A 40681-nucleotide genomic window follows, 5' to 3' on the forward strand; every position below is an offset into this window, starting at 1 on the left:
TGACGCCGTAAGAGAGCAGAAGGTCCTTGAGGCTACCGGTGAAGCAAGAGCTATCGAAATGGTTCAGGAAGCACTTGCAGACAGTATCGTAAAGCTTAATAATGCTAATCCTAATGAAAGAGTTATTCAGCTCAAGTCTCTGGAGTCATTTGCAAAGGCTGCTGACGGCAAAGCTACAAAGATCATTATCCCCAGTGAGATACAGGGACTTGCAGGTCTTGCAACAGGCCTGAAGGCTCTTGTTGAGAACGATAGTACAAAAATGCAGTAAAATATCTGTAAAAGTATCAAAGCTCCCGTGAATTACGGGAGCTTTTCTTGTATAACAGTCGATTTTCAGGCTTAAAATCCCTGCCGCACAAAAAAGCGGCAAAAATCAGTCGCATTTTTGTATTTTGATACGATTTTTGAAAAAACGTGTTATTTTTTCAAAATCACTGTCTTTTTCTCTTGCATTTCGGCAGCATTTGTTGTATAATAATCAATGCGGACTTATGCTCCGCCAAGAATAAAAATAAACATATAATTATTTGATTTTAGTTGCTCCGCCCACCTTTTCCGCGGTAAAAAGAAAGATACAGAACAAATGCAGCAAGGCGGTAGAACAATGGTATTTTCGAGACTATTCTTTATATATATATTTCTCCCTTTATGCCTTTTATGTTATGCAGCGGCAAGAGGGATTAAACAAAAAAACATGGTGTTGATCATTTTCTCGCTGATTTTCTATGCGTGGGGTGAGCCTGTATATATTTTCCTTATGCTTCTGACAGCTGCGGTGAATTATACCGCAGGTCTCATAATAGGAAAGTATCAAGGCAAAAAGGGTGATACTGCCGCGACAGCAGCCGCTGTCGTGTACGACCTTCTCATGCTCGGTATATTTAAATACAGCGGCTTTATCGTGGAAAATATCAACGCCCTTTTTTCATGCTCCATACCCGTACCGGATATACGTCTGCCTATAGGCATCAGCTTTTACACCTTCCAGACTATATCCTACATCATCGACTGTCACTGGGAAAAGGTCAAGCCTCAGAAGAGCTTCAGGAACTTCCTGCTCTTCCTCAGCCTATTTCCTCAGCTCGTGGCAGGTCCTATCGTACGTTACAGTACGATCGAAAAGGAAATTGAAAGCCGAAAGATCGAGCTACGCGATATATCCTACGGCCTCAACAGAGTGGCACTCGGCCTCGGGAAAAAGGTTCTTATTGCAAATCAGCTAAGTATTATTGCCGATAATTTTCTCGGAAATATAAGCAATTCCACCATGTTCGGAGCATGGTACGGAGCTATTGCATACGGTTTGCAGATATTCTTTGACTTCTCAGGATATTCGGACATAGCCATAGGTCTTGGACGTATATTCGGCTTCCATTTTGACGAAAACTTCAATCATCCTTTCATATGCAAGGATATAACCGAGTTCTGGCAGCGCTGGCATATCTCGCTCAGCACATTCTTCCGTGACTATGTGCTCTATATCCCCATATTCGGCAAGCGCAGAAAATACGGCGGGCTCTTTCTCGTATGGCTCTGTACCGGAATATGGCACGGTGCAAGCTGGAACTTTATCATATGGGGACTTTATTACGGTCTGTTTGTTTTCATAGAAATGAAGATCGGTAAAAAGAATATTAAAAAGATCCCCGTTGTCATCAGGCATATTTACAGTAAGCTTGTCATATTCATAGGCTTCGGCATATTCTATTTTGAGAATCTCGGCAAACTCGCAACCTTCTTTAAGACCATATCAGGCTTCGGCAAAAACGGTTTCATTGCCGTGCAGGACAGGATCTCTCTCATAAACAATATGTACCTGCTGATAATAGCAGTGATATGCTGTTTCCCTATCATAAACAGTATCAAGACCATTTCGGACAAGCACTTTGTTTCAAAAGCCGTCATCTCATCGGCAGCAGCCGTTGCATCTGCACTTATCCTTGTTGTTACGAGTATAATGCTTGTTGATGCAACAACCAATCCCTTCCTTTACTTCAGATTTTAACGAGGCAGACAAATGAGTGAAAATAATATAAGTGCGCTGAAGAAAAAAGTAAAAAACGAATCTTCAGGCGCTGCAAATAACACTGCGGCTCAGGCACCTGCTATTTTCATAGAGGCATCCGACCGCGCAAATACAGCCATAGATATACCTATAAAGGCTAAAAAACTGAAAAAACAGCGCCGTAAGACCGCGCTTAACTCCATTGCACTGGCAAATATCCTTCTTATCGGAACTGTTCTTGCAGGGGGCTTCGTTTACGTAGCTCTTCTCCCGCATGAGACCAAGGCAGATGATGAAAACCGTATGCTTACAACATTTCCGAAATTTACGCCAAAGAACTATGCAAGCGGAGAATTTACAGAGGGCATCGCCGACTATTTCGACGATACAGTACATGATCGTGCGCATATAAAGCAGTTCATCGCCGATAACATCATGCCCCTGAAGGGCAGGAAGTACGGCGGCGAGGATGGTGCAGAGCTTTACGGCAGCGGATTTGAAAAGAAAAAACCCGAGGAAAAACCTCTTACCACAACTGTAACAGCTACAACCGTATCTCACGACGAACAGAACGTCACCACCGTAACCACAACCGTTCCCGAAGAAACCACAGCAGCTGAGGAAACACAGGAACAGGGTGAGCTTACAAACAATATCCTTATCGTAAATAAAAGAGGAATAACTCTTTACGGCGGAGCTTGGGGCACAGAACAGGAATATGCCGCATATCTCAACGAGTACAAAGAAGCTCTTGAAAATGTGAACATCTATTCCATGGTACTCCCCACATCAAGCTCTTTCTATCTTCCCGAGAATTACAGCAATCTTGCTTACAGCGAAAAAGATGATATAGACAGGATAAATGCGTCGCTGAACGGTGTTATGCCGGTTGACGCATATGATATACTCAACGCTCACAAGGACGAGGCTATCTATTCCAAGACCGACCACCACTGGCAGCCGCTTGGCGCTTATTACGCTGCCGAGCTCTTTGCAATGACTGCAAAGGTACCGTTTGCCGATCTTTCGGAATACGAGACTGTGACTCTCCCCGGATATGTGGGTACACTGTATATGTACACCCAGAGTTCTACCCTGCTCAATAATCCCGAGGACTTTGTATATTACAAGCCCAAGGCTCCTGTAACAGTCACTCAGTATGACACCCATTTCAATAATCCCGTAGCAGTAAACCTGTTGCTTGATCCCGCATCAATGCCCAATTCGGGCTATTATATGGTATTCGGCTCCGATGAACGTATCGTCCACGTAAACACCGAATGCAAAAACGGCAGGAACCTCGTCATCTTCAAGGACAGCTACGGAAATGCACTTCTTCCCGTGCTGACAAGCTCATTTGAGAACATTTACCTCTGTGATATACGCTATTTTGATCTGAACGCAGTTGATTTCATAAACAGGACAGAGGCTACAGACGTGCTTTTTGCAATGTGCTCGTTTTCGGCTGTCGGCGGAAACAGAAACTGTATACACAATAATCTGAAAAAATAAGGAGATAAAATGAAAGAACTGGAATATCCCTTCGACGGCAGCAGCATAATGCGCAGAAAGGTGGCCGTCAAAAGAGAACTTCTTTCTGACGGAACTCCGAGGATAAAGAAAAAAATAGCAGTTCTCGGAGGTTCCACGACCAATCATATAGTATCTCTTCTTGAGCTTTTTCTTCTGAATTTCGGAATAGAACCCGAGTTTTATCAGTCAGAGTACAATAAATTCTATGAAGAAGCTGTTTTCGGCTCTCCCGAGCTTGACAGCTTTGCTCCCGATCTGATCTATATCCACACCACTTCAAGGAACCTTACCATGCTCCCGGAAAGTCCTGCGGAAGATGAACAGCAGGTGTCACAGCGCCTTGAGGAACAGTTCGGCATATTCAGACAGGTGTGGGAAAGCCTTTCACAGCACTTTTCATGTCCTGTGATACAGAACAACTTTGAACTGCCTCTCCTCCGCAGAACAGGCAGCTATGACGGCTGGGGCGTTACCGGACATTCTGCATTTATCCAGCGTCTGAACGTAATGCTATCGGATCACGCAAGAAAAAACGCTTCTTTCTATATACATGATATAAACTACCTCTCCGCAGTCTGCGGACTGGAAAAATGGCATGACGCAGAGGCATGGTATCTTTATAAATATGCCATGAGCACTTCTGTGATCCCCGACCTCGCGTACAGCCTTGCCTGTGTGATAAAGTCCATATACGGCAGGAACCGTAAGGTCATTGCTCTTGATCTGGACAATACCCTCTGGGGCGGAGTCATAGGTGATGACGGTCAGGAGGGTATAGAAATCGGTCCCGAAACAGCTTCGGGACAGTCCTTCAGCGAATTCCAGCGCTATATCAAAGGCTATAAGGACTACGGAGTACTTCTGACCGTATGCTCGAAAAATGAAGAAGAAAACGCAGTTCTCGGACTTGAACACCCCAGCAGTGTTCTCCGTCCGTCGGATTTCGTATCCATTAAAGCCAATTGGGAACAAAAGGACAAGAATATAAGTGAAACTGCCGAGGAACTCAGTCTCGGCACAGACAGCTTCGTGTTCATAGACGATAATCCCGCAGAATGCGCCATAGTGGAAGGACAGCTGCCCATGGTACGCACTGTCAGCTTCAAAGACGTACACGAAGCTATGTACAAGCTTTCACGCAGCGGCTGCTTTGAAGTAACCTCTGTTTCTGCGGATGATCTGCACCGTTCAGAGATGTATGCAGCCAATGCAAAACGCACAGCTCAGCAGAAGAATTTCTCAAGCTACGGGGATTATCTGCTAAGCCTCGAAATGAAGGCCGAGATATGCGGATTTCTGCCTGTATACATAAGCAGGATAACTCAGCTCACAAACAAGAGCAACCAGTTCAACCTGACTACAAGACGCTATACCGAAAATGAAATACGTCAGGCAGGTCAGAGTGACGATCATATCTGTCTTTGCGGCAGACTTGAAGATAAATTCGGTGATAATGGCATTGTTTCCGTTGTTATCGGAAAGTGCCGAAACACCGAGCTTGATATAGAACTGTGGCTCATGAGCTGCCGTGTGCTGAAACGCGATATGGAGCTTGCCATGCTCGACGAACTGGTCCGTCTCGCCCGCAGCAAAGGTATCACACGTATCAACGGCTTTTATTACAAAACTCCAAAAAACCGCATGGTGTCGGAGCTTTACGGTTCCTTCGGCTTTAAAAGGGACGAACTGAAGGAAAACGGCGATTCCATTTGGCATCTGAATATAAACGATTATAGTAATAAGAACAAGGTTATAAAAATAAAAGAACAAGGAGAACAGCTATGAACACAAATGAGATAATCAAACGCCTTAACGAGGTCTTCCGCGATGTTTTCGGAGATCCTTCCATTTCTGTATCCCCTGCCACGACCTCGGAAGATATTGATGACTGGGACAGCATCGAGCATATAAATCTTATAGCCGCAGTAGAAGACGAGTTCGGTATGCGATTCAAGATGCGCGAGGTCTCGGGGATGAAAAATGTCGGTGAAATGATAGATATAATCTCGGAAAGAGGTAAATAATGTCAAAAAAAGCCCGTAAAAGACTTATAATATGTATCATCCTCCTTATAGTGATACTGCTGGATATATGGGGATTTTCCATGAAGACCGTACGCTATGACGTAAAGACGAACAAGCCTGTAAAATCGGTTCGAATTGTCTTTATATCCGATCTGCATAACTGCTTTTACGGAGGCACGGATCAGTCAGGAATAATAGCCGAGGTAAATAAAGCGAAACCTGATATTGTCTGCTTCGGCGGTGATGTCATAGACGCATGGGGCGGTACAAAGTACGCTCTGAAACTTATGACCGAGCTCAGCAAAGACTATCCCTGCTTCTATTCTCCGGGTAATCATGAGGATATGCGCGATGATAAAAATGACTTTTATGAGGAAGTAAAGAAAATATGCCCTGTACTTCTCGGTAATTATGAGGAGATCACTGTAAAAGGACAGGCTATCTGCATATACGGTGCTCCCGACGCGATTGAATGGGGCAGTCACAAGACACATCTTGAGGAATGCTTTGACACTCTTGACGGAAAATACTATAATATACTTCTGGCACATCGCCCCGATCAGATAGACAGCTATCTCGGCCAGGGGCTCAAGACCAGTGAAAGCTTTGACCTTATACTCTCCGGACACGCTCACGGCGGTCAGTGGAGAATACCGAAGCTCCTCGATCAGGGACTGTATGCTCCGGATCAGGGCATTTTTCCGAAATATACCTCTGGTATCTACCATTACGGCAGTACAACGCATATAATAAGCTGCGGACTTGCAAAGCCTCTCCGCATGATATTCATACCGAGGATATTCAATCGCCCCGAGCTTTCTGTTATAGATATTAACAGATAAAAGGACGGTATTTACGTCTAAATCCCCTTTAAATAAAAAAAGCTTGTAATTTCAGCTCAATAATGGTATAATTAGAATGATATTTTCTTCTTTCGGAGAAAAACTCTATTCAGAACAAAAGGAGCATGGGCATTTCGCGCCCGCTGTAAGATATGGAAAAAGAGAAATATACCAATGAAAAGTCCGATAGTATAATATGCGGACGCAATCCCGTCATGGAAGCGCTGAAATCAGGTGCTAACCTCGATACTATCTATATCGACGGGAACGGCGGAAGCCTCGGAGTAATCCGCCGCCTTGCCAAGGAAAAAGGCATCGTGGTAAAGGATGCCGACGATAAAAAACTCTCCCGTCTTTCGGGCGGCGCGTCCCATCAGGGCGTAGTTGCGGAAGGAGCCTGCGGTGAGTATTCTACTGTTGAGGAGATCCTTTCAATCTCACGCGAAAAAGGCACAAAGCCTTTCATCATCATCTGCGACGAGATAGAAGATCCGCATAATCTTGGAGCTATTATCCGTACCGCAGAGACCTCAGGCGCTGACGGAGTTATCATCCCCAAGCGCAGGAGCGCTTCCCTTAATGCCACTGTTTTCAAAACATCGGCAGGAGCAGCAAGCTATGTACCTGTAGCAAGAGTTTCAAATCTAGCCGCCTGTATCGATACCCTCAAGGAAAACGGGGTATGGATATACGGTACTGATGCTTCCGGCACAGACTATTCCCAGACCGATTTTACCGGCGGAGTAGGTCTTGTAATCGGCTCAGAGGGCTTTGGGATAAGCAAACTTATTGCAAAAAAATGCGATTTTATGATAAAACTTCCCATGGAGGGAAAGATCAATTCACTTAATGCTTCGGTAGCTGCCGGCATATTCATGTATGAGGTGCTCAGACAGCGGAGAAGCGGTAAATAAGGAGAAAATCATGTCGGAACAGAAACCATCGCTGGAGGCTATTCTTGACGAATACTCTCCCGATAATGAAGAACCCAAGACTAAAGTGGGCCGAGTCGATGCCCAGAAGATCATAAATTCTACTGTTGATTCTCCCGACATCGTTGAAAAAGCTAAATCGAGGCCTCCTGTCTCACATGAAAAATCTGCTCTTTTCGATAATGCACTTCGCAGCGACAACCCCGCAGACGATGTAAAGCCTGCGGACCTCTCAAGGCACAAGATCGCTGTCGTAAGCTCTGACGCTATGAGTGAGATAAGAACCAATCCGCAAAGAATGGTCATACCGTCGGGAACTATCACTCCCGTTCAGATGAATCCCGATGAAGCTCCGAAGATCAGGAGAATGAGCGAGTCCACAAGAGCAAAGGAGATCGAAAGCGCCAAAAAACGTAAGAAGAACAGACGCGGCAAAAACAACGATTACACCTACGCCAGGGAGACTCCCGAAGGCGAGTATATGTATACTCCCCCTGAATTCAAGAAGAAAAAGCGTACAAGGATACAGATTATATCAGCTGCCGAAAGTCCAGAGGGAAAGAAGCAGATAACCGATATCGTCCCCTCTCCTGCCGCAGTAGAAGCCGCAAAGCCCGTTGAGCCTGCTCCGAGAGCTGAGCTGACATGCATAAACCTCAGTGAAAAGGCTGATATAGACGCAGGTCAGCTTGATGTACACATCACACAGGAAGCCGATGAATATATGTCGGTCCACTCCAAGGCAAAGCGTACAAAGCGTATAGTAGACTTTAATTACTACGGAGACGTTGAAGACGTCGGCAGAGACATCTATGAGCTGAAAAGTACCATATCGGTAAGAGTTCTGATCCTTGCCATGACTGCTTTCCTCAGTCTCTTCATGACCATCTCAAATCAGTTTGAGCTGCCTATCATGGACGTTCTGAGCATGTCGCACATAAAGACATATCTGACTATCCACCTTATCCTCGGAATAGTTTCGGTGCTTGCATCAATGGCAGTTATAACCAAGGGACTGCGTAAGATACTGAGCTTCAAGGCTGACAGCGATTCCATGACAGCAGTCACCGCACTGTCCTGTCTTATAGCAATTATCCCCGCATTTATGCGGCCTGACCTTGTAAGCTCGGAGAATATCCACATATATATGCCCGTGGGCATTCTGGCACTGCTTATAAATGCCATGGGAAAACACCTTATCATAAGGCGTGCCGCAAGAAACTTCAAATTCGTTTCCAAGAACTTTGAACGTCACGGCATCACCTATGTACACGACGAGGAACGTGCAGAGCGTATTACACGAGGCACTCTGGGTGATTTCCCCATACTTGCTTCAATGAGAAAGACCGATTTCCTTACGGACTTTCTGCGCTACACATATTCTTCGGATATGACGGACGACTTCTGCCGCAAGGCTTCACCAATATGCCTTATAGCTTCTATAGTCGTATCGCTTTTCCTCACATTCTTCTGCAAGGGAACCTTTACAACCCTTGAATCCGCTGCATTCGGCTTCTCAATATTCAGTATGCTGATATGCGCGACATCGTGTATAGCGATCCCCTTTGTTGTAAATATCCCACTTGAGAATGTCTCAAAAAGCGCTATAAGCAATAAGGGTATAATGCTGGGCTATCAGAGCGTTGATGATTTCTATGATACCAACTCTATACTTGTTGATGCAGGTACCCTCTTCCCCGAGGGCACTGTCAGACTCGACGGTATAAAGGTATTCTCCAATACCAAGCTCGACGAAGCTCTTCTTGAGGCTGCAAGCCTTACCGCAACTGCAGGAAGTATAATGTCCCAGCTTTTCACAGACGTTATAGCAGGACGCAACGGCGCCCTTTACCCCATAGAAAATTATTCCTATGAGGAGGGGATGGGAATGTGCGGCTGGATAAACAACAAGCGTGTTCTCTTCGGAAACCGCGAGCTCATGACCAGCCATAATATCGAAGGCGTTCCGACCAAAACTCAGGAGGCTGAGCTTACAGGAGACGGCAAGGATGCACTTTACCTTTCCATCTCGGGAAATCTTGCAGCTATGTTCGTAGTTGACCTGGTTGCCGACAGATATGTAAAGAGATGGGCAAAGAAGCTCTGCAAGCACAAGATATGTATGTTCATAAAGAGCATAGATCCCTGTATAACGCTAAAAAAGCTCAATACCCTTTTCGGTATCCCCGAGGAAATGGCAAGGATACTTCCCAAGAAGCTCCACGAGGACTTCTATGAGGAGACAAAGAAGGCAGTCCGACTCAGTGCTTCAATGGCCACAACAGGAAAATTCTCATCTCTGGCTGAACTCCTTATCGGCACTAAAGTTGTACACTCCTCGGCAATTATCGGACTGATATTGCAGGCAGCTTCCATACTTCTCGGATTTGTACTGTGTATGCTGCTGATACTTTCAAAGGCATTCCAGTCCAACTTTATATATATGTCGGCTACGGCAATGACGGTTTACAACCTTGTCTGGACAGCTTTAACATATATAGCCGTGAGCATCAAAAAAACATAAAAAAGCCCAAGAACCTGTATCAACATATACGTATGATACAGGTTCTTAAAGCATAAAACAGAAAGGAGCTCTTATATGCCACACAGATATAACGGCAGAGAGTCAGACAACATAGAAAACACTGACAATGAAGATACCATGCTGATCCCGGGAGATCTTGACGATTATCCCTCTGCCCGGCCGCAGAACCCGCCGCTGAAAAAACTCAGCCGCAGGCCGCAGTCACCTCAGCAGAGCAGCAGACCGCAGTCTCCCCAGCACAACAGCAGCTGGTCTATAGATAACGATCTGCACAGGTCGTCTGCTCCTGCTTCTCATTTTAAGACAAATCAGCAGTCACAGCCCCCTCAGTTCCCGCATACTGAACAGCCTCCCCAGTTTCCTCACTCATCGGCTCCTCCCCCGCCGCAGCAATTCAATTACAACAACGAACGCTATTATGACTACAACAGGAATCCTCCGCCATCAGCAGGAGGATATGCAGATGAAAGCTTTCCTTCCACGCCACCGCCACCTGCTATGCCACCAAGACCGAAGCAGCAGCCCTCAGGCAGGAAAAAACCTTCCGCTACCGTATCTCAGGAGGAAGCCCCCAAAAAGAAGAAGAAACGCAGACACAAGTCTCTCTTAGGTAAGATAGTCCGAAGGATAATACACATTATACTGATACTCTTCCTTCTTTTGTTCGGTATATATTCATGCACATCAATATCGCTCATAAGAAAGGTCAATAAGCAGCCCGCGAAACCGCGTACCAGATATGCGGATTCCGTTGGAAGAGGCCATGTGCGCAGCGTTCTTATTATAGGTACTGACGGAAGAACATCCGATGAGATCGGACGTTCTGACTCAATGATACTCGTTTCACTCAACAGAAAGACCAACGAGATCATTATGACCTCATTCATGCGCGACTGCTATGTTGATATCCCGAATCATGGCATGGACAAGCTTAATGCCGCATATGCCTTCGGAGGCGCTGACCTTCTCATGGAGACGCTGGAATACAATTTCGATGTCCGTATCGACGATTATGTTTCCGTTGATTTTGCCTCCTTTGTATCTGTTGTTGACGCGGTAGGCGGAATAGATATACAGGTCTCGGACGAAGAAGCCGAAGCTATAAACGTTATCCTCATATCAGAGGTCAACGAGCTCATGGGTGATGACAGGAACGCCGATCTCCTTAACGGAGGCGGAATGCTGCACCTCAACGGCAAGCAGGCTCTCTCCTATTCGAGAATAAGATATGTAGGAAACAGCGACTTTGAGCGCACCCAGCGTCAGCGCCGTGTAATGTCACTGATAATAGCAAAGCTCAAGCAATTCAAGCCTTCCATGTTCAAAAATCTTGCGTCTGACGTTATCCCTGATGTAACTACCAATATGTCAGGCCCTGCAATGTATCTTCTCTCGCTGAGGTTTCCTCTCCTTCTCGGATATGAGACCAAGCAGATACAGATACCTGCTGAAGGCACATACTACGGAGCAGATGTCGATGTAGGAAATGTGCTCCAGATAGACCTTGATGAAAACCGCAGGGTAATTGACAGAGAAGTTTTTGCGGAAAAGAAGTAATACTGCTGCAATAAAATTATAAAAGCCCGAAAGCTATCATTGATCGATGCTTTCGGGCTTTTTGAATACGTTGAGTTCATTCTGTTATATCAGGAAACAAAATCCCGTCTATACATTCTCTTCCGTCTGCAAGCCTGTATATGAGAGCGATTATTCCCAAGCCTGTAATTATTGACGTTATACTTGTAAGATACATATTGCCGCTGAAAGAAACAAGTCCCGGCAATGCATTCATAACATAGTGAAGAAGCACCGCCAGAGGAAGCCAGCGCTTCAGGAAATTCTGTTCCTTCATTTTTCTGAAAATAAGCATTGACAATGCAATATGGAAACCAAAGGCAACTATCAGATCCAGAGTATTCAGTACACCCATAAAAAGTCCGGTGTCTGCGTATTTTTGAAGCTTGTTTATGACCGTTTCGGCGTTTTCTGCTGTTTTTCCATCAGTAAAATGCTCAATCCCGTAGCGTTCAAGGTCCTGTCCGTAGCCTATAATCCTGAAGGTACTTATTCCGCGCATCCAGCATTCAATTCCTGCATGACCTATACCGTAGCATACAGCCGCAGCAGGGGTAATGATATTCGAGACCGGATACTTCATAGCAAGCCATCGCGCAGGTTCCTCAAAAAAACATACTATCTCAGTGGCAATTGCAACCTTTACGGCATACGGCGCAGAAAATAACAACAGCCATACCGTAAGATCACACAGCTTGGTTGATATGAAGTATGCCAGTATACCTGCAATAAGCGGCAGATACTTCGCTTTTGAATATCTTCCGATAGTAAAAAAAGCCACTATCGGAAGCACCATATACAATATCCCTGTCAGCCAGTACCCCGCAAAAGTACCTGCCGAGAAAGTAATTTCAGCTGTTTCCGCTGTTAAAACGCCTTCATTCATGACCCCATTTCCCCTTACATGAGCTTTATGAGATAATTATACAGCACGGTATTTATATTGTCAATAAGAAACCGCAGTACATAGAATACTGCGGTCTATTATGCTTATAAGTTTATACTGCTTCAGTTAAACGTATATTATTCACCGAGAAGCTTCTCTGCAGCTGCGATCTTAACGCAGATAACAAAGAGCTCCATAGCCTTTGCAAGATCCTCAATAGGAGGATATGTAGGAGCGATCCTGATATTCTTGTCCTCGGGATCAACACCGTGAGGGAATGTAGCACCTGCACCTGTAAGGGTTACGCCTGCATCCTTGCAAAGCTGAACTATTCTCTTTGCACATCCCGCAGGAGCGTTAAAGGAAATGAAGTAACCACCCTCGGGATCTGTCCACTCGCCTATTCCGAGAGGAGCGATCTCCTTATTGAGAACATCGCATACCAGTCTGAACTTAGGTGCGATAATTTCCTTATGCTTCTTCATATGCTCCTTCATATTCTCAATTGTTCCGAAGAACTTCACATGACGGAACTGATTCATCTTATCATAGCCGATTATGCTGATACCCAGATACTTCCTGAGCTCCTCTACATTTGCAACGCTGGCACCCATAACAGCCACGCCTGCACCGGGGAATGTAACCTTTGAAGTTGAACCGAATACGTAAACGATATCCTCATTTCCGAGCTTTTTAGCCTCATCAAGGATATTGAGTATGCAGTGCGGATCATCTGTAAGATGATGTATACAATATGCGTTATCCCAGAAGATACGGAAATCCTTTGCAGCAGGCTTTAAAGCTGCGAAACGCTTTACTGTCTCGTCGCTGTAAGAGATGCCGTCGGGATTTGAATACTGAGGCACGCACCATATACCCTTTACATCCTCGTCCTTTACAAGCTCCTCGATCATATCCATATCAGGGCCTGAAGGAGTCATGGGGATATTTATCATCTCAAAGCCGAAAAACTCTGTTACCTTGAAATGTCTGTCATATCCGGGAACGGGACATAGGAACTTGCGCTTTTCACACTGTGACCAGGGCTTGCTTCCGAGGATACCCTTGTTGAATGCGCACTGTACAGCAAAAAACATAGCATTAAGGCTTGAATTACCAAAAATAATGATCTCTTCAGTACCGACACCGATCATATCCGAAAAGAACTTCTTAGCCTCAGGGATACCATCAACGATACCGTAATTACGAACATCGGTACCGCAGCTGCTCATGAAGTTGCCGTCATCAAAGACACCAAGCATATCAACGCTCAGCTCAAGCTGCTCCTTGCACGGATTGCCTCTGGCCATATTGAGGCAGAGTCCCTGACCTTTGAAATCGTTATAGAGCTTTTCATTTTCACTCTTGAAGGAAACGATCTGATCTTTTGTCATCTGTGATAAATTCATTATCGGTATCTCACCTTTCAAATATTTTAAGTGCAGAAAATGCACAAAATCTCCACATAAAAGTATATCACAGCAAAGGGACATTTTCAAGAGACAATATCACAAATTATACAACTGTAAAACTTGTTTTTTTGTGGCTTTCGGCACTATTCGCCTATATATAGCGGTATTCCCATTAGGAATGGCATTTTGTACTAAACTATCGATGTTAATTTTTCATGAAACAGCGGTTTTTTTATTGACTTTTCTGGATATTTTGTATATAATATAAGTATACAGAAATATTTCAGGGGATGGGAATTAATTGCTTCAATTAGGAGGTATCTGTATGAAAAAATTAATCTCATCGACAATTTCATTCATTACATCAGCCGCACTTTTTCTGTGCGGAGGGCTTGGCTCAGTAACTGCTGCAAGCAACACAGAATATACTAATGACGATATGTTTGAAACTGAGTTCTGTCTCGGGGATATTGACGAACTTTCAATGGAGCTGCCGTCATCGCCTGCTGTACTCTCAAATTACAGCAGCGGCACATTCAATTACGTGGACCAGCTCGACCGCAACAATACTGCGGTGTATAATGCATTCAAGGCACTGAATGAACCTACTGTTACTCCCATAACAGTAAAAATGCCTGAGACCATCACCGTAAAACTTTCTTCTATGCCGACTGCCGAAGGCTTCACGGACGAGGATATGGAAGCTTATCAGCTTGCTATCTTCGGAAACTGCAAGCCGGGTATAGACGCTGCGCTCTTCGACCGTCCCGAGCTTTACTGGGTAGAACCCTCGGGAATAAATATCTCGCTTGACAAGGATTCTACGAGCACTTATAACTACTGGACCAGCACCTATACTGTCAAGATACGTTCACTTGTCATCACTCCTGCTTATCTCAATGGCTTTTCTTCTCTGGAAGAAGCAAAGGAATACGGCGTAAAGCTTGATAATGCCGTTGAAAGTCTTGATGTATCAGGTGATACACGCTATGCAAAACTGAAAAAATTACATGATCATATATCATATTTTACATACTACGACACCGGAGCACGTTTCAGCAATTCCGCACTGGGTGCATTGGTCGAGCCCGGAGTTGTCTGCGAAGGCTATTCCGAAGCCTTCAAGCTCATATGTGATAAGCTAGGCATTCCCTGTATATGCGTTTTCGGCAACCTGATAAAGGAAGAAAACGCAGGCCATATGTGGAACTACGTAAAGATGGAAGATGATAAGTGGTATGCAATTGACGTAACATGGGACGATATAGACGGCGAAAACGGACGTCAGGTCAAGTATGATTACTTCCTGAAGGGTTCAAAGTCCTTCTTTACCAATCATACCCCTGAAAACGACTATAATATCACCCATTTTGAGTATCCCGAGTTATCGGAAAGCAATTATGTACTCACCTCCTCTACCACATCTACAACTTCGACCACTACATCAACGACAACGACAACAACTACAACTACTACCACTTCAACAACATCAAAGACCACAACTACAACCACAACGACCACCACTACTTCGACAACAACAACTACTACTACCACATCAACTACTACTTCCACGACCTCGACCACTTCAAAGACAACCACTTCTACTACTACCTCAACTACAACAACAAAGCCAACAACAACTTCTACCACTTCAACCTCGACTACTACCACTACATCGACCACGAGCGAACCTCAATATGCCGTAGGCGACCTTAACCATGACGGAAAAGTAAATGTTGCTGATCTGGTATACTGTCAGCAATTCCTCCTCGGCAAGCGCGGAATGAAGTATTCCTGCGACTGCAATGGTGATGGTGTTGCAGATATATTTGATCTTATCTTTATGAGAAAATTACTTATATAATAACCTCTTTTCAAATTCGTCAGAGGCTCCGAAAGGAATTCGGAGCCTCTGTACGTTATAGAATTTATAAATCCAATGAAAGGGCTTCTTTAATCTGAAGCGTGATCAGCTATGAAAAATACATCAAACAACAAGCTTAAAGGCATAGCTATTTCATTTTTTTTGCGCTGGGCAACTCTTTTTATTATAATATTCCTGCTGCTGACGCTGATCGACGCTTTTACTGCTCTTTCAGACAGGAACAGCGGAGGCTCGCTGACATTCAGACTCATATTTGCAGCAGCTGCTTCAGTGGTGGTGAATGTCATCCTTTATTTCCTCGTTGCTCCCCGTATGAACAAGAACTTCAGAGCATACCGCACCATTATAATGAGCATCGCCAGCGAAGGCTATTCCCAGCGCAACATAAGCGATATGGAAAAGCAGCTTGAGATCTGTATGCAGGACAGAGAAAAGAACGAAATGCTAGTGGATCAGTATTCAATGTTCCTCGGAGAGGCTTATATCTCCCTTCACAGATATGCTGAAGCCGAAAAGCACCTTGATACAGCCGACTATGATAAAATGGCAAAAGCAGTTCAGGCAACTTCAAATATCAAGCCCCTGCAGAATATAATAATGCTCCATGTACTCTGGATACAGCTCTTCTCGGCAAGAAGAGACAAAGAAGCAACCGAGCACTGGGTCCGCAAGGGAGAAAAATACTTCGGCAGAATGCGCGGAAAAGACGAGGTAACGGATTATTTCATTGATACTGCATATTTTGAGTCACTTCTAGTACACGATCAGTACAGCAGTGCTCTTGAACTCCTGAAAAAGTACGAATCAAACGAAGCTCTTGAATTCGGCGTAAGTCTTGACAAAGCCCGCTGCCTGAAGCTCATGGGCTCCGCAGAAAAGGCAAATAAATACTTCAACAAGGCCTATGAGCTTGCAGCCAATGACTGGCGCAGACTTACCGTAGAGCTTGAACGCGGTGTCTCTGACAGTCCTTCCGAAAACACAAACAGCTGAACAACTGTACGTCATATAAAAAGCAACACCCGAAAGATTCGGTTATCGATCTCTTTCGGGTGTTTTTTACAGCTTTATTTATTTGTTATGTCCATTTTCTTGGATTTGAGCTCGAGTATGCGATAAACGCTCTCGTCTATGCGTTCCTCGGAAAGTCTTCCTTCGGCTACAGCCGCTTCGACTCCTGTTGCAGCTGCACCAAGATCAGCAGGCATAAGAAGCATATCTCCGCCTGCTTCAAGCACACGAACCGCAAGCTCACCGCTTGAATAATTATCCGCAACAGCCTTCATTGAAAGCGAGTCGGTTATAATAACTCCGTCAAAACCCAGTCTGCTTCTCAGCTCACTGGTAATCATGATACGTGATATAGAAGCAGGAAGCCTGTCCACACCGTTCATGGTGATATGACCAACCATGACCATATCCGCACCTGCATCAATACCGCTGCGGAAAGCAAGGAATTCAGCTGAAAGAAGCTGTGCAATGTTTTTATCGGAATAAACAACTCCGTAATGGGAGTCTCCGGAAGTATTGCCGTGTCCCGGGAAATGCTTCAGAGTACAGAATACTCCGCCGTCCTGGAAGCCCTTTACTGCTGAAGACGAAAGAGTTGCCGCTTCGTGGAAATCATCGCTGTACGCACGCTTGCCGATAACAGTATTTGCAGGATTCGACCAGGTATCAGCAACCGGTGCAAAATCGAGGTTGAAGCCGAGTCCGGAAATATCAGTCGCTATCTGCTTAGCATTATCGTATGCAGTCTTTTCGCCTTCCGACTTATAGTCATACATGGGCGAGAAGGACGTTGTGCCAGCCTTTTCAGCACATCTTGCAACTGTACCGCCTTCCTCGTCAACAGAATAGAACAGCGGGATCATGCCCTCTTCAGCCGCATATTCCGACGTATTCGAAATCATTTCAGATATTGCATCTGCCGACTCGATATTCTTTGAGAAATAAACTATTCCGCCAACAGGGTATTCCTTAAGACTTGCTTTAGTCGTCTCATTTGCCGCAGTATAGTTGCCTCCCTTTGTAAGTCCCTCCGGAGTTACGATGAAAAGCTGACATACCTTCTCGTGGAGAGACATATCATTTATGCGCTGCTCAATGCTGTCCAGAGCTTCCGTAACAGCCTCTGTTGCAACCGTCTCGGTAGTGGCTGTATTTGCAGCATTTTCTTTTGTTGTACCATTCTGTGACGCTTCACCTGTTGTCCCCGCTTTTGTCGTTGATGGACCACCTGTAGTAACTCTGCTTACACCGGCTGCAGGACCTCCCTGCCCGTTGTTGTTGGCATTAAGACCGTTTGAAAGCATCATTACGCCTCCAATGACGACAATCATAGCTATCAGAGCTATGAATGTAGCCGTAAGTTTGTTCTTGTCTGACATAAGCTCCTCCTTTCATATAAGCGGATGCCGTCTGAACCCCCTGCTCGTTTCAAAAGAATCATATTCAGCCTTTGATATGGCAATACATTCCTCCACCAGTCTGTCAGCCTCCTGCGAAGGCTCAAAGACAACAGGAAATTTAGCCACCTCTCCCGACTGGAAATTCAGCGTAGGATTTAACTGACCGAATATATAAGCAAAGACCTTGGAATTCAATAGTCCGCATATAAACCATTTCTTCTCACCCAGTTCAAAGATACAGCAGCCGCCGTTATCGAAGATATAGCCTTCTCCGAACTGCCTTATGCTGAATCTTCCGCTGGTGAGCGTTGACCATGTAAGTCCCTCCTTTGTGAAGTAGCGGTAATTTGCTATAACAGCCGTAGGCACTGCCCTGATCTCTGCAGCGTCATCATACCAGTCAATGATATAATCATCAAAGCCATACCATTTACGATATCCGCCGCCCTTATTGTACGGGAACCAGCGCTTTTCCAGCGTTTTTTCCCTTACGATGCATCGGCTGCCTATGTTAATATGAGCCATATCGACTTCATACCACAATCTTAGAAATCTGCCGTTATCAGATGTTGAATTGCCTTTTCTCGGAGCTGATATGCTCCCGAGAGCTGGATATTTATCATAAATCTCCCTTACTCTGTCACTTATCCAGTATGCGGCGGGAGAATGAGGTATCTTGCCGAAATCATCAGCACTCGCCTCATATACGTAACCGCAGTTTCTGTCGGCGATGGCCTCAAGCAGCTTTTGTCTCTGTACCTCAAGACCGCCGCGGAAATCCGTCAGGCGGATATATATGCCTTTTGCGTCATATTTCCCGTTTCTCAGCGTGAATGCGCACACCGGAACAGTAGCTTCGTCAAAAGCGGAGTATTCAAGCTGTATCAGTGTTTCAGGAGTTTTTTCGTTAAAAAGCATACGTCTCAGCTTTTCATAGCTCTGTATGAACATCCACACATAAGGCGTGAAGAAACCCATATATCCGCCATCCTCCGTCAGCTCGCAGCAGCGCTGTATAAATGCCGAGAACAGATCTGCACGCTGTTCGGGATAATTCTCCTTGATAAACGAAAGCAGACGGCTGTTCATATTTGCTGAAGACATATAGGGAGGATTGGTCACAACCGCGCTGTATCGCCTTGTAAGGAGCCGATATACGGCAGCAGCCTTTGTGCTACCTTCTTCGGGAGGGATATATGGACGTATCAAACTTCCGAAGATCTCACTGTCCGAAAACTGCCGTGAGAAACTGTTCTCCCCGCAGGAAATACCCTCCGTATCGTATATCTGAGGCGATATTCCGCTGTAAATTATGTCCTTATGGTACTGTGCAGCCTTCATAATAAGAACAAAACGAGCTATCCTGCAAACACAGCTGTCAATATCAAGGCCGAAAATATGCCTTGCAAGCACCTGCTCCGCAGCCTTTTCAACAGAGACTCCCTTGGCAAGATACACCTTCATGAAAATATCAAAGGCATAGGCCAGGATATTGCCGCTGCCGACGCAGGGATCGAGCAGAGTGATCTCTTCTGTTTCTCTCTTCAAAGCAGGGTGAACGAAAGAAATATGATAATCCATTCCCGGTATATCGTATCCGCAGCCTTCCGAAAAGATCCTGCCAAGCGTATTTTCTGTCATATACCTCACTATCCATTCGGGAGTGAAGATCTGCGTGGCAGCAGGAAGACTGTCAGCGTCAACTTTTTTGTTCTTCTTCAGTCCGCTGAGAGCTTCGTTCTTGCGTTCACTATTATAGTACTGATACAGCTGACCGATGAGCTGAATGTTGCCTTCCCAAAGCTCGGAAGGAATATCACGGAGACAGCTGCGGACTTTTATTACGGCACATTCCGTCACGGGATCACCGTCGTCTGTTATAAATATCTGTGGAAAAAGTTCATGCAGACAAAGCGTGTCATTCGGAAGCAAAAGGCTGTTTTCAGCCATATATTCCAGAGCAGCACCGCGCAGGAACGCCTCAAAGGCACACGGTGAATAGGGACTGCCGAAAAATTCTGCCAGTGCAGTCCTGATATCTGCTGAAATATTCCTGAGCGCCGATCTTTTCATGAACTCCCCCCTTGTTATATCTATTATAACATATAACATAGAAAGTTTCAAGTTTAATTTTTTGTTTTCAGTATGAATTTTATGTTAAATTGTGCTATATTTAATTGTGTACTATTGACAATTTACGGTTATTGTGTTATAATAAGCTGAAATAAAATTTTCTTTTTTGTTTCAGGGGGGACCGATATGAGAACTATTCTGAAAGGATTAGGCTTCGAAAAACAGAGTAAGTATCTCCGGGATTATTTCTTTAACTCAAATATACGAGCGAGCATTTATATGTCGATAGTGATAATCGTCCTCGAGATATGGATGATACTGCGCCTGACATACAAGATATTCGATGAACATCTTCAGACGCAGTTCTGGCAGCTTTTTGAGAAGTATTACTCAAATTACATCATACTCACCTTTACAGGTGTCATAATGCTGCTGTTTGCAGTGAGGTATGTAAAGGGCAAAACTACGAACAAATCCATCGGTACCGTGATAAAATGGATATTCACCTTCGTATGTATCTACTTCGGAGTAAAGATCTCACTGAATGACTATTCCAAGGGCGAGCAGATACTCACCTTCCTTTCCATGCAGCTTTTTGCTACCTGTCTGCTTATATGGAAGCCTTATATCGCCTTTCTTATATCCTCTGTTTCGTATCTCTATTTCTACTTAAGGATAAACGAGATGGTAGCTGTAAATACGGGAGAGGTCGGCACCACCGTTGCCACACAGATCAACTTCTTCATAATGTGGATTTCGACCATGATGGTCTGTATCGCCAATTACAACGGTATAAGGTCTCAGGCTCTGAAGGACGAGCATCTTGAAGAGATAAACACCTATCTTTCCAAGATCTCCATAGAGGACGAGCTCACAGGTATACATAATATGGTTTTCTTCCGCACAGAGGCTGAAAAGCTTCTGAACTATGTCACCACAGACAGAGAAAATATCATATTTCTCTTTTTCGACATAGAAAACTTCAAATCCTACAACGAAAAGTACGGATTTCATGAAGGCAATGAGCTGCTGATAAAAGCAGCCCATATGATAGACGATTCCTTCAAAGGCTCCCTTGTCTCACGTTTTTCCGACGACCATTTTGTAGTTCTTACACGCATAGACGGCGTAAAGAACACTATCGGCTATCTGTCCGGCGAGATAAAAAAGCTCCAGAGGGAGGTGCATCTTGAACTGAAATGCGGCGCATACAAACCCATAGGCGACGAAGCCGACATAAGCCTCGCCTGTGACCGTGCGCGATTCGCCTGCAACAGCATAAAGAAGCATTATGACCGTACTCTTCGGCTTTACGATAAGTCCCTTGAGGACAAGTTCCAGCTGAAGCACTACATAGTAAATAATATTGATACAGCCATTGAAAACGGCTATATAAAGGTGTACTACCAGCCTGTGGTATCCTCGAAAACAGGGTGCATATGCGGCCTTGAAGCTCTGGCAAGATGGCAGGATCCCAATTACGGACTCCTATCCCCCGGCTCCTTTATCGAGATCCTCGAAGAATACCGCCAGATCTATAAGCTGGATAAATATATTATCGAAGAGGTATGCCGCGATTACAGGAGATCCATAGACAATAAGCTGCCATTCCCGCCTGTATCTCTCAATTTTTCAAGACTTGATTTTGAGCTCTGTGACATTGTAGGATACCTGTGCGAGACAGTGGAAAAATATGATGTTCCAAAACAATTCATCGACATAGAGATCACCGAAAGCGCCCTCACAGATCAGCAGGACTTCCTGCCAAATGCAATAAAGAACCTCCGCAGCTTCGGCTATAAGGTATGGCTGGATGATTTCGGAAGCGGTTACTCGTCACTTAATGTATTAAAGGACTATCATTTTGACGTACTGAAAATCGACATGAAATTCCTCACAGACTTCAGCAGCAACGAAAAGGCTCGTCCCATACTCGAAAATATAGTAAACCTTTCAAAACAGCTAAGTATGCTTTCGCTCACAGAAGGCGTAGAAACGAAGGAACAATTTGAATTTCTCGAAAATATCGGCTGCGACAGGGTGCAGGGATACCTTTTCAGCAAGCCTGTCCCCCTGGAAACGCTCAGGGAGAAGATCTCCGCAGGAGAGCTGAAGATCTCGGAAGAATATATGATCGCATGATAAACGGGCGCTTTCTTTCTGAAAGCGCCTTTTTTCAGAGAAAGGAGTATTTATGAAAAAGCTTTTTTCGCTTATTGCCTCCGCAGCATTGATGCTCACATCAGCTCCCCCGCATATACGTGCCCATTCATCTGAGAATATGACCGACAGCGGAATAAATTATACAGAAACAGTGGAGACAATACAGAATCCAGGCGCCGGCTATACAACTACCGTATGGGCATTATGCAGGCCCGGAGATACCAGGGTATACTCCCCCACAGGAAGCCTCGTTCTTTTTTTCATTGACATAGGTGCCTTCTCCTCGGGAGTTAACGGCACGACCGATGAAGACGGAACATATACCGAAGGAACAGACTATGATCTTGACGATACATTTTTTGACGCATGGAGGGCGACCTTCCGCAACTGCCGCAAAAACGGCTGCATGGTAGCAGTACGCTTCCGCTATGACGCAGAAGGCAAGGCAGATCCCGAACCTGCCACCTTTGATAAGGTACTTGACCACATCAGACAGATACAGGACAGCCGACTGCTGTACGACAACCGCGATATACTTGCCTTTGTGGAAAGCGGCTTCGTAGGCAAATGGGGCGAGCAGCACGGCGGAAAGTATACCACAGTTGAATACAAGGCAAAGCTCCTCGAAGCAATGCTCAAAGCTGTTCCCGCCCCCACCCCTGTAACGGTAAGGACACCTGATACATTTGCAAAATTTCTTGGAATCGACCGTTCCGAGCTTGATGATCCAAGATACTATACCCCAAATAACGGCTCACTTTCATCGGATACAGAAGAGAAAAACGTATATATCCCCGAGTTTGACCGCGTAGGCCTGTACAACGACGGTTATATGGGCAGCAGCAGTGATCTCGGGACATACGCAGACAGAACGGCCGAGACAAACTGGCTGAACATGGTTACGCAGCACACCTATTTCGGCGGAGAATTCTCCGGGAATATAGAATATGCCACGCAATTCGATACCTATCTTCCCGAGAACGCGATCCCCGAGATGTACAAGACACGTCTCAGCTATATAAACGGGAATATCTTCCCCCTCTACAATGACTACATCTTCGGCAAGGAATACGATACAGGCAATAAAGACAACACAGCCTACTACGGGCAGACTGTTTTCCGCTTCATACGCGATCATATCGGTTATCGATACGTTATACGAAAGGCTGAAAACACCGCCGGGAGCGAACAGGGCGGTACGCTTACTCTTAAATTTGATCTTGAAAATACGGGCTTTGCAGATCCTGTATTTGATACCGCAGCTCATATTATCCTCGAAAAGGACGGAGTTATCTATGCTGCTCCCGTCAGATTCAAAGATAATGACAAGCAGTCACAGGATAGGATCAGCTGCGTTCTTCAGCTTCATATCCCCGACTGCATTGACACGGGTGAATGGAACATATATCTCCGCCTCTCGCCGCTGGCTTCTCTGTTTGACACAAAAAAAGAAGGTACCGAACAGATACTTCCGAGATACGGCATAAGATTTGCCAATGAGGGAGTATGGAACTCACAGCTCGGAGCAAATTATCTTGGCAGGATAAAAATTACGGATGCGCATACAGTAGGCACAGAAAACGGTTTTTACTCCATATCACCGTGTATGAACTATGAGCCCTATACCCGTCCCTACACCCTTGACAGTTCAACAGTAACGGACGGAAAGCTTTCAACTCCACGTGAATGGCAGGAAAAAGACCTTATCCTTACCAAAGGCGAACAAACCCTCTCCGTAAAAGCCGATGAAGAAGCTCTTTATGTGATGGCAAAGCTGCCGAACGATGCAGCTGCTCCCGTATATAATCTTGAATGGTACAGCGGCGGCGAGCGAAGCTGGCTGTATTACGCCTCAAACGGCTATGTTTACTTCAATCGTGATTCCTATGCAGGCTGCCGCTGCGAATGGAGCAATGGAATCGTCGAGTTCAGAGTCCCATTTGAAGTACTCGGCCTCAGGCCGAGTGAAAATATAGAATCCCTGCGCGTCTTCCTTCAGGACAGCAGCGACAGCTGGAAGCTTCTTGGCGATATGACATCGAAAAACGTTCACATTCCCTCGGAGCTTACGGTTTATTCCGCTCCTCACAGCATACGTATCCCCGAAAATGCTCCTTTTACTCTGTCGGTATCAGTCCCGAAAAACGATATGCAGTACCTCTGGTATCTTAACGGCAGTCCAATAGATGGAGCAGACCGCCGCGAATACACGATTATTTCTCCCGACAGCTCCTGTACAGGCACCTATTCCGTACAGCTGACAAACGCAGAAGGAGTACGCTCCATGGTAAAGATCGCTGATATAGTCGGCGTCGGAGATGAGAACCTCACAAAATATTCCGAGCTCCGCGGCGATACAAACTGCGACAATAACGTTGACCTCAGCGATGCAATACTGATTATGCAGGCACTCTCCAATCCAAACAAGTACGGCGAGAACGGTACCGACAGCAATCATCTTACTCATCAGGGCCGCATAAACGGTGATGTACAGGGTGGCAGGGACGGACTTACAGGAGATGACGCAGTAGAGATACAGCGCTTCTTAATAGGACTGACTGATAAATTCGAATAATAAAACTATGGTGCAGTTCACGCTGCACCATTTTTATGGTTAAAGCAGGTATTCTGTGTATCGCATTACAATTATAATATTTTTCTGCAGTTTTTACACCAAATATGTCAAAATTATGTTGTACTTTTGTGCTGGGAGTGCTATAATGTATTTGGGTAACAGTTCATTTCAGGATAATTGAAATGGAGGAAAAAATATGCACAAACAGATAATCAGCACAGCTCTCTCTGTAGTTATTTCAGCCTCTTTTCTGGGGAGCTTTCCTCGGACAGACAGCCGTTCTGCCGCCGCAGATACGGCAATGCGCGAAATAACGACAATGGAGCTTGTCAAGGACATGGGGATAGGTATCAATCTCGGAAACACTTTGGAAGCCTGCGGCGACTGGATAGCTGATGTTGACCGGCAGTGGGGAGACGGCGTGCTCTCCCCTCAGGATTACGAGACAGCCTGGGGAAGCCCCGTTATCACACAGCAGATGATACAAGGCATGGCTGACGAAGGCTTTGGTGTAGTCCGCGTACCTGTTGCATGGTCCAATCTTATAGGCGAGGGCTATAAGATCAGTCCCGAATACGACGCAAGAGTACACGAGATAGTGGACTGGATAATCTGCGCAAAGATGTACTGCATAATCAATATCCACTGGGACGGCGGCTGGGTAAACTCATTTCCCGACAACAAGGACGAGTGTATGCGCCGTTACGAGACTATGTGGACGCAGATAGCAGACAGCTTCAAGGATTACAGCGATTATCTAATGTTCGAGTCTCAGAATGAAGAGCTCGGCTGGGAAAAGGTATGGAATCCCTGGGGTGGAACCGAAGGTAAAGCCGAGTCCTACGCACTTGTAAACGAGATAAACCAGAAATTTGTTGACGTAGTCCGCAGCTCGGGCGGCAACAATCCAAAGCGTCATCTGCTCATTTCAGGCTATAATACAGGCTTTGACCGTACCTGCGATCCCCTGTTCAAAATGCCTGATGATCCTGCGGGACGCATGGCGGTGTCCGTACATTATTATTCTCCTCCGGGATTTGCCATTCTTGAAGACGAGGACGCAGAATGGGCAAAGACACGTTCCACATGGGGAACCGATGAGGACTTCAGAGAGCTCAACAGCAATATGGACATGATGAAGAACGGATATATCGACAAGGGCATACCCGTGATCATCGGCGAATACGGATGTCCTACCAAGGGAAAGGAGCCCGACTCGGTAAGACTTTTCCTCACATCGGTATGCAGGGCGGCCTATGAGCGTCAGCTCTGCCCTGTACTCTGGTCAACTCCCGGCGGACACTACGACCGTGACAACTGCCGCATGGCTGATCAGGAGCTGAAGAAGAACCTTAACGAAATATCAGGCTTCAAGCCGCAGCAGCCTACAGAACCCACAACAGTCACCGAGCCTGAGCCGCAGGTATTATCAGGCGACGTCAATAATGACGGCAGCGTCAATGTTGCGGATCTGGTGGCGCTCCAGCAGTTCCTTCTCGGCGCAGGAATAATTGAAAAAACAGAAGCAGCAGACCTCTGCGAGGATCGGATAATAGACATATATGACCTGATACTCCTTCGCAGACTTCTGATAAAAGCATAACAGCAGAAGACAAAAAGAAAACATGACATAATATAACAAGCTCCCCAAGGCGATCAGATACCGCTTCGGGGAGCTTACTGTTATCCGTTATTCCGTACAAATCAAACCTTGATGATTTGTGCACAACATAGAAACTCAGGAGAATTTTTCAGAAATTCAATGGTTTTTCATTGAATTCTTACCATTTTTGCCCCTGTTATGAAAGGGGTGATAAAACTCAGCCTACAATAACTCTGGCTGTTATACTCTTATTCTGTGAAGCCAGCTCCGCATCATCGCTCAGATTAATTACGGGAGTACCGCTTCCATCGAACACAACACGCTTTAAACGAGTATGTCTGCAAGGATCATAAAGCGGATCCTTATTGTAGGTGCCGCAGGTCTGGGAAGAATGAGAATCGGGACGGGCATGATAAACTATCAGGAGATTGCCCTTTTCATCTCTTACAAAGCTGTTGTGTCCGGGGCCGGCACAGCCATTTACATCGGCAGTTGAAAGCACAGGTCTTCCGGTCTTCTTCCAGCTCTTTGTATCCATGAGATCGGAATCAATATCCGCTTCCAGTCTGCCCACGCAGTACTCGGAACCTGTACCTGAAGCAGAGAAGAAAACATATACCTTCTTATCTGTCTTTAAGACAGCTGCGCCCTCATTCACGCGGTTATTGACCAGCTCCCAGTCAAACTCTGGTTTTGTAAGGAGTATGGGCTTATTTATAAGCTTCCAGGGCTCAGCAGGATCAATCTCCGCCATAAACAGCGAAGAATCCCCTTTTATCTCCGCCCAGATCACATAATGCTTACCGTTGTTCTCGAAATAAGTCATATCAAGGGAAAAATTGCGAAATGAATCGCTGTCTCCTGCCGAAGCCTGCATCTGTCCGCACTCTGTCCAGCTTCCCGTATAGGGATCGCCGTCGCACCTCAGTACATAGGGACGAATAGCCCATATATTGTCGCTGGCGCCCGCCGCAAAGAACATATACCATTTTCCGCCGATATAGTGCATCTCGGGAGCCCATATGTGCTTCGAAAGTATGCCGTCGGAATGAGCCTTCCAGATAGTCTTTTCCTCTGCTGAGGCAAGACCACCGACAGTTCTGCTGCGTCTGAGAATGATCCTGTCATAGCCTTTGTCAACACTTCCGTAAGCTGGATAGGAGGCTGTAAAATAGTAGTATCCGTCGCCTCCGTCAACTATATACGGATCAGCTCTTTCCTTTATGAAAGGATCGGGATAAAGCTCCGAGCTTGACTTAAGCCTGCCGCTTACATTGTAAACTCCCGCCTTTGAGGTATCTACCCTTGCAATATCCGACTGATCCCATTCAACGCTCATTTCACATCTTCCGCCGTCTGAATACAGTGCTTTTACCACAGAGGACATCTCGGCAGTGCCGCCGACAGCAACATTCACCTCCACAGGCGCTATGCCTGTATTCAGCGTTGTAAGACCTTCTGAGGGATAAGCGTTTATCAGTGCCGTATACTGATCTCCGTTTATGGGTATAACATAACCGTGACGAGGCGTAAAGTTGAAGCTGTAGCTGCTCCTGCTGACAGTCCTGAAATTTTCAAGATCAGTTGTTTCCTGCATAACGTAGTATCCGTCACCGTAAGCGTCAGACATCATCAGCCACTTGTCCGTACCTATGAGATTATAGATATTAGGACCTTCAACGCCAAGATTTCCCTCAGAGACCTGCTTTATCTCACTGTACGGGCCGCTTGCATGGTCGGCAGTTGCAAGGTAGATACGCTTATTGGTCTCGTTCTTATAGTACATATAATACTTGCCCTTCTGATAGATTATATCAGAATCTATGGCGTCATTTCCGTTCTTCGGAGCAAAGAGGAGCTGAGGCTCGGTATCGAGCTTTTTCATATCCCTGCTGTAGGCGTAATACATGATAGTTCTGTTATCACGGTCAGGAACTCTCGCCGCAAAGTATATCATGTAAGAGCCTTTCTCGGGATCATATATAGCCTGAGGCGCCCATGCACGGTCGGCTCCCTTCATAAGAGGATATTTATTTGCTATTTCTATGCTTGTCTCGTCGAACCAATGTACAAGATCCGTGGACTTTGCACTTAGCAGATTCCTGTTGCTGTTCCAGCCGAGAGAGGACTTCATATCCGTTGCAAGCATATAGTAAAGGCCGTCCTCACCCTTGAAGATATATGGGTCTCTGAGGCACTTTGTACCCACACTTGACTGCCATACAGCCCTTCCGCCGTTGAGGGCCTTGAAGTTATAACCGTCGGTGCTGACAGCATAGGAAAGTCTCTCCTGCTCGGGAGAATTTCCCAGGAAGTAAGCGAACAGATAGGCTACATCGGGCTTTTCGGTCGATATAGTGCTGTATGTTTCAATATTGGCAGCATTGCCCAGAAGGAACTGCGACAGAAGCACCATATCTGATACGTTGACGGACTTATTACCGTCCATATCCGCCACAGTCGACATAGTATCATCAAAGCCCGAAACAAGTCCGCGCTGCATGATGATACGGTCGAAAATATCAACACTTCCGTCGAAGTTCAGGTCTCCGCGTAAAAGCCTGAACTCGCCGCCCACAGGACGGATATAGAACTTCTGTCCTTCGCCTGCCCAGTAGTCCCACTGATCTATATTGGCACCGTTGTCGTAGCTGATGTCGTATACATCAAGGGCTGCATTTCCCGAACATTCGCCTGTAATGTAGTATGCGTCATCAGTACGGTGGAGAATGAAATGCTGAGCCGCTGTATCTCTGTATTCCGACAGGTATATGTTGTTGCCGTTTGTCGAGTCACCGTTCTCAATAGTCAGAGCCATTCGCCTGTCAGCGCCCGAGAGTATGCAGCATTTTCCGTTCCCTGCACTCTCGATATGCCATATCTGCGAATCATTTCCCAGCTTCTCCCACTGCTGGACATTTCCGTCGCTTGCTGCCGTTATGTACTTGCCGCTTAGCCGCACCATAATGGTATAATCGGCACCGCTGATGACATCGCCGTACTCATCGGCATAGCCGGCAGTAACAGCCGCAAGAGCAGTAACGGGACAAGCCGAAAATGCCAGCACAGCCGCTCCTGCGGAGGCAAAAAGTCTTTTCAGTCCGTTCATTTTCCTACCTCTTTTCCTTTATATTTCATTATAAAAACCTTTTATTTACGTTTTTTCTTGGGCAATGGCAGTTCATCGAGCATAGCATCAAGCAATTCCTCAAGAAATCCTCTGTTCTCCACGTCCTCAACAAGCAGCATTTCCTTTGCGCCCTCATACGGGATCTCCAGCGGTACATCTGGCATGAGCCTTCTCGCAGACGCAGTATTCTTCACAAGGAGCCTGTCATCGTAGATACCGCCTATTATCCTGCCCTGATAGTAGATTGTGTACTCCCCCATCATAGCCCTGTATGTTATATCGCTGAGTTCCGATAACTGTTCAAGTATAAAGTCAAGATATTCTTTTTTTGATGGCATTTGGATAATTCCCTTTCTTTTCTTATAGTCCTGTTACGACAGACCTGCAAAAAATTACGTTTGCTTATAAACAATACAGCTTTCATGGATAGCGGCCGCAGCGGCAACCATACATATGACAGCTGCACTGTACCTTATGTCAATAAATGAAACTGTAAACGGAAGAAGAAAACACAAGCCTCCTGCGGCCTTATTGATAACAGAATGAACTGCAGTGAGTTTTTTATGTCTTATATATCCTGATAAGATATTACCGATCTTGATCATTGCTATGATCGTTACGCAATAATATACCCATGTCGGCATACACAGCAAAGGCAGCAGCTTTATACAGCATATTGCAGCAAATATCAGATCAGCAGCCGTATCCAGCCTTGAACCGAATTCACTTACCGTATTCGTTTTTCTCGCAACCGCACCGTCAGCAATATCCGAAACACCTGCCGCCAGATAACAAAAATAAAAAACGGGAGTAAATGCCGGGCAAAACAACAGTGCGATACTCGCAAGCACTCTTATCCCTGTTATGATATTCGCCATTACAATTTTCCCTTATTATCGTTCTAAGAACATTCTATCGTATTTCTCCCGAAAAATCAATAGGTTTTTGTGCTTTTTAATTCTTTTGGCATAAAAAAAGCTCCGACACGAGGCCGGAGCTTTTAATATCAGTTTTTACTTTATGAGACCAATGCCCCAGATCGTGAAGCTGCCGCTTCCTGAGATAGAAACGTCAAGATCACCTGTTGTATTCTGGTAGTAGCCGAGCTCTGCATCGGGACCGCCCCAGGTGTACTGCTTGTTGCCGTTGACCTTTGTGGTCTTGCCGTTTACAGTAACATCTATGCTGCCCATACCCGAGCTGTTAGCCTTGAATACGATTATAAGGCCCTTGCCCTGTGTCTTGAACTTCATCGGACTGCCGCCGTTGAGAGTGTAAGAGTAAGGCAGTGAGTTATAGCCTGTACCTGCTGACCATGAACCCGCATTGAAGTTATCAAGAGTCTTGGGATCAACGTTTACGCAGTTTGCGTACTCAGCACCGTATACATAGCTTGTGGGCTGTGTGTAGGAAGTCTTGAGGTTCTCGCTCCTGAGAGCCTGACGAACGAAATATGACATACAATCAGCTATAAGCTGTCCGCCCTTCTGATGAGGATGATACTCGTCCGAGTAGTAATCACTCGTCTTGAGGTAGCCGCTGTTGAATGCCTTTGTGAGAGCATCGTCCATACTGATTACAGGAATATCAAAGTTCTTGCCGATAGGATACATCTGGCTCTGGCTTGAGAAACCGCCCTGTGCACGGGTTATAAGAACGCATACAGCAGGCTCGTTAGGCATATCAAGGAACTTCTTGATGCAACTCTCGAAGCACTTCTTGTACATGATATCCTCATGATCGTTAACTGAGAATTCAAGGAAGATAATATCAGGATTCTTAGCCACGATATCCTTCTCGCTGCGGACAAGACCTACAACAGAAGATGTACCTGACATACCTGCGTTAACTTCTGTAAACTTGCCCTTTGCAAATGTTGTCTGGAGATATTTGGAGAATGGTGTTGTATAGTTCTTACCCTCTGTGATCGAACCGCCGAGGTAAGCAACTGTAAGAGACTCGCCGTTTTCAGCTGCTGTGAGCTTCTTTGCAAGTCTGTATGTATTGCCCATATGCTTTATGGAGCTTTTATAGAATTCGATATCCTTTGCAGAAGCAGTCTCCTGATAGTTGTCCCACTTGCTGGTATCGATCTGAGGCTCGGGAGGAACGACTACCTCAGGCTCAGGCCATTCTGTGATAAGCCTGAGAATGAATTTCTTGATGTTGACAAGGTCAGCGACCTCAAACTTACCGTTCTGGTCAACATCGGCTGCCTTAAGGGAAGCACCTGTCAGATCCCCCTTTATGATTGCCTTTCTTGCAGCTATCATATCAAGTGAATCAATAACGCCGTCAAAGTTTACATCTCCGAGAATAACCTGCTTGGGAGGATCTGCGCCCTTTATGACAGTTCCCTCGGGAGCGCCTACAGCCTCATCAAAGAAGAAGCTGATAAAGTCGGAATCATTTTCATCTGTCTCAATGTAGATGTGGAGATCCGAAGCGCCTGCGGGGATGGTATAGCTGGGATTTGCAAGCTGTACCCATTCGCCCTTGGGTACAGTTGCCGAAGCGATATGGTCGTACTTTGTAGTAGTACCGTCACTGTACTGGAGCGAAAGCTGGAAAGTCTGTTCTGCAGGGCCGCTGTTGTACATTACGTTGCCTGCAAAGCTGTAAGCCGTACCGGGAACAAAAGTCCTTGAGCTGAGTGACTTTACAGCGCCGTTCCAAGTAGCTGATCTGCCTGAAATACTCAGAGCGCCTGTGCCTTCCATGCCCTTGCCGGCAGCTGTCTCAACGGTTTCGCTTGCTCTTCCTGTCCAGCTTGCTGTACTGCTGTCGAATGTATCATGGAAATAATATCCGTCATCATCAACAGTCTTTGAAGGATCCTCGCCGCCGCCTTCGCTTGAAAGAACGAAGGTAGTAACGCTGTTTCCGGGAAGTGAAGCCGAGAAGCTCGTGCCGTTCGATGTAAGTTCCTTCTTGGCTAAATTTGCATTAGCGGATGTTGTGTAGCTGTCTATATACTTGATATCCTCGCCGCTTGCCATCTGGAAATCCTGATTTACGGCATTGCTGCCCTTGTTTATAGCAACGACGGCGATCTTTCCATCAGTATTCTTGTATGCAGAAACCAGTATATTGCTGTTGGGCTGCTCTGTAACACCTATACGAACAGCACCGGGACGTACCCACTTTGAGTACTGTGCCATGCAGTATCCGCGCTTACTGATATTGCCGTTCTCCTTCATAGGACCGTAAGATCTTCTGATGTACCACCATACATAAGCGTTCAGATTACCTACTACAAGACCATCATGGATATTTTCAGCGACCTTAAGTGCCTGGGGATATGTATCCGCATCTGAATTTGAATCAGGAACGTATACCTCAGTCATCCAGATGTCCTTGCCGCAGTTTTCAAGTGACGGAAAATCCATCTGACCGCGCTGTGTACCGTAGAAGTGAGTACCGAAAAGGTCGGTATTCGCCATAGCCTGGCTGTTTCCGAGGATAGCATTGTAGATATCCTTCTTGTACTGGAAGCTCTCGGGAGACATGAGCTTTACATTGGTGCCCTGTTTAACTGCTTTACCGTACTGAGCAATAAACGAAGCAAGGTCATTTGGGCTCCAGTATGTCCACTCCTCAGCATAGTCAGGCTCATTCTGGATGGATACGGAATAAAGATCGATTCCCTGTCCTTCCATATACTTGCAGTAGCTGTTTAGATGCGCTGCATACTCTGCCCACTTGTCCTTCTTGAGCTGATACTTTCCGCCTGCAAGTCCGCCGTTTACAGTATTTCGGATTGCAGCAGGAGGATTCCACGGTGAAGCAAATACTGTTGCACCGAGCGCCTGAGCTCTCTTTGCTGTGGGAACAGCTCTGCTCCATGCATTTGAATCATCACTGACATAGATTCGCAGGATAGTGAAGCCAAGCTCGTCATCACCGTTACCGAATGCTTTCTGCACCTGGGCATCGGTCATATCGCCCTGTGTAATCCATTCGGGAAGGTTGATTCCGCCGAAGCCCCTGATGGTCTGATAAACGTCTGTTGTGTCGATCATCGCTGCGCCGGCCGCAGAAGCTGTCAGTGGAGCAGATCCGGAAAACGCTGCCGTACCTGACACCAGAAGTGCCATCGAAGTCACAGCAGACAGGAGTTTTCCGAAAATGTTTGTTGTTTTCATTAACATCACTCCTTAAAATAAATTCAAAATTATCCATCATTATTATACTGTGCTGTTTTAAATAAAGCAACCTACTTTTTACATAACAGGTGGACATTCCGAAGATAGATTGATATTTCGGCGCTTTATACATCATTATAAGAGCAAAACTATGCAACTTTGACAATTAACCGATTAAATTACTGCTCGGCTATAATTTAATCAATATGTACACAAAACGCACAGTAAATACTGGATAAATTATAACTTATTTCCAAAGAAAAGTCAAGAAAAAAAACGGTCATTAAATAGCATTTTCGTGTCGTAAAAATCCGCGGACTTCTCAGAAAATGTGAATATCCGCGGATTTGTATGACATTTTACATTTATTGCTGTTTCTGACCACTTATTGCTAAATAATAATTTCAACACAGTTTTCAGGTGCTTTATCTTATTTAATTGCATTATTTTTACACAAACGCCAGTAGCATGATAATGTCATTCATTGATCTTGACTGCAAGCTCCACGGCATGATAGGCTCCGTCATATATACCGGCCTTTTTCGCAGTGATAATATGTTTACACATTTGCTCAATTATATCACCGTTGTTCTGTATAAGCTCTATTATTGAGGCTGTCTCGGCAACTGTTTCACACTCATATGTTCCGTCGCCTACCTCGGCAGAACGGATCGCTCCCCATGCCTCATGGCCGCCCACACGCTTTATCATAAGCTTGGGTACTGGATAAAATGCAAGCTCACTTGGCTTGGTTATCAGGATATCGGTACACCGCATAAGCAGATTCGTTGAATATACCGCGGCAAATATATCCGAATGGCAGAAGGAATGTATTCCCTTGACCTCTCCGCCGTGTATCTCGCGGCAGAAAGCGGCTGTCTCCCTGAAATTATCGGGATGTTCCGTGAGAAATCCCTTCATCCGCGGCACTTCTTCTATAAGGCTCCTGAGCACATTCGCATGATCTCCGACATTTATGAACAATGCAGCCCTGCCTGCTTTTATATCAGGAAGGAGCCTGCATATCACGGCCGCAAATATCTCCTTCTGAGCTCCCGCTCCTCCCACTGACATAAGCCAGCGTTTGGTCTTTCCACCTGCTGCTCGATATGCTCTTTTTATACAGTCCTTTTCGATATTTCTCACAAGCTCGTGGTCTATATAATGTCCCGTATAAACCACAGCTTCCTTTGGCATCGGTTTGAGACTGCGTTCCTTATCCATGCCCCTCAGTGCACGATAGCCAAGATACGCAGAAGGCGTCTGTACAGTGTGTACTGCTCCCTCGGAAAGGTGCAGAGCCATAGGCCAGTTGTCGGGGATAACATTTACCACATGGGTGAGGCCTGCATGGACAGCTGCCTGTGACGGCCAGACATGAGTTGCTATAAATGGTATATCCTTTGGTATATCGCGTAATACTGCCGTCATAAGCTCTGCTGCCTTCTGATCCGAGCTGTTATAGGTGAGCTTTCTGAACCCCTCACTGTTTAAGGGATCCCATACCAGACGGTTGAAAAGCTTTGATCTCTGCGACAAACGGGAACCAAGCGAATACAGCCCGTTCTGGCTTGCTATTATCTTTCCACAGGTTGTCCCGCCGAAAGAATGAAGATCGAACCAGTAGGGCTCATAACCCATGGAATGTGCTGCCGATGCTATTGCCATGGATATTCTGTAATGCCCGAAACCCATACGTATATTGCCGATTATTAAGCTCTTTTCATTGAATCTGCATCCGCTCTCCCTGCTGAGTACCAGCTGCTTTACTCCCAGTATCTTTCCGACAGAAGGAGCATCCTTTACGGAAAGGTGATAAATCTTGTCGGTATCGTCGCCGTATTTGCGGATAATCTTTGCCTTGTTCCTGACCGCCTTTTTATATGCTTTAGCTGAGATCTCATTTCCGAAAATAATCCTTGATCTTTCCATAAAAGCGCTTCCTCCTCTTGACAAAGTATACAAAATATGTTAAAATTGTTTAAAGCATTGATAGATTATCTATCATTTGGGTATAGTCTATCATAAAAAAGGAGGTTTGTCAAGTGAAAAATGTAATCAATCAGGATACTGCAAAAAACAAACGGTTCGAGAAGGCTGTTGAAGTATGTGCTCAGCTCTACCTCAAAAACGGCATCGACGCAGTCAAGATGACTGACATTGCTGCAGAAAGCGGCATCGGCGTGGCTACTCTCTACCGCTGGTTCGGAACAAAAAACGCTGTAACCATCGCTGCAATGACCTATATGTGGAATGAACTGAATAAAATGTTCAGCGGCATATTTGAGTCTGACATCTTCCTCTCACAGCCGGGCATAAAGCAGCTCAACGACCTGATGAGAATGTTTATCGTCCTTTATCAGGCACATCCCGGTTTCATGCGACTCCTCTCTGAATTTGATCTTCTGCTTATCTCAGAGAATATCCCCAAAAAGGAACTCAAGGAGTACGAAAGATCCATAATCAACTTCTTTCCCATATTCGAAAAGTCCTATATGATCGGTATCGCCGACGGTACAGTACGTGAGATACCGGATCTAAAGTTGTTTTATCTCTCATTTGCCCATTCCCTTATGGAGCTGAGCAAAAAACTGATACAAGGTGAGCTTCTTCCGAATGACGATTTTTCTCATGCCGAGGATGAACTTGGCATGATAATCGAGACTGCTGTTTCCTACCTCAGAAAGGGGTGAGAATATGGAGACAAAAAAGACAGCTTCCAATAAAGTATTATGGATATTTGCTGTCGGTCAGCTGGGCTGGTCCATGCTTGCAGGTATTATTACCAACTGGCTTGTCTTTTTCTATCAGCCAAACCAGGACGAGCTCGCAAAAGGACAGATCCTATTCCTGCCTAAGATCACATTCTTCGGTCTGACGATAATAGGTCTCATCACAGCCGTAGGACGTATCTTCGACGCTGTCACCGATCCCCTTATCGCAGGCTTCTCTGATTCCATGAAACATAAGCTCGGCAGACGCATACCCTTTATGCGCTTTGCCGCAGTCCCCTTCGGCGTTGTTACCGTGCTCATATTCTTTACGCCTTTTGAAGCGGAATCCATGAACAATGCCATTCTGCTGTTTATATTTGCAATGCTGTTCTACTTCTGCATGACCTGCTACTGCACTCCCTACAACGCACTTATCCCTGAGCTCGGCAGAACTCAGAACGCTCGTATCAACCTTTCCACCTTTATTTCCGTTACATATTTCTTCGGTACTGCCATTGCATATCTCGTTCCCAATATTGCAGGCCTTTTCCTTACAAAATTAGGATATGCCGCAAGCTACAGGATAACAATCGCCATTATTGCAGCGATAGCTGTAATATGTATGCTCATACCGTCATTCCTCATAGACGAGAACCTGTATGCTGATACCACTCCCACAAAAAGCTCAGCCTTCCGTTCCCTGCTTTCAACCATCAAAAATAAGGAGTTTCTCATATTTGTATGCTCCGATATCCTTTACTGGATCGGTCTCACTCTCTTCCAGACAGGTCTTTCCTTCTATATCACCGTACTTCTGGGAATGTCTCCCTCTATGACTTTCCCGCTTTTTGCGGTAATGACAGCGGTATCACTTATATTCTATCCCCTTGTAAATATATTCTCAAAAATGCTCGGCAAGAAGAAACTGATAGCATTTGCCTTCCTTTTCTTCTCTTTTACTTTCTTTATCACCTCAGCTGCAGGTTACATAAGCATACCTCCCATGATTTACGGAGTCGCAATAGCTGTGCTCGCTGCTGTTCCAATGGCTATACTTGGAATACTGCCGCAGGCTGTGGTCGCTGATATTTCAGAGGCTGACAAGGTTGATACAGGAGAAAGCCGTCAGGGGATGTTCTACGCTGCAAGAACCTTCGCTTTCAAGCTCGGTCAGTCACTGGCAATGCTGATGTTCACGAGTATGGCAACTATAAAAGCTAATGTTCCAAAGGGAGAAAAATACTATGGTCTGGGCTATCGCTGTACCGCTCTCCTTGCAGCTGTGCTGTGTCTGCTTGGCGGTCTGGTATTCCTGCAATACAATGAGAAAAAAGTTATTTCCCAAATAGAGGAGGAGCAGAAAAATGCTTAAATTCCGATCTGTAAAATTCCTTTACGAGGACGGCAGCGACGACTTCATGGCCGTCACTTCAAGCTCCCTCAGAAACGACAGAATGAACCTTGATATTGCTGTAAACGGTGATGTTTTCTCGGTTTATGTGACCTCCAACAATGAGATAACCATCCGCAAGCTCTGTGCGGTGTTTGAATATGAATTCAGCGATGAACAGCGTATATTCCTCAACGGATATCAGTCCTGGACAGATTCCGCCGAGCACAGAATAAACGATAAGATACGAGGCATAAGCCATATTCCCTGCGCTATAAGAGAAAAATATGCCTTTTCACAGTACGGGGACTACAATTTCAGTTCCTACGGTGATGATATGCACGGCTGGTCATACGGATATGTTAGAAAAGGCGATAATTACTCGTTCATAGGCTCGCTTTCTGAAAATACAGGCTTCTCTCAGATAATCACTCAGCCCGAAAAAGGACTTATTTCCATTGAAAAGGACTGCAGCGGACTTGAAGTCAACGGCGAATGGTGTGCCATGAAGGTGCTCCTTACCGAAGGCAGTGAAAATGAAGTCTTCGACCTTTACTTCGCCATGCTCGGTATAACACCGAGAAAAGCAGAGCCTGTGTTCGGCTATACGAGCTGGTACGGCCACTATCAGGATATCAACGAAGATATCATAAGCGAGGATCTCCTCGGACTGAACGCTCTGACACTAAAAGCCGATGTCTTTCAGATAGATGACGGCTGGCAGATCGCTGTCGGTGACTGGCTTTCCGTAGATGAAGACAAATTCCCGCATCTGATGAAAAAAGCTGCCGGGGATATAAAAAAAGCAGGTCTTATCCCAGGAATATGGCTTGCCCCATTTGTATGCGAGGAAGATTCCGAACTGTTCAGGACGAAAAAAGAATGGCTCCTGACCGATGAAAAGGGTTATCCCGTAAAAGGCGGATCAAACTGGAGCGACTTCTATGCTCTTGACATTTATCATCCCCAGGTACGGGAATACATAAAAAGAGTACTGCGTACTGCTGTTGATGACTGGGGCTACGGACTCCTGAAGCTTGATTTCCTATACGCTGCCTGCCTCATGCCGAGAAAAAACAAAACCCGCGGTCAGGTAATGTCTGAAGCTATGGACTTCCTCAGAGAATGTGCTGCCGACACCATGATACTCGCCTGCGGAGTTCCGCTTGCCTCTGCATTTGGCAAGGTGGAATACTGCCGTATCGGCTGCGATGTCAGTCTGGACTGGAACGACAAGCCTCATATGCGTCTTATGCACAGAGAAAGGATAAGCACAAGAAATTCTCTGTTGAATACGGTATTCCGCCGTCAGCTGGACGGACGGGCTTTTCTCAATGATCCTGATGTATTTCTTCTGCGCCCCTGCAATAATTCACTATCCGATGAGCATAAAAAATGCCTTGCGGAAATAAATGCAATGATGGGAAGCGTTCTTTTTACTTCGGATAATTTCTATGACTATACCGACGAGGAAATCAAGGAGCTTTCCAAGATCATGCAGATACGCGATGCCGAGGTCATATCAGCAGACTTTGACGATGATATTCTGACACTTAGGTTTTCGGTAAAAGGCAAAAAATACATAAAAAAATATAATATGTAGCTATCAGGCTTCTGATCAGGAGCAAGAATACAAAAAAGCGGTCTTCTCGTTGGAAGACCGCATGTTTAAGACTCATAATGTCGATTTATGTCGTTTTTTGTCGGCTTTATAAGATAAAATCTTTTAAGAGGTGATTTTTTTGAATGAAAAGAACTCCTTAAGAAAATACGTGATCTCGGTCATATGCTCCGCCGTCGTCATTGCATCTGCCGCATTCTGCTTCCGCGCAAATGATACAAAACAGAATACATCAACAATTATTATAGAAAGTAACCGAAGCATCACAGCTAAAGTCACTACGGTAAGCTCGGCCGAAAATAAAAAGTCACCTCAAACAACTATAAAGACAACCAAAGCAAGAAATACCCGTACTCAGAAAACTACCGATGTCAGCAATAAAACTAACAATGACGAATACGTATATATAGATATTAACACTGCAGATGCAGAGCAGCTTATGCAGCTGAACGGTATAGGTGAAGTTCTGGCGGAAGAAATAATGAAATACCGCGAGGAAAACGGAAGCTTCCGAAATATTGAGGAGATCATGAATGTCAGTGGCATTGGCAGCGGAATTTTCAATAAAATACAGGAGCATATCTATGTGAATGATCCTGTCTACGAATACTCCGAGAAAAACGAACCTATAGAAACTCAAGAAGCAGAACCTGAGACAGATACTCTCACCGAGCATATAATGACACTCGAAGAAGCTGCACCTATCAATATAAACAGTGCTGATGCAGAGCTTCTTCAGCTGCTGCCGCACGTAGACGCCGAAACAGCTGATAAGATACTTATTTTCCGTCAGCAGTCGGGCGGTTTCAAGAATGAATATGAGCTTCTACTAATAGAAGGGCTTTCCCGCAGTGAGGTTGACGATATTCTTCCCTATGTAAGCATTACAGAAAAAAGCGAATCAGCTGACAGCAGCAATACAGAATAATGGTTTTGTATAAAAAAGATCTCCCGAACAGTATCCGTTTTTTCCTCTGTCCGGGAGACTTTTTTATTCATGATATCTTCGCCATAAAAGCAAAAAAGCCCGATTAATCGGACTCATTTGCTAATGACATTTTCATACATGCCAGCAATGGTGGGCCATTAGGGACTCGAACCCCAGACCGTCCGGTTATGAGCCGGATGCTCTAACCAACTGAGCTAATGGCCCTATAACAGTTATCGGAAGCTTCTTTAGCTTCCGATAGCATATATAGTGTCGGCACTGATCC

General features: G+C 45.4%; 27 protein-coding genes and 1 tRNA gene (1 of these 28 only partly in view). 18 read left to right on the forward strand and 10 right to left on the reverse strand.

Annotation, left to right across the window (positions count from 1 at the left end; translation table 11 throughout):
• The 9 genes from RF007C_RS09710 to RF007C_RS16520 form a co-directional block, all read left to right on the forward strand.
• Positions 1-271: the end of an SPFH domain-containing protein gene (locus RF007C_RS09710; protein WP_037299413.1), read on the forward strand. Its footprint begins 707 nt before the window's first position; only the last 271 of its 978 coding nucleotides appear in the window; the start codon falls outside the window, past its left edge; the stop codon is at positions 269-271.
• Positions 272-697: 426 nt separating this feature from the next.
• Positions 698-2008: an MBOAT family O-acyltransferase gene (locus RF007C_RS09715; protein WP_343203236.1), complete on the forward strand. Its 1311-nt coding sequence runs from the start codon at positions 698-700 to the stop codon at positions 2006-2008.
• 12 nt (positions 2009-2020) lie between these two features.
• Entirely contained in the window at positions 2021-3520 is a 1500-nt protein-coding gene (locus tag RF007C_RS16515) for a DHHW family protein (protein WP_051456610.1), read from the forward strand.
• Between the two features lie 9 nt (positions 3521-3529).
• On the forward strand, positions 3530-5326 hold the full coding sequence (locus RF007C_RS09725) for an HAD-IIIC family phosphatase (RefSeq protein ID WP_037299415.1): 1797 nt from the start codon (positions 3530-3532) through the stop codon (positions 5324-5326).
• Complete coding sequence (locus RF007C_RS09730) at positions 5323-5565, forward strand: acyl carrier protein (RefSeq protein WP_019678895.1); 243 nt, start codon at positions 5323-5325, stop codon at positions 5563-5565. The genes RF007C_RS09725 and RF007C_RS09730 overlap by 4 nt, the downstream gene beginning before the upstream one ends.
• Positions 5565-6407, forward strand: coding sequence for a metallophosphoesterase (locus RF007C_RS09735; RefSeq protein WP_051456611.1), 843 nt, complete (start codon positions 5565-5567; stop codon positions 6405-6407). The genes RF007C_RS09730 and RF007C_RS09735 overlap by 1 nt, the downstream gene beginning before the upstream one ends.
• A gap of 152 nt (positions 6408-6559) precedes the next feature.
• Positions 6560-7321, forward strand: a complete 762-nt coding sequence (gene rlmB / locus RF007C_RS09740) for a 23S rRNA (guanosine(2251)-2'-O)-methyltransferase RlmB (RefSeq protein ID WP_037299416.1) — start codon at positions 6560-6562, stop codon at positions 7319-7321.
• Positions 7322-7331: 10 nt separating this feature from the next.
• Entirely contained in the window at positions 7332-9863 is a 2532-nt protein-coding gene (locus tag RF007C_RS09745) for a hypothetical protein (RefSeq protein WP_037299417.1), read from the forward strand.
• A gap of 75 nt (positions 9864-9938) precedes the next feature.
• Complete coding sequence (locus RF007C_RS16520) at positions 9939-11441, forward strand: LCP family protein (RefSeq protein WP_051456612.1); 1503 nt, start codon at positions 9939-9941, stop codon at positions 11439-11441.
• Between the two features lie 76 nt (positions 11442-11517).
• Here RF007C_RS16520 and RF007C_RS09755 read toward each other — a convergent pair whose 3' ends face one another.
• On the reverse strand, positions 11518-12345 hold the full coding sequence (locus tag RF007C_RS09755; RefSeq protein WP_037299418.1) for a YhfC family glutamic-type intramembrane protease: 828 nt from the start codon (positions 12343-12345) through the stop codon (positions 11518-11520).
• Positions 12346-12482: 137 nt separating this feature from the next.
• Positions 12483-13754, reverse strand: a complete 1272-nt coding sequence (locus RF007C_RS09760; protein ID WP_037299419.1) for an aminotransferase class I/II-fold pyridoxal phosphate-dependent enzyme — start codon at positions 13752-13754, stop codon at positions 12483-12485.
• A 328-nt stretch (positions 13755-14082) separates the two neighbouring features.
• Between RF007C_RS09760 and RF007C_RS16980 the strand changes: the two genes are divergently transcribed.
• Complete coding sequence (locus RF007C_RS16980; protein WP_082316745.1) at positions 14083-15621, forward strand: dockerin type I repeat-containing protein; 1539 nt, start codon at positions 14083-14085, stop codon at positions 15619-15621.
• A 111-nt stretch (positions 15622-15732) separates the two neighbouring features.
• Complete coding sequence (locus RF007C_RS09770) at positions 15733-16635, forward strand: hypothetical protein (protein WP_037299420.1); 903 nt, start codon at positions 15733-15735, stop codon at positions 16633-16635.
• Between the two features lie 74 nt (positions 16636-16709).
• On the opposite strand, the gene RF007C_RS09775 is transcribed toward RF007C_RS09770, so the two are convergent.
• Both RF007C_RS09775 and RF007C_RS09780 read right to left on the reverse strand, forming a co-directional pair.
• A complete protein-coding gene (locus RF007C_RS09775) occupies positions 16710-18032 on the reverse strand; it encodes a glycoside hydrolase family 3 protein (protein ID WP_051456613.1) in 1323 nt (440 codons plus the stop codon).
• Positions 18033-18044: 12 nt separating this feature from the next.
• Positions 18045-20126, reverse strand: coding sequence for an SAM-dependent methyltransferase (locus RF007C_RS09780; protein WP_037299421.1), 2082 nt, complete (start codon positions 20124-20126; stop codon positions 18045-18047).
• Between the two features lie 186 nt (positions 20127-20312).
• On the opposite strand from RF007C_RS09780, the gene RF007C_RS09785 reads away from it, so the two are divergent.
• The 3 genes from RF007C_RS09785 (at position 20313) to RF007C_RS09795 (ending at position 26467) form a co-directional block, all read left to right on the forward strand.
• Entirely contained in the window at positions 20313-22268 is a 1956-nt protein-coding gene (locus RF007C_RS09785; protein ID WP_037299422.1) for a bifunctional diguanylate cyclase/phosphodiesterase, read from the forward strand.
• 52 nt (positions 22269-22320) lie between these two features.
• Positions 22321-24864: a DUF4832 domain-containing protein gene (locus RF007C_RS09790; protein ID WP_037299424.1), complete on the forward strand. Its 2544-nt coding sequence runs from the start codon at positions 22321-22323 to the stop codon at positions 24862-24864.
• A gap of 196 nt (positions 24865-25060) precedes the next feature.
• Positions 25061-26467 (forward strand): cellulase family glycosylhydrolase, encoded by a 1407-nt coding sequence (locus tag RF007C_RS09795; RefSeq protein WP_037299425.1) that lies wholly within the window; start codon positions 25061-25063, stop codon positions 26465-26467.
• Between the two features lie 217 nt (positions 26468-26684).
• Here the strand turns inward: RF007C_RS09795 and RF007C_RS09800 are convergent, their stop codons facing one another.
• The 5 genes from RF007C_RS09800 to RF007C_RS09820 form a co-directional block, all read right to left on the reverse strand.
• Positions 26685-29576, reverse strand: coding sequence for a family 43 glycosylhydrolase (locus RF007C_RS09800; protein WP_037299427.1), 2892 nt, complete (start codon positions 29574-29576; stop codon positions 26685-26687).
• 41 nt (positions 29577-29617) lie between these two features.
• A complete protein-coding gene (locus RF007C_RS09805) occupies positions 29618-29935 on the reverse strand; it encodes a TfoX/Sxy family protein (RefSeq protein ID WP_037299430.1) in 318 nt (105 codons plus the stop codon).
• A gap of 54 nt (positions 29936-29989) precedes the next feature.
• A complete protein-coding gene (locus RF007C_RS09810; RefSeq protein WP_037299433.1) occupies positions 29990-30475 on the reverse strand; it encodes a CDP-alcohol phosphatidyltransferase family protein in 486 nt (161 codons plus the stop codon).
• Between the two features lie 135 nt (positions 30476-30610).
• Complete coding sequence (locus RF007C_RS09815; RefSeq protein ID WP_037299436.1) at positions 30611-33742, reverse strand: carbohydrate binding domain-containing protein; 3132 nt, start codon at positions 33740-33742, stop codon at positions 30611-30613.
• Positions 33743-34219: 477 nt separating this feature from the next.
• Entirely contained in the window at positions 34220-35674 is a 1455-nt protein-coding gene (locus RF007C_RS09820) for a DUF6937 domain-containing protein (RefSeq protein ID WP_037299438.1), read from the reverse strand.
• 113 nt (positions 35675-35787) lie between these two features.
• On the opposite strand from RF007C_RS09820, the gene RF007C_RS09825 reads away from it, so the two are divergent.
• From RF007C_RS09825 to RF007C_RS17490, 4 genes are all read left to right on the forward strand, one after another.
• Positions 35788-36435, forward strand: coding sequence for a TetR/AcrR family transcriptional regulator (locus tag RF007C_RS09825; protein WP_037299442.1), 648 nt, complete (start codon positions 35788-35790; stop codon positions 36433-36435).
• 4 nt (positions 36436-36439) lie between these two features.
• Positions 36440-37828 (forward strand): MFS transporter, encoded by a 1389-nt coding sequence (locus tag RF007C_RS09830; RefSeq protein WP_037299444.1) that lies wholly within the window; start codon positions 36440-36442, stop codon positions 37826-37828.
• Positions 37821-39449, forward strand: coding sequence for a glycoside hydrolase family 36 protein (locus RF007C_RS09835; protein ID WP_037299447.1), 1629 nt, complete (start codon positions 37821-37823; stop codon positions 39447-39449). Before RF007C_RS09830 ends, RF007C_RS09835 begins: the two co-directional genes overlap by 8 nt.
• A 139-nt stretch (positions 39450-39588) precedes the next feature.
• Complete coding sequence (locus RF007C_RS17490; RefSeq protein WP_051456614.1) at positions 39589-40395, forward strand: ComEA family DNA-binding protein; 807 nt, start codon at positions 39589-39591, stop codon at positions 40393-40395.
• A gap of 148 nt (positions 40396-40543) precedes the next feature.
• Here the strand turns inward: RF007C_RS17490 and RF007C_RS09845 are convergent.
• Positions 40544-40620 (reverse strand) — tRNA-Ile (locus RF007C_RS09845).
• Positions 40621-40681 lie beyond the last annotated feature (61 nt).

Origin of the sequence: Ruminococcus flavefaciens 007c (assembly GCF_000571935.1) — a bacterium.
Lineage (GTDB): Bacteria > Bacillota > Clostridia > Oscillospirales > Ruminococcaceae > Ruminococcus > Ruminococcus flavefaciens_F.

Coding starts and splice junctions, on each gene's coding strand:
- RF007C_RS09830 (WP_037299444.1), top strand. CDS start 36,440: ATGGAGACAAAAAAGACAGCTTCCAATAAAGTATTATGGATATTTGCT.
- RF007C_RS09785 (WP_037299422.1), top strand. CDS start 20,313: ATGAGAACTATTCTGAAAGGATTAGGCTTCGAAAAACAGAGTAAGTAT.
- RF007C_RS09800 (WP_037299427.1), bottom strand. CDS start 29,576: ATGAACGGACTGAAAAGACTTTTTGCCTCCGCAGGAGCGGCTGTGCTG.
- RF007C_RS09820 (WP_037299438.1), bottom strand. CDS start 35,674: ATGGAAAGATCAAGGATTATTTTCGGAAATGAGATCTCAGCTAAAGCA.
- RF007C_RS09745 (WP_037299417.1), top strand. CDS start 7,332: ATGTCGGAACAGAAACCATCGCTGGAGGCTATTCTTGACGAATACTCT.
- RF007C_RS09815 (WP_037299436.1), bottom strand. CDS start 33,742: ATGAAAACAACAAACATTTTCGGAAAACTCCTGTCTGCTGTGACTTCG.
- RF007C_RS09805 (WP_037299430.1), bottom strand. CDS start 29,935: ATGCCATCAAAAAAAGAATATCTTGACTTTATACTTGAACAGTTATCG.
- RF007C_RS09725 (WP_037299415.1), top strand. CDS start 3,530: ATGAAAGAACTGGAATATCCCTTCGACGGCAGCAGCATAATGCGCAGA.
- RF007C_RS09760 (WP_037299419.1), bottom strand. CDS start 13,754: ATGAATTTATCACAGATGACAAAAGATCAGATCGTTTCCTTCAAGAGT.
- RF007C_RS16520 (WP_051456612.1), top strand. CDS start 9,939: ATGCCACACAGATATAACGGCAGAGAGTCAGACAACATAGAAAACACT.
- RF007C_RS09790 (WP_037299424.1), top strand. CDS start 22,321: ATGAAAAAGCTTTTTTCGCTTATTGCCTCCGCAGCATTGATGCTCACA.
- RF007C_RS09735 (WP_051456611.1), top strand. CDS start 5,565: ATGTCAAAAAAAGCCCGTAAAAGACTTATAATATGTATCATCCTCCTT.
- RF007C_RS09835 (WP_037299447.1), top strand. CDS start 37,821: ATGCTTAAATTCCGATCTGTAAAATTCCTTTACGAGGACGGCAGCGAC.
- RF007C_RS09715 (WP_343203236.1), top strand. CDS start 698: ATGGTGTTGATCATTTTCTCGCTGATTTTCTATGCGTGGGGTGAGCCT.
- RF007C_RS16980 (WP_082316745.1), top strand. CDS start 14,083: ATGAAAAAATTAATCTCATCGACAATTTCATTCATTACATCAGCCGCA.
- RF007C_RS09795 (WP_037299425.1), top strand. CDS start 25,061: ATGCACAAACAGATAATCAGCACAGCTCTCTCTGTAGTTATTTCAGCC.
- RF007C_RS16515 (WP_051456610.1), top strand. CDS start 2,021: ATGAGTGAAAATAATATAAGTGCGCTGAAGAAAAAAGTAAAAAACGAA.
- RF007C_RS09755 (WP_037299418.1), bottom strand. CDS start 12,345: ATGAATGAAGGCGTTTTAACAGCGGAAACAGCTGAAATTACTTTCTCG.
- RF007C_RS09775 (WP_051456613.1), bottom strand. CDS start 18,032: ATGTCAGACAAGAACAAACTTACGGCTACATTCATAGCTCTGATAGCT.
- RF007C_RS09730 (WP_019678895.1), top strand. CDS start 5,323: ATGAACACAAATGAGATAATCAAACGCCTTAACGAGGTCTTCCGCGAT.
- RF007C_RS09810 (WP_037299433.1), bottom strand. CDS start 30,475: ATGGCGAATATCATAACAGGGATAAGAGTGCTTGCGAGTATCGCACTG.
- RF007C_RS09770 (WP_037299420.1), top strand. CDS start 15,733: ATGAAAAATACATCAAACAACAAGCTTAAAGGCATAGCTATTTCATTT.
- RF007C_RS09780 (WP_037299421.1), bottom strand. CDS start 20,126: ATGAAAAGATCGGCGCTCAGGAATATTTCAGCAGATATCAGGACTGCA.
- rlmB (WP_037299416.1), top strand. CDS start 6,560: ATGGAAAAAGAGAAATATACCAATGAAAAGTCCGATAGTATAATATGC.